General features: G+C 66.0%; 52 protein-coding genes and 2 pseudogenes (2 of these 54 running past the window's edge). 37 read left to right on the forward strand and 17 right to left on the reverse strand.

Going from position 1 to position 55405, the window contains the following annotated elements:
- The 18 genes from rsmH to ACYRGX_RS07730 all read left to right on the forward strand — a co-directional run.
- Window positions 1-133, forward strand: the 3' portion of a protein-coding gene (gene rsmH / locus ACYRGX_RS07645) for a 16S rRNA (cytosine(1402)-N(4))-methyltransferase RsmH (RefSeq protein ID WP_473056010.1). It extends 809 nt beyond the left edge of the window; only the last 133 of its 942 coding nucleotides appear in the window; the start codon falls outside the window, past its left edge; its stop codon occupies window positions 131-133.
- Entirely contained in the window at window positions 130-423 is a 294-nt protein-coding gene (gene ftsL / locus ACYRGX_RS07650; RefSeq protein WP_473056011.1) for a cell division protein FtsL, read from the forward strand. The genes rsmH and ftsL overlap by 4 nt, the downstream gene beginning before the upstream one ends.
- A complete protein-coding gene (locus tag ACYRGX_RS07655; RefSeq protein ID WP_473056012.1) occupies window positions 420-2153 on the forward strand; it encodes a peptidoglycan D,D-transpeptidase FtsI family protein in 1734 nt (577 codons plus the stop codon). Before ftsL ends, ACYRGX_RS07655 begins: the two co-directional genes overlap by 4 nt.
- Window positions 2153-3616: a UDP-N-acetylmuramoyl-L-alanyl-D-glutamate--2,6-diaminopimelate ligase gene (murE, locus tag ACYRGX_RS07660; protein ID WP_473056013.1), complete on the forward strand. Its 1464-nt coding sequence runs from the start codon at window positions 2153-2155 to the stop codon at window positions 3614-3616. Before ACYRGX_RS07655 ends, murE begins: the two co-directional genes overlap by 1 nt.
- Entirely contained in the window at window positions 3609-4970 is a 1362-nt protein-coding gene (locus ACYRGX_RS07665; RefSeq protein WP_473056014.1) for a UDP-N-acetylmuramoyl-tripeptide--D-alanyl-D-alanine ligase, read from the forward strand. Before murE ends, ACYRGX_RS07665 begins: the two co-directional genes overlap by 8 nt.
- A 2-nt stretch (window positions 4971-4972) precedes the next feature.
- Window positions 4973-6055, forward strand: a complete 1083-nt coding sequence (mraY, locus tag ACYRGX_RS07670; protein ID WP_473056015.1) for a phospho-N-acetylmuramoyl-pentapeptide-transferase — start codon at window positions 4973-4975, stop codon at window positions 6053-6055.
- A gap of 7 nt (window positions 6056-6062) precedes the next feature.
- Entirely contained in the window at window positions 6063-7409 is a 1347-nt protein-coding gene (murD, locus tag ACYRGX_RS07675) for a UDP-N-acetylmuramoyl-L-alanine--D-glutamate ligase (protein WP_473056016.1), read from the forward strand.
- Window positions 7406-8632: a putative lipid II flippase FtsW gene (ftsW, locus tag ACYRGX_RS07680; RefSeq protein ID WP_473056017.1), complete on the forward strand. Its 1227-nt coding sequence runs from the start codon at window positions 7406-7408 to the stop codon at window positions 8630-8632. The genes murD and ftsW overlap by 4 nt, the downstream gene beginning before the upstream one ends.
- Complete coding sequence (murG, locus tag ACYRGX_RS07685) at window positions 8622-9689, forward strand: undecaprenyldiphospho-muramoylpentapeptide beta-N-acetylglucosaminyltransferase (RefSeq protein ID WP_473056018.1); 1068 nt, start codon at window positions 8622-8624, stop codon at window positions 9687-9689. The genes ftsW and murG overlap by 11 nt, the downstream gene beginning before the upstream one ends.
- Window positions 9690-9723: 34 nt before the next feature.
- Window positions 9724-11130, forward strand: a complete 1407-nt coding sequence (murC, locus tag ACYRGX_RS07690; protein WP_473056651.1) for a UDP-N-acetylmuramate--L-alanine ligase — start codon at window positions 9724-9726, stop codon at window positions 11128-11130.
- Window positions 11127-12071, forward strand: a complete 945-nt coding sequence (locus ACYRGX_RS07695) for a D-alanine--D-alanine ligase (protein WP_473056019.1) — start codon at window positions 11127-11129, stop codon at window positions 12069-12071. The genes murC and ACYRGX_RS07695 overlap by 4 nt, the downstream gene beginning before the upstream one ends.
- 2 nt (window positions 12072-12073) lie before the next feature.
- Window positions 12074-12946 (forward strand): cell division protein FtsQ/DivIB, encoded by an 873-nt coding sequence (locus ACYRGX_RS07700; RefSeq protein WP_473056020.1) that lies wholly within the window; start codon window positions 12074-12076, stop codon window positions 12944-12946.
- A gap of 20 nt (window positions 12947-12966) precedes the next feature.
- Window positions 12967-14217, forward strand: coding sequence for a cell division protein FtsA (gene ftsA, locus ACYRGX_RS07705; protein ID WP_473056021.1), 1251 nt, complete (start codon window positions 12967-12969; stop codon window positions 14215-14217).
- Between the two features lie 52 nt (window positions 14218-14269).
- Window positions 14270-15457 carry a cell division protein FtsZ gene (ftsZ, locus tag ACYRGX_RS07710; RefSeq protein WP_473056022.1) on the forward strand — a complete coding sequence of 396 codons (1188 nt, stop codon included), beginning with the start codon at window positions 14270-14272 and terminating at the stop codon, window positions 15455-15457.
- 109 nt (window positions 15458-15566) lie between these two features.
- Window positions 15567-16478 (forward strand): UDP-3-O-acyl-N-acetylglucosamine deacetylase, encoded by a 912-nt coding sequence (gene lpxC, locus ACYRGX_RS07715; RefSeq protein ID WP_473056023.1) that lies wholly within the window; start codon window positions 15567-15569, stop codon window positions 16476-16478.
- Window positions 16479-16702: 224 nt separating this feature from the next.
- A complete protein-coding gene (locus ACYRGX_RS07720; RefSeq protein WP_473056024.1) occupies window positions 16703-20002 on the forward strand; it encodes a transglutaminase family protein in 3300 nt (1099 codons plus the stop codon).
- 45 nt (window positions 20003-20047) lie between these two features.
- Window positions 20048-22534 (forward strand): circularly permuted type 2 ATP-grasp protein, encoded by a 2487-nt coding sequence (locus tag ACYRGX_RS07725; RefSeq protein ID WP_473056025.1) that lies wholly within the window; start codon window positions 20048-20050, stop codon window positions 22532-22534.
- Entirely contained in the window at window positions 22531-23469 is a 939-nt protein-coding gene (locus ACYRGX_RS07730; protein ID WP_473056026.1) for a transglutaminase family protein, read from the forward strand. Before ACYRGX_RS07725 ends, ACYRGX_RS07730 begins: the two co-directional genes overlap by 4 nt.
- A gap of 30 nt (window positions 23470-23499) precedes the next feature.
- On the opposite strand, the gene ACYRGX_RS07735 is transcribed toward ACYRGX_RS07730, so the two are convergent.
- The 6 genes from ACYRGX_RS07735 to ACYRGX_RS07760 form a co-directional block, all read right to left on the reverse strand.
- Entirely contained in the window at window positions 23500-24012 is a 513-nt protein-coding gene (locus ACYRGX_RS07735) for an MgtC/SapB family protein (RefSeq protein ID WP_473056652.1), read from the reverse strand.
- A 48-nt stretch (window positions 24013-24060) separates the two neighbouring features.
- Complete coding sequence (locus ACYRGX_RS07740; RefSeq protein WP_473056027.1) at window positions 24061-25080, reverse strand: DUF5924 family protein; 1020 nt, start codon at window positions 25078-25080, stop codon at window positions 24061-24063.
- A gap of 4 nt (window positions 25081-25084) precedes the next feature.
- Window positions 25085-25672 (reverse strand): LOG family protein, encoded by a 588-nt coding sequence (locus ACYRGX_RS07745; protein ID WP_473056028.1) that lies wholly within the window; start codon window positions 25670-25672, stop codon window positions 25085-25087.
- Window positions 25673-25814: 142 nt separating this feature from the next.
- The gene (locus ACYRGX_RS07750) at window positions 25815-27143 is read right to left on the reverse strand and encodes a c-type cytochrome (protein ID WP_473056029.1); all 1329 of its coding nucleotides are present in this window, start codon (window positions 27141-27143) and stop codon (window positions 25815-25817) included.
- A 114-nt stretch (window positions 27144-27257) separates the two neighbouring features.
- A complete protein-coding gene (locus ACYRGX_RS07755; protein ID WP_473056030.1) occupies window positions 27258-29516 on the reverse strand; it encodes a xanthine dehydrogenase family protein molybdopterin-binding subunit in 2259 nt (752 codons plus the stop codon).
- Window positions 29513-29968 (reverse strand): (2Fe-2S)-binding protein, encoded by a 456-nt coding sequence (locus ACYRGX_RS07760; RefSeq protein ID WP_473056031.1) that lies wholly within the window; start codon window positions 29966-29968, stop codon window positions 29513-29515. Before ACYRGX_RS07760 ends, ACYRGX_RS07755 begins: the two co-directional genes overlap by 4 nt.
- Window positions 29969-30439: 471 nt before the next feature.
- On the opposite strand from ACYRGX_RS07760, the gene azu reads away from it, so the two are divergent.
- Both azu and ACYRGX_RS07770 read left to right on the forward strand, forming a co-directional pair.
- The gene (gene azu / locus ACYRGX_RS07765) at window positions 30440-30889 is read left to right on the forward strand and encodes an azurin (RefSeq protein ID WP_473056032.1); all 450 of its coding nucleotides are present in this window, start codon (window positions 30440-30442) and stop codon (window positions 30887-30889) included.
- Between the two features lie 71 nt (window positions 30890-30960).
- Window positions 30961-31173 carry a YdcH family protein gene (locus ACYRGX_RS07770; protein ID WP_473056033.1) on the forward strand — a complete coding sequence of 71 codons (213 nt, stop codon included), beginning with the start codon at window positions 30961-30963 and terminating at the stop codon, window positions 31171-31173.
- Between the two features lie 11 nt (window positions 31174-31184).
- On the opposite strand, the gene ACYRGX_RS07775 is transcribed toward ACYRGX_RS07770, so the two are convergent.
- Both ACYRGX_RS07775 and ACYRGX_RS07780 read right to left on the reverse strand, forming a co-directional pair.
- Window positions 31185-32213 (reverse strand): 2-oxoadipate dioxygenase/decarboxylase family protein, encoded by a 1029-nt coding sequence (locus tag ACYRGX_RS07775; RefSeq protein ID WP_473056034.1) that lies wholly within the window; start codon window positions 32211-32213, stop codon window positions 31185-31187.
- A 156-nt stretch (window positions 32214-32369) separates the two neighbouring features.
- Entirely contained in the window at window positions 32370-33257 is an 888-nt protein-coding gene (locus ACYRGX_RS07780; protein ID WP_473056035.1) for a LysR substrate-binding domain-containing protein, read from the reverse strand.
- Window positions 33258-33382: 125 nt separating this feature from the next.
- Between ACYRGX_RS07780 and amaB the strand changes: the two genes are divergently transcribed.
- From amaB to ACYRGX_RS07830, 10 genes are all read left to right on the forward strand, one after another.
- Window positions 33383-34873, forward strand: coding sequence for an L-piperidine-6-carboxylate dehydrogenase (gene amaB, locus ACYRGX_RS07785; protein WP_473056036.1), 1491 nt, complete (start codon window positions 33383-33385; stop codon window positions 34871-34873).
- Between the two features lie 89 nt (window positions 34874-34962).
- A complete protein-coding gene (gene amaA / locus ACYRGX_RS07790) occupies window positions 34963-36249 on the forward strand; it encodes an L-pipecolate oxidase (protein ID WP_473056037.1) in 1287 nt (428 codons plus the stop codon).
- Window positions 36250-36654: 405 nt separating this feature from the next.
- Window positions 36655-37776 carry a branched-chain amino acid ABC transporter substrate-binding protein gene (locus tag ACYRGX_RS07795; protein ID WP_473056038.1) on the forward strand — a complete coding sequence of 374 codons (1122 nt, stop codon included), beginning with the start codon at window positions 36655-36657 and terminating at the stop codon, window positions 37774-37776.
- A gap of 179 nt (window positions 37777-37955) precedes the next feature.
- Window positions 37956-38870, forward strand: a complete 915-nt coding sequence (locus tag ACYRGX_RS07800; protein WP_473056039.1) for an ABC transporter permease subunit — start codon at window positions 37956-37958, stop codon at window positions 38868-38870.
- Window positions 38871-38874: 4 nt separating this feature from the next.
- Complete coding sequence (gene livM / locus ACYRGX_RS07805) at window positions 38875-40146, forward strand: high-affinity branched-chain amino acid ABC transporter permease LivM (RefSeq protein ID WP_473056040.1); 1272 nt, start codon at window positions 38875-38877, stop codon at window positions 40144-40146.
- A complete protein-coding gene (locus tag ACYRGX_RS07810; protein WP_473056041.1) occupies window positions 40143-41015 on the forward strand; it encodes an ABC transporter ATP-binding protein in 873 nt (290 codons plus the stop codon). The genes livM and ACYRGX_RS07810 overlap by 4 nt, the downstream gene beginning before the upstream one ends.
- The gene (locus tag ACYRGX_RS07815) at window positions 41012-41725 is read left to right on the forward strand and encodes an ABC transporter ATP-binding protein (protein ID WP_473056042.1); all 714 of its coding nucleotides are present in this window, start codon (window positions 41012-41014) and stop codon (window positions 41723-41725) included. The genes ACYRGX_RS07810 and ACYRGX_RS07815 overlap by 4 nt, the downstream gene beginning before the upstream one ends.
- A 132-nt stretch (window positions 41726-41857) precedes the next feature.
- A complete protein-coding gene (locus ACYRGX_RS07820) occupies window positions 41858-42727 on the forward strand; it encodes a DMT family transporter (RefSeq protein ID WP_473056043.1) in 870 nt (289 codons plus the stop codon).
- A 77-nt stretch (window positions 42728-42804) separates the two neighbouring features.
- Window positions 42805-43032, forward strand: coding sequence for a PLDc N-terminal domain-containing protein (locus ACYRGX_RS07825; RefSeq protein WP_473056044.1), 228 nt, complete (start codon window positions 42805-42807; stop codon window positions 43030-43032).
- 5 nt (window positions 43033-43037) lie between these two features.
- The gene (locus tag ACYRGX_RS07830) at window positions 43038-43346 is read left to right on the forward strand and encodes a hypothetical protein (protein WP_473056045.1); all 309 of its coding nucleotides are present in this window, start codon (window positions 43038-43040) and stop codon (window positions 43344-43346) included.
- Here ACYRGX_RS07830 and ACYRGX_RS07835 read toward each other — a convergent pair whose 3' ends face one another.
- From ACYRGX_RS07835 to ACYRGX_RS07845, 3 genes are all read right to left on the reverse strand, one after another.
- Window positions 43347-44366, reverse strand: coding sequence for a CNNM domain-containing protein (locus ACYRGX_RS07835; protein WP_473056046.1), 1020 nt, complete (start codon window positions 44364-44366; stop codon window positions 43347-43349).
- A gap of 183 nt (window positions 44367-44549) precedes the next feature.
- The gene (locus ACYRGX_RS07840; RefSeq protein WP_473056047.1) at window positions 44550-45695 is read right to left on the reverse strand and encodes a GGDEF domain-containing protein; all 1146 of its coding nucleotides are present in this window, start codon (window positions 45693-45695) and stop codon (window positions 44550-44552) included.
- A 149-nt stretch (window positions 45696-45844) separates the two neighbouring features.
- On the reverse strand, window positions 45845-46366 hold the full coding sequence (locus tag ACYRGX_RS07845; protein ID WP_473056048.1) for a phosphotransferase system, HPr-related protein: 522 nt from the start codon (window positions 46364-46366) through the stop codon (window positions 45845-45847).
- A 111-nt stretch (window positions 46367-46477) separates the two neighbouring features.
- Here ACYRGX_RS07845 and otsB point away from each other — a divergent pair, with 111 nt between their 5' ends.
- The 3 genes from otsB (at window position 46478) to ACYRGX_RS07860 (ending at window position 49672) form a co-directional block, all read left to right on the forward strand.
- Window positions 46478-47242, forward strand: a complete 765-nt coding sequence (otsB, locus tag ACYRGX_RS07850) for a trehalose-phosphatase (protein ID WP_473056049.1) — start codon at window positions 46478-46480, stop codon at window positions 47240-47242.
- Between the two features lie 15 nt (window positions 47243-47257).
- On the forward strand, window positions 47258-48670 hold the full coding sequence (gene otsA / locus ACYRGX_RS07855) for an alpha,alpha-trehalose-phosphate synthase (UDP-forming) (RefSeq protein ID WP_473056050.1): 1413 nt from the start codon (window positions 47258-47260) through the stop codon (window positions 48668-48670).
- Window positions 48671-48763: 93 nt separating this feature from the next.
- Window positions 48764-49672 (forward strand): DMT family transporter, encoded by a 909-nt coding sequence (locus ACYRGX_RS07860; protein ID WP_473056653.1) that lies wholly within the window; start codon window positions 48764-48766, stop codon window positions 49670-49672.
- On the opposite strand, the gene ACYRGX_RS07865 is transcribed toward ACYRGX_RS07860, so the two are convergent.
- From ACYRGX_RS07865 to ACYRGX_RS07890, 6 genes are all read right to left on the reverse strand, one after another.
- Entirely contained in the window at window positions 49651-50616 is a 966-nt protein-coding gene (locus ACYRGX_RS07865; protein WP_473056051.1) for a GlxA family transcriptional regulator, read from the reverse strand. The two genes, ACYRGX_RS07860 and ACYRGX_RS07865, sit on opposite strands and share 22 nt — an antisense overlap.
- Window positions 50613-51248: a DJ-1/PfpI family protein gene (locus tag ACYRGX_RS07870; protein WP_473056052.1), complete on the reverse strand. Its 636-nt coding sequence runs from the start codon at window positions 51246-51248 to the stop codon at window positions 50613-50615. The genes ACYRGX_RS07865 and ACYRGX_RS07870 overlap by 4 nt, the downstream gene beginning before the upstream one ends.
- Window positions 51249-51335: 87 nt before the next feature.
- Complete coding sequence (locus ACYRGX_RS07875) at window positions 51336-52265, reverse strand: cation diffusion facilitator family transporter (protein ID WP_473056053.1); 930 nt, start codon at window positions 52263-52265, stop codon at window positions 51336-51338.
- Between the two features lie 164 nt (window positions 52266-52429).
- Window positions 52430-52768 carry a hypothetical protein gene (locus ACYRGX_RS07880; protein WP_473056054.1) on the reverse strand — a complete coding sequence of 113 codons (339 nt, stop codon included), beginning with the start codon at window positions 52766-52768 and terminating at the stop codon, window positions 52430-52432.
- 70 nt (window positions 52769-52838) lie between these two features.
- On the reverse strand, window positions 52839-53510 hold the full coding sequence (locus ACYRGX_RS07885; RefSeq protein ID WP_473056055.1) for a nuclease-related domain-containing protein: 672 nt from the start codon (window positions 53508-53510) through the stop codon (window positions 52839-52841).
- A complete protein-coding gene (locus ACYRGX_RS07890; RefSeq protein WP_473056056.1) occupies window positions 53401-54009 on the reverse strand; it encodes a hypothetical protein in 609 nt (202 codons plus the stop codon). The genes ACYRGX_RS07885 and ACYRGX_RS07890 overlap by 110 nt, the downstream gene beginning before the upstream one ends.
- Window positions 54010-54390: 381 nt before the next feature.
- Between ACYRGX_RS07890 and ACYRGX_RS07895 the strand changes: the two are divergent.
- From ACYRGX_RS07895 to ACYRGX_RS07910, 4 genes and pseudogenes are all read left to right on the forward strand, one after another.
- Window positions 54391-54480, forward strand: a pseudogene (locus ACYRGX_RS07895) (type II toxin-antitoxin system mRNA interferase toxin, RelE/StbE family); the annotation flags it as partial.
- 275 nt (window positions 54481-54755) lie between these two features.
- Complete coding sequence (locus ACYRGX_RS07900) at window positions 54756-55034, forward strand: type II toxin-antitoxin system RelE/ParE family toxin (RefSeq protein WP_037002684.1); 279 nt, start codon at window positions 54756-54758, stop codon at window positions 55032-55034.
- Complete coding sequence (locus tag ACYRGX_RS07905) at window positions 55034-55321, forward strand: HigA family addiction module antitoxin (RefSeq protein ID WP_159972693.1); 288 nt, start codon at window positions 55034-55036, stop codon at window positions 55319-55321. Before ACYRGX_RS07900 ends, ACYRGX_RS07905 begins: the two co-directional genes overlap by 1 nt.
- Window positions 55322-55325: 4 nt before the next feature.
- Window positions 55326-55405: pseudogene (locus ACYRGX_RS07910) on the forward strand (tyrosine-type recombinase/integrase) (its annotated part continues 372 nt past the right edge of the window); the annotation flags it as partial.

The raw sequence follows: 55405 nt of genomic DNA on the forward strand, positions 1-55405 counted from the left end.
GCCGATCATTCCCAAGGCGTTCGAGCCTCGCCTGAAGCTGGTCGGCAAGCCCGTGTTCGCTTCCGACGCCGAAGTGCGCGCCAACCCGCGCGCGCGAAGCGCGGTGCTGCGCATCGCGGAGAAGCTGCGATGAGCCGTCTGTTCGCCAAGCCCTTGCCGCGCGGCAGCCTGCTGCTCGGGCTGCTGTTCGCCGGCGTGCTCGGCTCGGCGGTGGCGGTGTCCTATACCGCGTACTGGAACCGCAAGTTGCTCAACGAGCTGTACGGCGAGCTCTCCGTGCGTGACAAGGCCCAGGCCGAGTGGGGTCGGCTGATCCTCGAGCAGAGCACCTGGACGGCCCACAGTCGTATCGAGACGCTGGCCACCGAGCAGCTCGGTATGCGTATTCCTGCCGCGGACGAAGTCCGCCTGGTGAAGCCATGAAAGGCCTCGAAGGCGCACTCTATCCCTGGCGCTTCCGGGTCGTCCTCGGCCTGCTCGCGCTGATGGTCGGCGCCATCGCCTGGCGCATCGTCGACCTGCATGTGGTCGACCACGACTTCCTGAAGAACCAGGGCGACGCGCGCAGCGTGCGGCACATCTCGATTCCCGCGCACCGTGGGCTGATCACCGATCGCAACGGCGAGCCGCTGGCGGTGAGTACCCCGGTGACCACGCTGTGGGCGAACGGCAAGGAATTGCAGGGTGCCAAGGATCGTTGGGGCGAACTCGCCGCGGCGCTCGGCCAGCCGCCTGCCGAACTCGCCGAACGCCTGTCGTCCAACGCCGAGCGTGAATTCATGTATCTGGTGCGCGGCCTGACGCCGGAGAAAGGCCAGGAAGTGCTGGGCCTGAAGATCCCGGGCGTTTACTCGATGGAGGAATTCCGTCGTTTCTACCCGGCGGGCGAGGTGTCGGCCCATGTGGTCGGCTTCACCGATATCGACGATCACGGCCGCGAAGGCATGGAACTGGCCTACGAGCAGTGGCTTGCCGGCGTGCCGGGCAAGCGCCAGGTGCTCAAGGATCGCCGTGGCCATCTGATTCGCGATTTGCAGGTCACGCGCAACGCCAAGGCTGGCAAGACCCTGGCGCTGTCCATCGACCTGCGCCTGCAGTACCTCGCCCACCGCGAGCTGCGCAACGCGCTGGTCGAGTTCGGTGCGAAGGCCGGCAGCCTGGTGATGATCGACGTGAAGACCGGCGAGATTCTCGCCATGGTCAACCAGCCCACCTACAACCCGAACAACCGTCGCAACCTGCAGCCGGCGGCCATGCGTAACCGGGCGATGATCGACGTCTTCGAGCCTGGCTCGACGATGAAGCCGATTTCCATGAGCGCTGCACTGGAGTCCGGTCGTTGGAAGCCCAGCGACATCGTCGAAGTCTGGCCCGGCTCGTTGCGCATCGGTCGCTACACCATTCGTGACGTGACCCGCAGCGAAGGCCGTGAGCTGGACTTGACCGGCATCCTCATCAACTCCTCCAACGTCGGCATGAGCAAGGTCGCCTTCGATATCGGTGGCGAGGCGATCCACGAGGTCATGCGCAAGGTCGGCTTCGGTCAGGACACGGGTCTGGGCTTCCCCGGCGAACGCGTGGGCAACCTCCCCAGTCATCGCGAATGGCACCAGGCGGAGACCGCCACGCTGTCCTACGGCTACGGCCTTTCGGTGACCGCGGTACAACTGGCCCATGCCTACGCCACGCTGGCCAACGATGGTCGCGCGGTGCCGCTGTCGCTGGTGCGTGTGGATCAGGCTCCGCAGGGCGCCCAGGCGATTCCCGAAAACGTGGCGAAGACCATCCAGGGCATGCTCGAGCAGGTCATCGAGGCGCCACGGGGTGTCTATCGCGCGCAGGTGCCCGGCTATCACGTGGCGGGCAAGAGCGGTACCGCGCGCAAAGCCTCGGTCGGCACCAAGGGCTACCAGGAAAATGCCTATCGCTCGTTGTTCGCCGGCTTCGGACCGATGAGCGACCCGCGCATCGCCATCGCGGTGGTCATCGACGAACCCAGCAAGGGCGGCTACTACGGCGGCCTGGTTTCCGCGCCGGTGTTCAGTCGCGTGATGTCCGGCGCGCTGCGTCTGAAGAACATCGCTCCGGACAACCTGCCGAGCACCGACACGCAGACCGCCGATGCCGGCGCCAATCGCGGAGGGCGAGGCTGATGGCCGTTGCGTTGGAGAAATTGCTGCCCCAGGCCGGGGCTTCGGTGATGCTGCGGCAGATGACCCAGGACAGTCGCGAGGTACGCCCTGGCGATCTGTTCGTCGCGGTTCCCGGTCTGCATCAGGATGGTCGAGCGCATATCGCCGATGCCCTGGCGCGTGGCGCCGCCGCAGTCGTTTATGAAGCCGAGGGTGCGGGGCAATTGCCGGTGACGGACATCCCGCTGCTGCAGGTGCGCGGCCTGGGTAGCCAGCTCTCGGCCCTGGCCGGGCGCTTCTATGGCGAGCCTTCACGTAGTCTGCGCCTGCTCGGGGTGACCGGAACGAATGGCAAGACCAGCGTCAGCCAGCTGATTGCCCAGGCGCTGGATCGTCTCGGCGAACGCTGCGGCATTCTCGGCACCCTGGGCAACGGTTTCCATGGCGCGTTGCGCAGTGGCCGGCACACCACGCCGGATTCCATCTCGGTGCAATACGCCCTCGCCGAACTCAAGCAGGCCGGCGCCCGCGCCGTGGCCATGGAGGTTTCCTCCCATGGTCTGGACCAGGGCCGCGTTGCGGCGCTGGACTTCGATGTCGCGGTGTTCACCAACCTCAGCCGCGACCACCTCGACTACCACGGCAGCATGCAGGCCTATGGCGCCGCCAAAGCACGCCTGTTCGCCTGGCCCAACCTGCGTTGCCGGGTGATCAATCTCGATGACGCGTTCGGACGCGAGCTGGCCGCCAGCGAGGCGGACTCACGCCTGATCGGCTACAGCCTCGAGGACGCCGGCGCCTTCCTTTATTGCCGGCGCGCCGAATTCGACGAGCACGGTATTCGCGCCGAGCTGGTCACGCCCCAGGGCGAGGGTCTGCTGCGCAGTCCGCTGCTCGGACGCTTCAACTTGAGCAACCTGCTGGCCTGCGTCGGCGCGCTGCTCGCGCTGGGCTACCCGCTGGACGAGATCCTGCGCCAAGTACCGGAACTGAACGCACCAGCCGGGCGCATGCAGCGCCTGGGCGGCGGCGAGCAGCCGTTGGTGGTGGTCGACTATGCACACACCCCGGATGCCCTGGAGCAGGTCCTCGGTGCCCTGCGTCCTCACGTGCAGGGCGAGTTGAACTGCCTGTTCGGCTGCGGTGGTGATCGTGACCGTGGCAAGCGGCCTCTGATGGCACAGGTCGCCGAGCGTCTCGCTGATCGTGTCCTGGTCACCGACGACAATCCGCGCAGCGAAGACCCGGCACGCATCTTCGATGACATCCGTGCCGGCTTTGCCGAGCCGGAGCGCGTCGAGTTTCGCCATGGACGCGGTGCGGCAATTGCCGCTGCCGTGGCCGCGGCCAAGGCCGGCGACGTGGTGCTGCTGGCCGGCAAGGGACATGAGGATTACCAAGAGATCGATGGCGTGCGCCACGCGTTTTCCGACCTGCTCGAAACCGAGCGGGCGTTGCAGCAATGGAGTGCCGGGCATGCTTGAGCCAATGAGCCTGACGGCGATCGCCGATGTGCTGCAGGGACGTCTGGTCGGCGCCGACGCGAGCTTCTCCTCGGTCTGCACCGACAGCCGCGCGCTGCGTCCCGGCCAGTTGTTCGTCGCGTTGGTCGGGCCGCGCTTCGATGGTCACGACTATCTGCCGGCGGTAGCTGCCAAGGGCGCCGCTGCAGCGCTGGTCTCGCAGCCGATGAAGGGCGTCGATCTGCCCCAGTTGCTCGTGGCCGATACGCGCCTGGCGCTGGGTCGCCTGGGTGCGTTGAATCGTGACCGCTTCGGCGGTCGTGTCGCCGCCGTCACCGGTTCCAGCGGCAAGACCACCGTCAAGGAACTGCTGGCCTCCATTCTGAGCCGGCAGGGCCCGGTACTGGCGACTCGGGGCAACCTGAACAACGACCTGGGCGCACCCTTGACCCTGCTCGAGCTGGCGCCCGAGCACCAGTCGGCGGTCATCGAGCTGGGTGCCTCTGCCGTCGGCGAGATTGCCTATACCGTGTCCATGACCCGCCCCGACGTGGCTATCCTGACCAACGCCGGTAGCGCCCATGTCGGCGCCTTCGGCGGACCGGAGAAGATCGTCGAGGCCAAGGGCGAGATCATCGACGGCCTGGCTGGCGACGGCACCGCCGTACTCAATCTGGACGACCCGTCGTTCGCCATCTGGAGTGCGCGCGCCGGTACCCGCCGTGTCCTGAGCTTCTCTCTGGTGGATGCCCAGGCCGACCTCTATGCCCACGACCTGCAGCGCGACGCGCGGGGTTGCGTGGCGTTCGAACTCGCTGGGGTGGCCGGCCAGGCGCACGTGCAGCTCAACCTGTTGGGCGAGCACAACGTGGCCAATGCCTTGGCCGCCGCAGCAGCTGCGCATGCCCTGGACGTACCGTTGGCGACCCTCGTCGAAGGGCTGCAGGCCATGCGGCCGGTCAGCGGTCGCGCCACTACGCTGCAAGCGCTGAGCGGCGCGAGGGTCATCGACGACAGCTACAACGCCAACCCTGCCTCCATGTGCGCCGCGGTCGACCTGCTCGCGGGTTTCACCGGTCGTCGCATCCTCGTGCTGGGGGACATGGGCGAGCTGGGCGAATGGGCCGAAGAAGGCCACGCCCAGGTTGGCAGCCACGCCCGCGGCAAGGTGGATGCCCTGTTTGCCACCGGCCCCCTGATGAGCCATGCGGTCGCCGCCTTCGGCCCCGGCGCACGGCATTTCCCTGACCAGGCCAGCCTGCTCGAAGCGCTCGTCGCCGAGACTGGCCCGGATACCACTCTTCTCGTAAAAGGCTCTCGCAGCGCGGCGATGGACAAGATCGTCGCTGTCCTGTGCGGCACGGAGGCTCACTGATCATGCTGCTGCTGCTGGCAGAGTATCTGCAACAATTCCACAAGGGCTTCGGGGTCTTCCAGTATCTGACCCTGCGCGGCATTCTCGGCGTGCTCACCGCGCTGGTGCTCGCGCTGTGGCTCGGTCCCTGGATGATCCGCACCCTGCAGTTGCGGCAGATCGGCCAGGCCGTGCGCAACGACGGCCCGCAGTCGCACCTGTCGAAGAAGGGCACGCCGACGATGGGCGGCGCGCTGATCCTCTCTGCGATCGCGATCAGCACGCTGCTCTGGGCCGACCTGTCCAACCGCTACGTGTGGACCGTACTGCTGGTCACCCTGCTGTTCGGCGCCATCGGCTGGGTCGACGACTACCGCAAGGTGATCGAAAAGAACTCCCGCGGCCTGCCAAGCCGCTGGAAGTATTTCTGGCAGTCGGTATTCGGCCTGGGCGCCGCGCTGTTCCTCTGGCTCACCGCGCAAACCCCGGAAGAGACCACGCTGTTCCTGCCGCTGCTGAAGAACATCGAGATTCCGCTGGGCTTCGGCTTCGTGGTGCTGACCTATTTCGTCATCGTCGGCTCGAGCAACGCGGTGAACCTCACCGACGGTCTCGATGGCCTGGCGATCATGCCGACGGTGATGGTCGGTGGTGCCCTGGGCATCTTCTGCTACCTGTCGGGCAACGCGAATTTCTCCGAGTACCTGCTGATCCCGTCGATCCCCGGGGCCGGCGAGCTGATCATCTTCTGCGGCGCGCTGATCGGCGCCGGGCTGGGCTTCCTCTGGTTCAACACCTACCCCGCGCAGGTCTTCATGGGCGATGTCGGCGCGCTGGCGCTGGGCGCCGCGCTGGGCACCATCGCGGTGATCGTTCGCCAGGAAGTCGTGCTGTTCATCATGGGCGGCATCTTCGTCGTCGAGACCCTGTCGGTGATCATCCAGGTCGCCAGTTTCAAACTGACCGGCAAGCGGGTCTTCCGCATGGCGCCCATCCACCACCATTTCGAACTCAAGGGCTGGCCCGAGCCCCGCGTGATCGTGCGCTTCTGGATCATCACGGTGATCCTGGTGCTGATCGGCCTGGCCACTCTGAAGCTGCGTTGAGGACGCCATGAGCCTGATCGCTTCCGACCAGTTCCGCATCGTTGTCGGCCTCGGCAAGAGCGGCATGTCCCTGGTGCGCTACCTGGCGCGCCAGGGCTTGCCGTTCGCCGTGGCCGATACCCGTGCGAGCCCGCCGGAGCTGGAAACGCTCAAGCGCGACTTCCCCCAGGTCGAGGTGCGTTGCGGCGAGCTGGACGTGGAATTCCTCTGCCGCGCCGCCGAGCTCTATGTCAGTCCCGGCCTGCCGTTGGCCACGCCGGCGCTACAGGCTGCCGAGCTGCGCGGGGTGAAACTGTCGGGTGACATCGAACTGTTCGCCCGCGCGGCGCGTGCGCCGATCGTGGCGATCACCGGTTCCAACGCCAAGAGCACCGTCACCACTCTGGTCGGCGAGATGGCGCAAGCCGCGGGCAAGCGCGTCGCGGTGGGCGGCAACCTCGGCACGCCGGCACTCGACTTGCTGGACGAGGCCGTCGAGCTCTACGTCATCGAGCTGTCCAGCTTCCAGTTGGAGAGCAGCGAGCGGCTGAACGCCGAAGTGGCCACCTGCCTCAACGTCAGTGAAGACCACATGGACCGCTACAGTGGCCTGCCGGCCTACCACCTGGCCAAGCACCGGATCTTCCGTGGCGCCCGCCAGGTGGTGGTGAATCGGGACGATGCGCTGTCGCGGCCGCTGATCGCCGAGCAGGTGCCGTGCTGGACCTTCGGCCTGGGCAAGCCCGACTTCAAGGGCTTCGGCCTGCTCGAGGAGGCCGGTGAGTTGCACCTGGCCTTCGAGTTCACCGCGCTGATGCCGGTGCGCGAGCTGAAGATCCGCGGCGCCCACAACCAGTCCAACGCGCTCGCTGCTCTGGCCCTGGGTCACGCGGCCGGCCTGCCGTTCGCGCCAATGCTGGAAACCCTGCGCACCTTCACCGGCCTGGCGCACCGCTGCCAGTGGGTCGGCGCACGCCAGGGCGTGGATTACTACGACGATTCCAAGGCGACCAACGTCGGCGCCGCGCTGGCGGCCATCGACGGCCTGGGTGCGGATATCGCCGGCAAGCTGGTCCTGATCGCCGGCGGCGACGGCAAAGGCGCCGATTTCGCCTCGCTGCACCCGGCGGTGCAGCGCTACTGCCGTGCGGTGATCCTGCTCGGTCGTGATGCCGGCAAGCTGGCGGATGCGCTCCACGGTGCTGCGCCGCTGCTGCGCGTCGCGAGCCTCGACGAGGCGGTGGCGCTGGCCGCGCAACAGGCCCAGGCGGGCGATGCCGTGCTGCTTTCGCCGGCCTGCGCGAGCCTGGACATGTTCCGTAACTTCGAGGAACGCGGACGTCTGTTCGCCCGTGCGGTGGAGGGCCTGGCATGATCGACTGGCTGCGCCGCGAACCCTCGCCGCTGTTCAACCCCCGCGGCATCGACCTGGACTTCCCGCTGCTCGCCGGTTGCCTGGCATTGCTCGGCCTGGGCCTGGTGATGATCACCTCGGCGTCCTCCGAGGTCGCCTCGGCGAACGCCGGCACGCCGTTCTATTACATGGTCCGTCACCTCGTTTACCTGGCAATCGGTAGCGTGGCTTGTCTGGCGACCCTGCTGGTGCCGATGGCGCTCTGGCAGCGCCTGGGCTGGTGGCTGCTCGCCACCGCCTTCGTACTGTTGCTGGCGGTGCTGGTGCCGGGCATCGGCCGCGAGGTCAACGGCTCGATGCGCTGGATCGGTTTCGGCATGTTCAACATCCAGCCGTCGGAGATCGCCAAGGTCTTCGTGGTGCTCTACCTGGCCGGCTACCTGGTGCGCCGTCAGCAGGAAGTGCGCGAAAGCTGGGGTGGCTTCTTCAAGCCTTTCGTGGTGCTGCTGCCCATGGCGCTGCTGCTGCTGATGGAGCCGGACTTCGGCGCCACCGTGGTGCTGATGGGGGCGGCTGCGGCGATGCTCTTCCTCGGTGGCGTCGGTCTGTTCCGCTTCGGCCTGTTGGTGGCTTTGGCCGGCCTGGCGGTGTTCGTGCTGGTGCAGGCGCAGCCCTATCGCATGGCGCGTTTGACCACCTTTACCGATCCCTGGGCGGACCAGTTCGGCTCCGGCTATCAGCTGACCCAGGCGCTGATCGCCTTCGGCCGCGGCGAATGGCTGGGCGTAGGCCTGGGCAACAGCATCCAGAAGCAGTTCTACCTGCCCGAGGCGCACACCGACTTCGTCTTCGCCGTGCTTGCCGAGGAACTGGGCATGGTGGGTGCGCTGCTCACCGTAGCGCTGTTCGTCTTCGTCAGCGTGCGTGCCCTCTACATCGGCCTGTGGGCCGAACGCGCCAAGCAGTTTTTCTCCGCCTACGTGGCGTTTGGCCTGGCGGTGCTGTGGATCGGCCAGTTCCTCATCAACATCGGCGTGAACATCGGCCTGCTGCCGACCAAGGGCCTGACCCTGCCGTTCCTTTCCTACGGCGGCAGCTCGCTGGTGATCTGCTGCGTCAGCCTGGGGCTGTTGTTGCGCATCGAGTGGGAACGCCGCAACGGCATGCTCGGCAGCGAGGACGTGGAATTCGGCGAAGAGGATTTTCCCTTGGATGCACTGGAGGGCGCCCGGCATGGCCGCTAGGGTCCTGATCATGGCAGGTGGCACCGGTGGCCATGTGTTTCCGGCGCTGGCCTGTGCCCGCGAGTTCCAGGCGCGTGGCTTCGAGGTGCATTGGCTGGGTACGCCGCGCGGTATCGAGAACGAGCTGGTGCCGGCCGCCGGGCTGCCGCTGCATCGCATCCAGGTCAGTGGCTTGCGTGGCAAGGGCAAGCTGTCGCTGCTCAAGGCGCCGCTGCAATTGCTGCGGGCGCTGGCGCAGGCTCGTCGCGTTGTGCGCGAACTGCGTCCGGTGTGCGTGCTGGGGCTGGGTGGCTATGTCACCGGTCCTGGCGGTCTGGCCGCGAAGCTGGCAGGCGTGCCGCTGGTGATCCACGAGCAGAACGCCGTTGCCGGTACCGCCAACCGCAGTCTGGCACCGCTGGCCAAGCGCGTCTGCGAGGCCTTCCCGGGGACCTTCACCGCCAGCGATAAGCGTCGCACCACCGGCAATCCGGTGCGTAGCGAGCTGTTCCTCGAGCCGCGTACGGCGCTCGATGGCCGTCGGCCACGCCTGTTGGTGCTCGGCGGCAGCCTGGGGGCCGAACCGTTGAACAAGCTGTTGCCGCAGGCCCTGGCGCAACTGCCCGAGGACGTGCGTCCGCAGGTGTTCCACCAGGCCGGCAGGCAGCATGCCGAGATCACCGCGCAACGCTATCGCGAAGCCGGCGTCGAGGCGCGCGTCGAGCCCTTCGTATCCGATATGGCCGCGGCCTATGCCGAGGCCGACCTGGTGGTCTGCCGCGCCGGTGCGCTGACCATCAGCGAGCTGGCCGCGACCGGACTGCCGGCGCTGCTGGTGCCGCTGCCGCACGCCATCGATGACCACCAGACCCATAACGCCCGATTCCTGGCGGACGCCGGCGCTGCCGTGCTGCTGCCGCAGGCGAGCCTGGACGCCGAGCGTCTGGCCGCCCAACTGAGCGAGATCCTGATGCAACCGCAATTGCTGCAGCGCATGGCCGCCACCGCCCGTGGCCTGGCCAAGCCCGACGCCACCCGGCAGGTGGTGGATATCTGCCTGGAGGTGGCCCGTGGCTAAGTCTCCTGCGGCGGTCAAGGCCGAAGTCCGGCGCATGCGCCGCATCCGTCGTGTGCATTTCGTCGGTATCGGCGGGGTCGGCATGTGCGGCATCGCCGAGGTGCTGCTCAACCTGGGCTACGAAGTTTCCGGTTCGGACCTGCGCGCCTCGCCGGTCACCGAGCGCCTGGCGCAGTTCGGCGCACAGATCTTCATCGGCCACCAGGCCGGCAACATCGCAGGTGCCGATGTGCTGGTGGTATCCAGCGCGGTGAACACCAGCAACCCGGAAGTGGCCCTGGCGCTGGAGCAGCGCATCCCGGTGGTGCCGCGTGCGGAAATGCTCGCCGAGCTGATGCGTTATCGCCACGGCATCGCGGTGGCCGGCACCCACGGCAAGACCACCACCACCAGCTTGCTGGCCTCGGTATTCGCCGCCGGTGGGCTGGACCCGACCTTCGTCATCGGCGGGCGCCTGACCGCCGCCGGCACCAATGCGCAACTGGGCAGCAGCCGCTACCTGATCGCCGAGGCCGATGAGAGCGATGCGAGCTTCCTGCATTTGCAGCCGATGGTTGCGGTGGTCACCAACATCGACGCCGACCACATGGCCACCTACGGCGGCGATTTCGGCAAGCTGAAGAAGACCTTCGTCGACTTCCTGCACAACCTGCCGTTCTACGGTCTGGCGGTGCTCTGCGTGGACGACCCGGTGGTGCGCGAGCTGCTGCCGCAAGTCGGCCGGCCGACGCTCACCTACGGCTTCTCCGAGGATGCCGACCTGCGCGCGGTGGACGTGCGCCAGGAAGGCATGCGTACCCACTTCACCCTGCTGCGCAAGGACCGCGAGCCGTTGGCGTTGTCGGTCAACATGCCGGGCAACCACAACGTACTGAACGCACTGGCGACCTTCGCCGTGGCCAGTGACGAAGGCATCGACGAGGGCGACATCGCCCGTGGCCTGGCGGACTTCCAGGGCGTCGGCCGGCGCTTCCAGGTGTATGGCGAGCTGCAGGTGGACGGCGGCAGCGTGATGCTGGTCGACGACTACGGCCACCATCCGCGCGAGGTCGCTGCGGTGATCAAGGCCGTGCGTGGCGGTTGGCCCGAGCGGCGCCTGGTGATGGTCTACCAGCCGCACCGCTACAGCCGTACCCGCGATCTTTACGAAGACTTCGTGCAGGTGCTTGGCGATGCCAACGTGCTGTTGCTGATGGAGGTCTATCCGGCCGGCGAGGAGCCGATACCCGGTGCCGACAGCCGTCGCCTGTGCCACAGCATCCGCCAGCGCGGTCAGCTCGATCCGATCTACGTCGAGCGCGGCGCCAACCTCGCGCCGGTGCTCGGGCCGCTGCTCAAGCCCGGCGACATCCTGCTCTGCCAGGGCGCCGGCGACATTGGCGCATTGGCGCCGCAACTGCTGCGTAGCCCGCTGTTCGGCGGGCAAGGGGAAGGTCAATGAGCGCGCGTCGCAGTCTGCCCGCGGCCAGCGAATTCGGTCGCGTCGCCGTGCTCTACGGTGGCGCCAGTGCCGAGCGCGACGTGTCGCTGAAGTCCGGCGCCATGGTGCTGCAGTCGCTGCAGCAGGCCGGCGTGGATGCCTTCGGCATCGATGTGGGGACGGATTTCCTCGAGCGCCTGAGCCAGGAGAAGATCGACCGCGCGTTCATCGTGCTGCATGGTCGCGGTGGCGAAGACGGCTCGATGCAGGGTCTGCTCGAGTGCGCCGGAATTCCCTACACCGGCAGCGGCATCCTCGCCTCGGCCCTGGCCATGGACAAGCTGCGCACCAAGCAGGTGTGGACCAGCCTGGGCCTGCCGACCCCCTTGCACGCGGTCTTGCGCAATGAATCCGACTGCCGGTCGGCCGCTACGGAACTGGGCTTCCCGCTGATCGTCAAACCGGCCCATGAAGGTTCCAGTATCGGCATGGCCAAGGTGACAAATCTCGACGAACTCGTCGTTGCCTGGCAGGCCGCGCGTCAATTCGATTCCCAGGTATTGGTGGAGCAGTGGATCCACGGACCGGAGTTCACCATCGCGATGCTCGGCGAGGAAGTGCTGCCGCCGATCGCACTGGGGACGCCGCATACGTTCTACGACTACGACGCCAAGTACCTGGCCGCCGATACCCAGTACCGCATTCCCTGCGGGCTCAGCCCCGAGAAAGAAGCCGAGTTGCGCGAGCTGACCGCCCGCGCCTGCGAGGCCGTGGGGACGCGCGGCTGGGCACGCGTCGACGTGATGCAGGACGCCGACGGCGCCTTCTGGCTGCTGGAGGTCAACACCGTTCCCGGCATGACCGATCACAGCCTGGTGCCGATGGCCGCGCGTGCCGCTGGCCTGGACTTCCCGCAACTGGCGCTGACGGTGCTCGCCGACAGCCTCGAGGCGAGGAGCTGAACATGGGCGCCGTCCTCTTCCGCGATACGCCGCAACTGCGTGGCCCGATGCGCAGCAAGCCGACCCCGCGGGGCGCCAGCCGCCCGGTGGTGCATGAGCCGCTGCGCCTGCGTCTGCCGCGTCCGAGCCTGGCGGGCGTCAAGCGCATGGCCTGGCCGTTCCTGCTGCTCGCGCTCGGTGCCGGTGCCTACCAACTGTCGGATGAGTTGCTGCCCTATGCCGATCGGCCGATCGCCAAGGTCAGCGTCGAGGGCAACCTGGGTTACATCGACCAGCAGGCTGTGCAGCAGCGCATCGCGCCCTACGTCAATGCGCGCTTCTTCGGCATCGACCTGGACGGCATGCGCCAGGCGCTGGAAAGCATGCCCTGGATCGCCCGTGCCGAAGTTGGCCGTGTGTGGCCGGACGAGGTGCACGTGCGCCTCGACGAGCAATTGCCGATTGCCCGCTGGGGCGACGCCAAACTGCTCAACAACGTCGGCGAGGCCTTCGCCCCGCGGCGTCTGGAGAGCTACGACTACCTGCCGCGCCTGGACGGCCCGAGCCGTGCGCAACAGCGCGTGATGCAGCAGTACCAGGTCCTCAGCCAGATGCTGCGGCCGCTGGGCTTTTCCATCGTCGGTCTGGAGTTGCGCGAGCGGGGCAGCTGGTTCGCCCGTCTGCGCGCCAACGAAAGCGGCGAGCAACTGGACATGCTGCTGGGGCGCGAGCACCTGGTGGAGAAGATTCGGCGTTTCGCCGGCATCTATGAGAAGGCCCTCAAGGGCCAGATCGCGAACGTAGAGCGGGTCGACCTGCGCTATCCCCACGGCCTTGCCGTGGGTTGGCGCGAACTGCCCGCGGAGGCGGCGGCGAAGGTCGCTGCCGCGCAATGAACCGAGGAGAACGGGACAGCATGTCAAGCGTGCAAAGCGGCAAGATGATCGTCGGCCTGGACATCGGCACCTCCAAGGTGGTGGCCCTGGTGGGCGAGCTGACGGCTGACGGCGACCTGGAGATCGTCGGCATCGGCACGCACCCCTCGCGCGGCCTGAAGAAGGGCGTGGTGGTGAACATCGAATCCACCGTGCAGTCGATCCAGCGCGCCGTCGAAGAAGCGCAGTTGATGGCCGGCTGCCGTATCCACTCGGCGTTCGTCGGCGTGGCGGGCAATCACATTCGCAGTCTGAATTCACACGGCATCGTGGCCATCCGTGACCGTGAGGTCAGCCCCGCTGATCTCGAGCGCGTACTGGATGCTGCACAGGCCGTAGCGATACCGGCCGACCAGCGGGTCTTGCACACGCTGCCGCAGGACTATGTCATCGACAATCAGGAAGGCGTGCGCGAGCCGCTGGGAATGTCGGGGGTGCGCCTGGAGGCGAAGGTCCATGTGGTGACCTGTGCGGTGAACGCCGCGCAGAACGTCGAGAAGTGCGTGCGTCGCTGCGGCCTGGAAGTGGACGACATCATTCTCGAGCAACTGGCCTCGGCCTATTCGGTGCTCACCGAGGACGAGAAGGAACTGGGCGTGTGCCTGGTGGACATCGGTGGGGGTACCACCGATATCGCGATCTTCACCGAAGGCGCCATCCGTCATACCGCAGTGATCCCGATTGCTGGCGATCAGGTGACCAACGACATCGCCATGGCGTTGCGTACGCCCACCCAGTACGCCGAGGAAATCAAGATTCGCTACGCCTGCGCCCTGGCCAAGCTGGCCGGCGCCGGCGAGACGATCAAGGTGCCCAGCGTAGGCGACCGTCCGCCCCGCGAGCTGTCCCGCCAGGCCCTGGCCGAGGTGGTCGAGCCGCGCTACGACGAGTTGTTCACGCTGATTCAGGCGGAATTGCGGCGCAGTGGCTACGAGGATCTGATTCCGGCCGGTATCGTCCTCACCGGCGGTACTTCGAAGATGGAAGGTGCGGTCGAACTGGCGGAGGAAATCTTCCACATGCCGGTGCGCCTGGGCACGCCCTACAGCGTCAAGGGGCTCGCCGACGTGGTCCGCAACCCGATCTATTCCACCGGCGTTGGCCTGCTGCTCTACGGCCTGCGCAAGCAGTCGGACGGCATTCCGTCCAGCGGCAGCCCGGTGCACTACGACGACGAACCCAAGGTTTCACCCCTGGAGCGCATCAAGCGCTGGGTCCAGGGCAATTTCTAACACATCGCGGCAGCGGTAGCGGTAACTCCAAAAAGGCGAAAGGAGAGGGGAAATGTTCGAATTGGTAGATAACGTTCCACAGACGGCAGTCATCAAAGTCATCGGTGTCGGTGGCGGTGGCGGCAACGCCGTTAATCACATGGCCACCTGCGGTATCGAAGGCGTCGAGTTCATCACCGCCAACACCGATGCCCAGGCGCTCAAGAACATCACTGCGCGCACCGTGCTGCAGCTTGGCCCCAGCGTCACCAAGGGCCTGGGCGCGGGCGCTAATCCGGATGTCGGCCGCCAGGCCGCGCTGGAAGACAAGGACCGCATCGCCGAAGTCCTGCAGGGCACCGACATGGTGTTCATCACCACCGGCATGGGGGGCGGTACCGGTACCGGCGCCGCTCCGGTCATCGCCCAGGTGGCGAAGGAGATGGGTATCCTCACCGTGGCCGTGGTCACCCGCCCGTTCCCCTTCGAGGGACGCAAGCGCATGTCCATCGCCGACGAGGGCATCAAGTCCCTGGCCGACAGCGTCGACTCGCTGATCACCATCCCCAACGAGAAACTGCTGACCATCCTCGGCAAGGATGCGAGCCTGCTGTCCGCCTTCGCCAAGGCCGACGACGTGCTCGCCGGCGCCGTGCGCGGCATCTCCGACATCATCAAGCGTCCGGGCATGATCAACGTCGACTTCGCCGACGTGAAGACCGTGATGAGCGAGATGGGCATGGCGATGATGGGCACCGGCTGCGCCAGTGGCCCGAACCGTGCCCGCGAGGCCACCGAGGCGGCGATTCGCAATCCGCTGCTCGAGGACGTCAACCTGCAGGGCGCGCGCGGTATCCTGGTGAACATCACCGCCGGTCCGGATCTGTCCCTGGGTGAGTACTCGGACGTCGGTAGCATCATCGAGCAGTTCGCCTCCGAGCAGGCCACCGTCAAGGTCGGCACCGTGATCGATCCGGACATGCGCGACGAACTGCACGTCACCGTGGTCGCCACGGGCCTGGGCATGCGTATCGAGAAGCCGGTCAAGGTGGTCGACAACACCCTTCAGGTGGCTGCCGCGCCCGCAGCACAGCCGGCTGCGCCGCAGCACAACCCGGAAGGTGGCGTGGACTACAAGCGCTACGAGCGTCCGACCGTGCAGCGCCAGCACAGCAATGCCGCCGCCGCCGCCAAGCTGAGTGCCCAGGAAGATCTCGACTACCTGGACATCCCGGCTTTCCTGCGTCGTCAGGCTGATTGAGGGAGGCTATCGAAGGGATCGCGCTGATTGGTGTGAAGCAAAATCGGGTTCTGCTATCATTCCCGACCATTCTTCATAGCCTTTCGCAGTATCGCTCACGGCCATCGACATGATCAGACAACGCACCTTGAAGAACATCATCCGCGCCACCGGCGTCGGCCTGCACTCGGGGGAAAAGGTTTACCTGACCCTCAAGCCGGCGCCGGTGGACAGCGGCATCGTGTTCCGTCGCATCGATCTCGACCCCGTCGTCGAGATTCCCGCGCGCGCCGAAAACGTCGGTGAAACCACCATGTCGACCACGCTGTTCAACGGCGAGGTCAAGGTGGACACCGTCGAGCATTTGCTCTCGGCGATGGCGGGGCTGGGCATCGACAACGCCTATGTCGAACTGTCCGCCTCCGAGGTGCCGATCATGGACGGCAGTGCCGGCCCCTTCGTCTTCCTCATCCAGTCCGCCGGCTTGCAAGAGCAGGACGCGCCGAAGAAGTTCATCCGCATCAAACGCCAGGTGACCGTGGAGGAGGGCGACAAGCGCGCCACCTTCATTCCCTTCGACGGTTTCAAGGTCAGTTTCGAGATCGACTTCGACCACCCCGTGGTCCGTGGTCGCACGCAAGTCGCCAGCGTGGATTTCTCGAGCACCTCGTTCGTCAAGGAAGTCAGCCGCGCGCGGACCTTCGGTTTCATGCGCGACCTGGAGTTCCTGCGTTCCCATAACCTGGCGCTGGGCGGCAGTGTGGACAACGCCATCGTGGTCGACGAGGACCGCGTGCTCAATGAAGACGGCCTCCGTTACGAGGACGAGTTCGTCAAGCACAAGATTCTCGACGCCATCGGCGACCTCTACCTGCTCGGCTTCAGCCTGATCGGCGAGTTTCGGGGCTACAAGTCCGGTCACGCGCTGAACAACCGGCTGTTGCGTACCCTCATTGCCGATCGCGATGCCTGGGAGACGGTGACCTTCGATAGCCTCGAAGCGGCACCGATCTCCTACATGCGGCCTGCCGCGGCCGTATAGCGTCACCCCTCCCTTTGAGGCCGCCTTCGGGCGGCCTTTCTTTTGCTGGCGCGTTTCTCTTCGTCGGGCTCCCACCGTTCTGGTGCAGCCGAGAGACGAACGTGCGTGGCATTGCCTCGATTTGGTGCTATAGCTGTGCACTGCCGCCGTCGCCAGGCGCCATCCGTGGATGGCATGAGACTTGCGCGGCAAGCGGTATCGTCCAGGCTTGCAGGAGGCACCTCGTGTCGATCCACGTCGCGTTGCACCACGTCACCGACTACCATTACGACCGACCTGTCGGACTGGGCCCACAGATCGTTCGTCTGCGCCCGGCGCCCCACAGCCGCACCCGCATCCTTTCCTACGGGTTGAAGGTCGAACCCGCCCAGCACTTCATCAACTGGCAGCAGGATCCCCAGGGCAACTACCTGGCGCGCCTGGTGTTCCCGGAAAAGGCCGATCGATTCAAGGTCACCGTCGACCTGGTCGCCGAGATGGCGGTGTTCAACCCCTTCGACTTCTTCCTCGAGCCTTACGCCGAGCAGATTCCCTTCGCCTACAGCGCCGAGGAAGAGCGCGAACTGGCGCCCTATCGGGTGCAGTTGCCGGCCTTGCCGCGCTTTGCCGAATATCTCGCGCAGATCCCGCGTACCCCGACGCCCAGTGTCGACTTCCTGGTGGAGATCAACCAGCGCCTGTCGCGAGACGTCGGCTACCTGGTCCGCATGGAGCCCGGCGTGCAGTCGCCGGAGGAAACCCTCACGTTGGCCTCGGGCTCCTGCCGTGACTCGGCCTGGCTGCTGGTGCAGTTGCTGCGCCACCTGGGCCTGGCGGCACGTTTCGTCTCCGGCTACCTGATCCAGCTCACCGCCGACGTCAAGGCGTTGGACGGGCCCTCGGGCACCGAGGTGGACTTCACCGACCTGCACGCCTGGTGCGAGGTCTACCTGCCCGGCGCCGGCTGGATCGGCCTGGATCCGACCTCCGGACTGTTCGCCGGCGAGGGCCATATCCCGCTGGCGTGCAGCCCCGAACCGTCTTCGGCGGCGCCGATCTCCGGTCTGGTCGACGAGGCTGAATGCGAGTTTTCCCATGAGATGCGCGTGGAGCGCATCTGGGAAGCGCCGCGCGTCACCAAGCCTTACAGCGATGAGCAGTGGGCCGAAATCGATCGTCTCGGCCACCAGCTCGACGCCGAGCTGCAGCGCCTGGACGTCCGCCTGACGATGGGCGGCGAGCCGACCTTCATTGCCGTCGATTATCCCGACGACGCGGAGTGGAACACCGCCGCGCTCGGTCCGAACAAGCGGCGCATGGCCGGCGAGCTGTTCCATCGTCTGCGCGAACATTACGCCCCGCAGGGCCTGGCGCACTTCGGCCAGGGCAAGTGGTACCCCGGCGAGCAATTGCCGCGTTGGTCACTGAACTGCTTCTGGCGCAAGGACGGTGAGCCGATCTGGCGCGATCCGACGCTCTACGCCGACGAGTCCCGCTACTACGGGGCCGATGCGCGGATGGCCGCGCGTTTCCTCGGCAGCGTCGCCAGCCACCTGGGCATCAGTGCCGAATACAGCTTCCCGGCCTACGAGGACTGGCTCTACTACCTCTGGCGCGAGCGCAAGCTGCCGGCGAACGTGACCCCCGATGATCCGCGCCTGGCCGACCCGCTGGAGCGCGAGCGCCTGCGCAAGGTCTTCGGCCGCGGCCTGGGTGAAATCGTCGGGCAGGTGCTGCCGCTGGTACGTAGCGCCGACGCCAGCGAATGGCTGACCGGCCCCTGGTTCCTGCGCGACGAGCACTGCCGGCTGGTGCCGGGCGACTCTCCGCTGGGCTATCGCCTGCCGCTGGACTCGCAGCCCTGGGTCAGCGAAGCGGATTATCCCTACGTCAATCCGCAGGACCCGAACCAGGCCTTCCCGCCGCTGCCGAGCCATCCGCAGATCCAGCAGCAGCTGCGCACCCCGCTGTATCCGCAGCACAGCGAGCGCAGCGGCGGCGTCGGGCAGCCGCCCAAGCTCTTCGAGTCGGCCGACGGTATCGTACGTACCGCGCTGTGCGCCGAACCGCGTGAGGGCCGGCTCTACCTGTTCATGCCGCCGCTGGAGCGCCTGGAGGATTATCTGGAACTGGTCGCAGCGATCGAGACCAGCGCCCGCGAACTGCGCTGTCCGGTGGTGCTCGAAGGTTACGAGCCGCCCGCCGATCCGCGCCTGGGCAACTTCCGGGTGACCCCCGACCCGGGCGTCATCGAGGTGAACATCCAGCCGTCCTCCAGCTGGGACGAGCTCGCCGAACGTACCGAATTCCTCTACGAGGCCGCGCGACTGACGCGCCTGTCGTCGGAGAAGTTCATGGTCGACGGGCGTCACACCGGCACCGGCGGCGGCAACCACTTCGTGCTCGGCGGCGCCACGCCGGCCGACTCTCCATTCCTGCGGCGCCCCGACCTGCTGCGCAGCCTGATCAGCTACTGGCACAACCACCCCTCGCTGTCATACCTGTTCAGCGGCCTGTTCATCGGGCCGACCTCCCAGGCGCCGCGTGTGGACGAGGCGCGCAACGACGCGCTTTACGAGCTGGAGATCGCCTTCGCGCAGATGCCCGAGCCGGGTGCCGAGTGCCCGCCCTGGCTGGTCGACCGGCTGCTGCGCAACCTGCTGGTGGACGTCACTGGCAATACTCACCGGGCGGAGTTCTGCATCGACAAGCTGTATTCGCCGGACTCTTCCACGGGGCGCCTGGGCCTGCTGGAGCTGCGCGCCTTCGAGATGCCGCCGCATGCGCGCATGAGCCTGACCCAGCAACTGCTGCTGCGCGCGCTGGTGGCGAGATTCTGGGACCAGCCCTACCGCCCGGCACGCCTGGCGCGCTGGGGCACCGAGCTGCACGACCGCTTCCTGCTGCCGCATTTCGTCGAGCAGGATTTCTCCGATGTCATCGCCGAGCTGAATATCGCCGGCTTCCCGCTGCGCAAGGATTGGTTCGCGCCACACTTCGAGTTTCGCTTCCCGAAGGTCGGCGACCAGCAGGTGCTGGGCATCGACATGGAACTGCGCCAAGGGCTGGAGCCCTGGCACGTGCTCGGTGAGGAAGGCGCCACCGGCGGCACCGTGCGTTACGTCGACTCGTCGCTGGAGCGCATGCAGATCAAGCTCAGCGGCATGGCGCCGGATCGCTACGTACTCACCTGCAACGGCGTGCCGGTGCCGCTGACGCCTACCGGTACGGTCGGCGAGTTCGTCGCGGGCGTACGCTATCGGGCCTGGCAGCCCGCCTCCGCGTTGCACCCGACCATTGGCGTGCATGCGCCGCTGACCTTCGACCTGGTGGATACCTGGATGCAGCGTTCGCTCGGCGGCTGTCAGTACCACGTGGCCCATCCGGGCGGGCGCAACTATGAGCATTTCCCGGTGAACGCCTACGAGGCGGAGAGCCGACGACTGGCGAGGTTCTTCCGTCTGGGCCATAGTCCGGGCAAAATCGCGCCTGTCGCCGTTCCGCGCAGCCCCGAGCTGCCGATGACCCTGGACCTGCGCCGCTAGCGGCGCAGGACAGCTGAGGCGCCCGTATCCAGCACCGAGCCTTGCATGTCATCCCTGCGCGAAACCAGCCGGCCCGCCGGCCCCTACCACGAGATGCTCGACGCCAGCGGGCGGGTCCGCCCGCACTGGCGCGCCTTCCATCGCAAGCTGATCGGTGGCGGCCCCGAGCCCCTGGAGGCACGTCGCGAGCAGTTGGCGCGGCAGATCCAGGAGAATGGCATCACCTACAACGTGTACGCCGATCCGCTGGGTACCGATCGCCCCTGGGAACTGGACCTGCTGCCCAACCTGATTCCCGCCGAGGAATGGCAGGCGCTCGCCACCGGTGTAGCGCAGCGCGCGCGCCTGCTCGATGCGCTGCTGGCGGACATCTACGGTCCGCAGCGCATGCTCGCCGAGGGGTTGCTGCCCGCGGAACTGGTCTTCGGACACGAGAACTTCCTCTGGCCATGCCAGGGTATCCAACCGCCGGGCGGAGCCTTCCTGCATGTCTATGCCGCGGACCTGCGGCGTGCGCCGGATGGCCGCTGGTGGGTCATCGCCGACCGCACCCAGGCACCGTCCGGCGCCGGCTATGCGCTGGAGAACCGGCAGATCGTCTCGCGCCTGTTCCCCGAGGCCTTCCGCCAGTTGCGCGTGCAGCACATGGCCGGCTACTTCCGCACCCTGCGCGAAACCCTGATGAGCCAGGCGCCGCGAGAACTGGGCGAAACCCCGCTGGTGGTGCTGCTCACCCCGGGGCGTTTCAACGAAACCTACTTTGAGCACCTCTATCTCGCCCGCCAACTGGGCTTCCCGCTGGTCGAGGGCAGCGACCTGACGGTGCGCGATGCCACGCTTTACCTGAAGACCCTGGATGGCCTGCAGCGCGTGCATGGTGTGCTTCGCCGCCTGGATGACGACTTCTGCGACCCCTTGGAGCTGCGCGCCGATTCCGCCCTCGGCGTACCGGGCCTGCTCGAAGCGGTGCGCCAGGGGCGCGTGCTGGTGGCCAACGCACTGGGCAGCGGCGTGCTCGAATCCCCCGGGCTACTCGGCTTCCTGCCGAAGATCGCCCAGCGCCTGCTCGGCGAGTCGCTGACGCTCCCGTCGATCGCCACCTGGTGGTGCGGCGAGGCGCCGGTGCTGGATCAGGCGCTGGAACGTCTGGACCGGCTGATGGTGCGTCCGGCGTTTCCCAGTCAGCGTTTCGCCCCGGTGTTCGGCGGCGACCTGGACGCCGAGGGCCTGGCGCGCCTCGCCGAGCGCCTGCGCGCGCGGCCCTACGCCTATGTCGCCCAGGAGGTCGCGCAACTGTCGCAGGCCCCGGTGTGGCTGGACGGCGAATTGCAGTCGCGGGCCATCGGCATGCGCGTCTACGCGGTGGCCTCGCCCTGGGGCTACCAGGTGATGCCGGGCGGGTTGACCCGCGTCGCCGGTGACTCCGGCGCCCAGGAAGTCACCATGCAGACCGGCGGCGGCAGCAAGGACACCTGGGTGCTCGCCGGCCGCGAGGCGCGCGGCGAGCCGCTGGCCCCTCGCATCCTCGGCGCGGCGCAGGTGATTCGCCGTGATCCCTATCTGCCCTCGCGGGTGGTGGAAAACCTCTACTGGTTCGGTCGCTACGCCGAACGTTGCGACGACCTCACGCGCCTGCTGCGCGTGGTGCTCAGCCGCTACCTGGGCGATGACGATGCGCCCGCCGCCCTGACGGCGGCGGTGCAACTGGCCGAGGGCATGGGCGTGCTCGCCGACGCGGAGGCCGGTGCGCTGGAGGACCGCCTGTTCCAGGCCTTGCTCGGCGAGGATTGGGCTACCGGATTGCGGGCCAATCTGCAGCGGCTGAACTGGACGGCCGCCCAGGTGCGTGGCCGGCTGTCCCAGGAAAACTGGCTGACGCTGATGGACATCCAGCGCGAGGCGCATACCCTGGAGCGCAAGGATGCCGCCTTCGGCGAGCTGCTGGAGTTCCTCGACCGCCTGCTGCGCACGCTGTCCGGCCTGTCCGGTTTCGCCTTCGACGATATGACCCGCGATGATGGCTGGCGCTTCCTCATGCTTGGCCGGCGCATCGAGCGCCTGCAGTTTCTCTGCGAGGCCATTTCCGGATTCCTCGCCGGCAACGATCCACAGGATCAGGCGGCTCTGGACTGGCTGCTGGAACTGGGCAACAGCACCTTGACCTATCGCTCGCGCTACCTGGCGGTGCCCCAGGTCATCCCGGTGCTGGATCTGCTGCTGCTCGACGAGCAGAACCCCCATGCCGTGCTCTTCCAATTGCTCAAGGTGCAGGGCGGTCTGGCTCATCTTGGCCAGCAGTTCGACGACCCGGCGGCCGATGCCGAGCTCGGTGGACTGGTCGCGCGGCTGCGCGGCGTCGACCTGGGGGCGCTGGAGAGTCCGCTGTTCGGCAACAGCGGTCTGCGCGAAGTCTTCGATGGGCTGGGGCGACTGCTGCTGGAGGTTTCGGCGACCGTCGGCCAGCTTTCCGACCGTCTCGCGCTCAGGCATTTTGCCCACATCGATGCCAGCCGGCAGACGGTGTCGCTATGAGTCCGTCGTCCGAACGTCCGCGCAGTGCCCGCTACCAGGTGCTGCACGACACCCATTACCGCTACGCCGCGCCGGTGTCGCTGGCCAAGCAACTGGCGCACCTGTGGCCACGACAGTCGCCCTGGCAGCGCAACCTGTCGCAGAGTCTTTGGGTGTCGCCGGAGCCGAGCCGACGTCAGGACGAGCTGGATGTGTTCGGCAATCCGCTGACGCGCCTGGCTTTCGAACGGCCGCATCAGGCCTTGCGAGTGGAAGCGCGACTGGAGGTCGAGGTGCTGGCGCGGCCGCAGCTGGACCTGTGGCGGTCGCCCGCCTGGGAGGCCGCCTGTGCCTCGCTCGGCTACAGCGGCCGCGCGCCTGGCCTGGCCTCGCTGGAGGCCAGTCGCTTTCGCTTCGAATCGCCGGCGGTGCGTATCAAGCATCTGTTCGCGGATTTCTCCGCTGACTGCTTCACTCCGGGGCGGCCCTTGCTGCAGGCGGCGCGTGCATTGACGACGAAGATCTTCGAGGAGTTTACCTTCGATGCGGCGGCGACCCAGGTCTCCACGCCGTTGCTGGAGGTACTGGAACAGCGTCGAGGCGTCTGCCAGGACTTCGCTCACCTGATGCTGGCCTGCCTGCGTTCCCGCGGTCTGGCGGCGCGCTATGTCAGCGGCTATCTGCTGACCCGGCCGCCAGCGGGCAAGCCGCGTCTGATCGGCGCCGATGCCTCGCATGCCTGGGTGTCGGTCTACTGCCCGCTGTTCGGTTGGGTGGACTTCGATCCGACCAATGACCTGATGCCGGACTTGGAACACGTCATCCTGGCCTGGGGCCGGGACTTTTCCGATGTCTCGCCGCTGCGTGGGGTGATTCTCGGTGGCGGCAGCCACGATCCGGAAGTGCAAGTGACCGTTTTGCCGGAGGGCGAAACAGCCGTGGCCGCCGAGCCGTAGCACGCGCCGGGGAACGGCGCGAGGGCGCGCTCAATCCCTCCTGCTTTCGTGTTCCTCCTCTTCCTCGTCTTCGGGCGCGGGGGTGAGCTTGGGCATCAGGAAGAACACGATCAGCGCCAGGAGGGTACTGATCACCGCCGTCGCCTCTCGGCCCATGCCCACCGCGATGCCGATGGCGGCGGTCATCCAGATACCGGCAGCGCTGGTCAGTCCATGCACGTGCTGCAGGTCGCGGCCCTTGAGGATGGTCCCGGCGCCGAGGAAGCCGATGCCCGCGGCGACGCCCTGGATCACCCGGCTCATGGCGTCGTGCTCGTAGCCACGCATCGAGGGCGCCAGCACGAAGAGCGCGCAGCCCATCGCGACCAGCATGTGGGTGCGGATGCCGGCGGCCTTGCCCTTGGATTCACGCTCGTAGCCGAGGATACCGCCCAGCAGGGCGGCCAACAGCAGGCGCATCGCCACGCGCAGGGCCTCTGCGAGGTCGGGCACGTCGGAGAACTCCTGTCTCGCGACCTCGACGATCATCTGCCATAGCTCCATGACGGCTCTCTCCATCGCTGCTCTGGCAGTTTCGACCTCGCTATGGGATCAAGGTGTCACGTCGAAACGCAGTACCCCGATCATTTGCCCCGCTTCGGTTTCCACGCGTACCTGCCAGCGGCCCACCACCTCGGCCGGGAAGTTCTGCTTGTGGGTCCAGGCCCGATAGCCCGCTTCGCGACCGCCACTGATGTTCAGCGCGATGCGCTCGGCGGGGCCGCCGTCACGCTGCCAGACGTGGAAGATACGTTCCTTGAGACCTCGCGGCACCTTGATCGCGGTGTAGGCGTAGAGCCCCTGGCTGCGCAGTTGAGCCTGGGTGATGCTGTGCAGCGACTCGCCCGGCGCGCGGCGCAGGGCATCGAAGCTGTCGCTGATGCCGACATCGGTCAGCCAGAGCGTCGCCGGCGGTACCCACAGACGGGCCTGCCAGCCGACCACGCCGAGCGCCAGGGTCAGCGCCAAGCCACTGGCCCAGCGTCGCCAGCCCGGCTGCCGCAGCGCGCCGAACAGGCTGGGTAGCGACAGCACCACGGCGACGCCCAGCGCCCAGCGATAGCTCTGCTCGGTGGACAGGTGGACGATCAGCGGGAAGGCAGTGAGCAGTACGGCAAACAGCGTCAGGCTGTGGAAAAGCATGTACAGCACGGGTCTGGCCGCGAGTTGGCGGTAATACAGGGGGTCGATGATCGACACCGCGGCCGCGGCACCGAGCAGGCCGGTAAAGAGCGCCTGGCCGCTGTTCCAGGTGGTGGTCACGGCGAAGAACGGCAGCACGAAGAACAGGCTTTCCTGGTGCACCATCTGCGTTGCGTAACGCACCAAGCCTGGCGGCAGCTTGAGGCCGAAACGCTCGAGCAGTCGCCGTAGCGGGTTTTCCAGCATCAGCCACAGCCAGCTCACCAGCATGACCAGCGCGACCACGCGCGCCAGGCTGTCCTTACGTTCGATGAGAAAGAAGCTTGCCAGTCCGGAGACGAAACCGAACAGGGCGATCAGCTTGTTGTGGCGTTCCAGCAGGCCTAGGACACGGTCGATGCGCCGCTGCCAGGGAGAGGAGGCTTGCATGCGCTCAGCCCGGATTGCGTTCCGCCCAGCGCGGTGCGCCGCTGGGGCGCCAGGCGGCGAGGGCATCGATCAGTTGGGCTGGCTCTTCGCTGCGCTGCAGCATGGCGCGATGCCCGGCGCGGACGAAGCCCTGCGCCACCAGATGATCGAGAAACCCGGCCAGCGGATCGTAGAAGCCGGCGACGTCGAGCAGGCCCATGGGCTTTGCGTGATAGCCCAGTTGGCCCCACGTCCAGACTTCGAAGAGCTCTTCCAGGGTGCCCAGGCCGCCCGGCAGGGCGATGAAGGCGTCAGCCAGTTCGGCCATGCGCGCCTTGCGTGCATGCATGCCATCGACCACCTCCAGGCTGGTCAGCCCGGGGTGGCCGACCTCCGCGTCCTTCAGGCTCCGCGGGATGATGCCGATCACTTCGCCGCCGGCTGCCAGCGCGGCGTCGGCCACCTGGCCCATCAGCCCCACCGCACCGCCGCCATAGACCAGGCGCAGGCCGCGTTCGGCGAGGTGTCGGCCGAGCGCCTCGGCGGCCTGGCGGTAAATGGGATCGTTGCCAGTGCTGGCGCCGCAGAAAACGCAGATCGAACGCAGGGACATCTCGGACTCCGATGGGGGTACGTCGCACAGCTTAGCGAGCCGTCCGCGCTTCGGCCATGTCGATCGTCGTCCGCACACCACCGATGATGCGCCCACGAAGAAGCCGCCAACGCCGGGCCGGGGCTCGCTGTCTGCGAGACCCTCAGCGCATCTGCAGGATGATCACCTCGCTGCTGGCCGGGTCGGTGTGGCCGCGCATCTCGCCGACCCGCTCGGCGCTCACCGGGCCGCCGTGGTTGCCCCAGGCTCCGCGTACGAAGCTGAGCACCTGGGCGATCTCCTGGTCTGACAGCTGGGCGCGGTAGGGCGGCATGCGGTAGCTATCCGGGATGCCGTTGGCGACGACCCGGGGCGAGCCGTTGAGGGTCACGTTGATCGCCGAGGCGTCGTGCTCGCTGAGGGACGCGGCGGTGCCGGCCAGCGGTGGAATCCACGGGCTCTGGCCGCGGCCATCGGCGGCATGGCAGAAGCTGCACTTGGCCTGGTAGATGGCCGCGCCAGCATCCTCGCCTGCCTGTCTGGCCAGATTCGTCTGCTGGTATTGCCAGGGTTGGCCGTCACGCTGCGGATCGCCGGGCAGCGACTTGAGGTAGTGGGCGATGGCCTGCAGGTCGGTGTCGCTCATGAACTGCGTGGAGTTGTTGAATGCATCGGCCATGGAGCCGAACACCACGCCATGCTCGTTGCGCCCGTGGCGCAGGTAGTCGAACACGTCCTGCTCGCTCCAGCGGCCCAGGCCGGTGTTCGGATCGTTGCGCAGGCTGGGGGCGTACCAGCCGTCGAGCAGGCCGCCGGAAAGGTATTCGGGACTGCGCTCATCGAGGGCCTTCTCGTTCATCGCCAGCCCGCGCGGCGTGTGGCAACTGCCGCAGTGCCCCGGTCCCTGTACCAGATAGGCACCACGTTGCCATTGGGCGTCGTTGTCGGTGGTGTATTCGCTATCACGGGCGAATACCAGGTTCCACAGCGCCAGGGGCCAGCGGGTGTCCAGCGGCCAGGGGATGTCCGCCGGGTGGTTACTCTGGTTGACCGCGGGTACGCCCTGCATGAAGTAGGCGTAGAGCGCTCGGATGTCTTCGTCGCTCATCTTCTGGTAGGACGGATAGGGCATCGCCGGGTACAGACGCTTACCGCCCGGGGCCACGCCGTGGCGCAGCGCGCGATCGAAATCGGCTAGGGAATAGTTGCCAATGCCGGTCTTCGGGTCCGGGGTGATGTTGGTGGTGTAGATGGCACCCAGTGGCGTGCCCATGGGCAGACCGCCGGCAAAGGGCTTGCCGTGTTCGGTGCTGTGGCAGGCGACGCAGTCTCCCAGGCGGGCGACGTATTCGCCGCGTGCGATCAGCTCCGGCGAGGCAGCGTTTTCGCTGAGCCCGTCGAATGGCGAGGCGGGCTGGCGGGTGACGAACCAGGTCAGCGTAGCGCCGGCGACCACGATCACGCCCAGGCCGATAGCGAGGATCTTCTTCAAGCGAACCCCCTTGTTGTTGCGTTTACCCGTGAGAGATACGACCCGTTGAACGACGCATCGCTTCAGACTCGATAGGAAAACCGCTTCCGCCACGGGGGCGGAAGCGGTCATGGCTCAGCTGTCGAAGCGGTAGCGCGACAGCGGCATGCTGCGGATGCGCTGGCCACTGAGGGTGGACACGGCGTTGGCGACCGCTGGCGGAATCGCCGGCAGGCCGGGCTCGCCGATGCCTCCCATGGCCTCGCCGCTCTCGACGATGCGGGTATGCACGCGGGGCATACGCGAGGGTGGCAGGATCGGATAGAGGTCGTAGTTGCGTGCCAGCGGACGACCCGCCTCGTACCGGGTTTCCTCGATCAGTACCTGGGACAGTCCCAGCGCCGTAGCCGACTGCAGCTGGGCGTCGATGATCGCCGGATTGACGATGCTGCCCGGGTCGATGGCCTGCCAGACATCGTGGACCATCACTTCGCCATTGCGCAGGGAGACCTCGGCGATGGCCGCGGTGTGACTACCGAACGGCGAGGCCATGGCCACGCCACGCGCTCTACGGCTGCCATCCTCGGCAGTGAACGGGCCGCGCTTCCAGCCTCCGGCCAGCTCGCCCACGGCGCGTAGCAGGGTGCTCAGGCGGGCGTTCTGCGCCAGCAGCTTCAGGCGTAGCTCGAAGGGATCCTGGCCGCCTTTGTCGGCGAGTTCGTCGAGGAAGCACTCGTAAAGGAAGTCGTTCATCGAGTTACCCACCGAGCGCCAGTAGGCGAGCATCACCGGGTTTTCCACATGCAGCTGGGCGATGCGTCGGTTGGGGATGGCGTAGGCCTTGCCGGTCAGCCCCTCCAGGGCGGTCGGGTCTAGCGCGTCCGGGTTGTGCCCGTTAATGGCCTCGGTCGGCCCTTCGCAGGCGCTGATGGCCTCCAGCGCCACCGGCATGCCGTCCTCGTCGAGGCCGCCACGAAAGCGTACGGCGGCCATGGGGCGCAACGGATCTCGCAGGAACTCCTCCTCGCGCGACCAGATCAACTTGATCGGACGCCGGGTCTCCCGCGCCAGTTGAATGGCCTGGGGATAGGGATTGGCGGCGGGATAGAGGAAGTGACGACCGAAGAAGCCGCCCAGCAGGGGCGAGTGGATGTTGATGCGGCTGGCATCCAGGCCGGTCAGCTTGGCGATATCGGCCTGGTACATCTCCGGCGCCTGGTTGGGCAACCAGAGGTCCAGCGAGCCATCGTCGTTGAAACGCGCCAGGGTCGATGGCGGCTCCAACTGGGCATGGTGCAGGTACTGGCTGTGGTAGGTCGCCTCGACGCGCGTCTTGGCACCCTCCAGGGCGTCGGGCAGTTGCCCTTCTTCCTCGGCGGTGGTGCCGGCTTCGGTGGTGTTGGCCAACTGCTCGGCGAAGCCGGCGGTGGAGAAGTCGGCGGGCAGGCGGCGCGCACCCTGCACGAGGTCTCCGCCTTCCTGCCAGTCCACTTGCAGGGCTTCCACGGCACGCTTGGCCTGCCACCAATGGTCCGCGACCACGGCCACCGCACCGGGCAGCTGATGCACGGAATGCACGCCCTTCATGTCCTTGACCTGCGCCTCGTTGCGCAGGCTGCCGACGGAAAGTCCCAGGCGTGGCGCATGTTGCACGGCGGCATGCAGCATGCCGTCGACCTTGCAATCGATGGCGAAGATCGCCTTGCCGGTGGACTTGTCATACATATCCAGGCGCTGCACCGGTTTGCCGATCCAGCGGAATTGCGCAGGATCGCGCAGGCTGACGCTGGCGGGGTCGGGCACTGCCAGATCCAGCGCCGTACTCGCCAGTTCGCCGTAGTCCAGCGCACGTCCGGAGGCGGCGTGGAGCACCCGGCCGGGCTCGGTGCTCAATTCGCCGATGGGCACCTGCAGACGCGCGGCGGCGGTTTGCAGCAGCATCTGCCGGGTCAGGGCGCCGAGCTTGCGCATGGTGTCGTAGCTGGTACGCACCGACATGCTGCCGCCGGTGATTCGCATCTTGCCGTGGACGACTTGGTAATCGGCACCGGCCGGCGCGTTCTCGACGATGAAGTGTTGCGGGTCGACGTCCAGTTCCTCGCCGACGATCTGCGCCATCGCGGTGAACACGCCCTGGCCGCCTTCAACGAAGGGGCTGAGCAGACGTACCTTGCCGTCCGGGTGGATTTCCAGGAACGCCGGCACGCGGGTGCCCGGCGGCATGGGTTGCCCGCTCTGCTGGGCCAGCGCCTTGCCCACCGGCAGGCCGAAGTTGATGACCAGCGCGCCGGCGGTCAGGCCTGCGGAGTTCAACAGAAAGCGCCGGCGGGAGACGTTGACCGGTGTTTCGGGAGCGTCCGTCGCCTGAACCTTGGGATCGAGGAAGCTGTTCATGCCTTGTCCGCTCCTGCCAGATCGCGCACGGCGGCATCGATGAAATTGTAGGTACCGCAGCGGCACAGGTTGATCATCGCCTTGGCGATGTCCTCCTCGCTCGGCGCCGCCTTGGCCTTGAGCAGTGCGGTGGCGGCGATGACCTGCCCGGACTGGCAGTAGCCGCATTGGGGCACCTGGTGCTCGACCCATTTCTGCACCACACGCTTGCCGACCTCATCGTTCTCGATGGCCTCGATGGTGGTCACCTGGCGCTCGCCCACGGCGGCGGCGGGCGTCACGCAGGAGCGTACCACCTGGCCGTCCACCAAGACCGAGCAGGCACCGCACTGGGCCAGCCCGCAACCGTACTTGGTACCGGTGAGGCCCAGGTTGTCGCGTATCACCCAGAGCAGGGGGGTATCTTCTTCGACGTCGACCTCATGGATCTCGCCGTTGATCTGCAGTCTCATGGCATCTTCTCAGGCTGATGGGGCGGCATCACGGAACCGCTGAACGTGCAAACATACGCCAGGAGCCTACAGGTATTTAATAGCGCGCGGCTTCATAGGGTCATGAGCGGCGCTCACCAATCGTCGGTGGTGGCGAACCGCTCACCGCGCAGGCATAGGCACAGAAGAATTCGTGGAAGAGTTGATCCAGCTTCATGAAACGGCTCCTGCGCTATGGTTTTATCGTCTCGATCGTGTGATAGCGTCCACATCAGGACGTTAGCGCAACCTGTCCCGTCTCGCTCTTTGATCCTTTCTCTTGGGGCCATAGGCAAAGGGATGCGTTGCCGATCGTGCCCGGCTCCGCTGGATTGACGGACCTTCGAGCGTCGCTTCTGGCGATGCGTCGTTACGCAACGTGGGCGTGACGAGACGGTTCTGGCAGTCGGCGGGGTTGCATCAAAAAAACTGCCCAAATGCCCTGGAGGCTTCATGATCCGCAAGCTCGCTTTCGCTACCCTGCTCTCGCTCGCCAGCGCCCCCCTGTGGGCCGCCGAATGCTCGGTCACCGTCGATTCCACCGACCAGATGAGCTACGACACCAAGGCCATCGACATCAGCAAGAGCTGCAAGGAATTCACCGTCAAGCTGACCCACTCGGGCAACCTGCCGAAGAACGTCATGGGTCACAACTGGGTGCTGACCAAAGCCGCGGACATGCAGCCGGTGGCCACCGACGGTATTGCTGCCGGCCTGGACAACAGCTACCTGAAGGCCGGTGACGAGCGCGTGATCGCGCATACCAAGGTGATCGGTGCCGGCGAGACCGACTCGGTGACCTTCGACGTGTCCAAGTTGGATGCCGCGGGTGAGTACATGTTCTTCTGCTCCTTCCCGGGCCATATCGCGATGATGAAAGGCACCGTCAAACTGGTCGACTGACGTCCAGCTTCGTGCCCTGCCAGGGCCGCCCCGAAGGGCGGCCTTTTTCCTTCCAATGACTGGAGTTCGTCATGTTTCCCGAGTACCGCGAGCTGATTTCCCGGTTGAAAACCGAAGACGCGCATTTTTCCCGGCTGTTCGAACGGCACAACGCGCTGGACGATGAGGTCCGCTCGTTGGAAGCGGCGCATGCACCGGACGACCAGGTGGAGGCGCTCAAGCGCGAGAAGCTGCACCTCAAGGACGAGATGTACACGATCCTGCGCAGTCATTCCGACGCCTGAGCGCCCCCCGGTCAGGCGCCTTGTGCCTCGGTCATCTTGAAGATGCCCTGGGCATTGCTACTGTCGAAGGCCAGGTCCAGCTGGCCGCTTTCCGGATCGGGCTCGCGCTGGATGAATTCCACGAAGGAGCCCGGTACCTGGCGCAGTACCCGTGCGCCTGTCGCGTCGCGAAAGCCACGCTCTACGCTGACCGCGCGATAGGCCGTCTGCAGCACCCTGCGCGACGTCGAGACCTCGATGCTGTCCTTCATCGGCCGCCCCTTGGCACGCTCGGCCGCGACCGTGGCCTCGAGATCGGCAACCCGGTCGGTGAGGTGGTTGAAACGATTCCCTTCGGTCGAAATCCAGGCCATCTCGGCGCTGTGTTCCTTGAGCAGTCGGTAATCCGCCTCGGTCGGCTCGTCGTGCTGTCGATCGAAGGCCGCGACCAGCGCCGGTAGAATGTGCAGCGCCTGCTGCGGCGTGCAATGCCGGGTCTTCCAGAGTTGCGCGAGAATCGTCTTGTGGCTTTCGTCGAGTGGATCCCGGCTGCTCGCCAGCACGCGGCTGGCCGCTTCGCGGAACGCCTCCGGAAAGCGTCCGGGGTGCAGTTCGGAGACGAAGTACTGGGCGATGTCCTGGGGCAGGTCCAGGTGGCGGTAGGCGTAGCCGGTCATGCCCAGACGGGTCAGCGGATAGGTGCGTACGTCGGTGAAGCCCAGCGGTTCGAGCAGCCTGGAGAAGGCCTGGCGACCGCGCGGCAGGGTGCCGTTGTCCGGCCAGTCGACGCTGCGCAGTGCGCCATGGTCGAACACCACCTGGCGTCCGCTGGCGAGTTGTTCCTCGACGTAGGCCAGGCCGTCAGGCACGGCTTCCACCAGCTTGCGGAAAAGACACAGGTTCAGTGCCTGGGCCAGCCAGGCGCGGTGAATCCGCTCGGCATCCCAGGCGAAGGACGCCAGTGACTGCGGCTGGTGGACGTGTCGGCGCAGCCAGGCGGCGGACTCTGGATCGTCCAGCGCCTGGGCGACCAGATCGAAGAGCGCATCGAAGGCGGACATGGGGCTCTCTCGCTGTTGTTGTGAGTGCCCATTCAATGCCCGCTGGCTGCGCTCGACAAGCGAAAAATGACGCTGGAGCCATTCCGTTTTTTCCTAGGGGCTGTGGCGGTTTCATTCATGGCAACCACGCGGCTCGCGAATGAAACGACGGCGGCCCTAGCTATGCTGGCCGATCCAGTCGACGAAGGCGCGCACCTTGGGCAATTGTGCCTGGTGCTCGGGGTAAGCCAGGTAATAGGCATCGGAACTGTGCAGGTCGTGAGGCCAGGCTTGCACCAGCTTGCCTTCCGCGAGTTCCTCGCTCACCAGGAAGTCCGGCACCAGGGTCACGCCGCAGCCGGCGCGGGCGGCCTGGATGCACATCTGGAAGGTATCGAAGCGTGGGCCGTGGTAGCAGGGCGCGGTGTCCAGGGAGAGGTTGGCGAACCAGTCATGCCAGGCGTGCGGACGGTCGCTGTGTTGCAGCAGTACCGACTCGGCCGGGCCCTGGGCGTTGCTGGGGGGCGCGCTGGCGAGGAGGGATGGTGCGCAGACCGGGATCAGTCGCTCGTCCAGCAGGTGCACGCAGCTCGCGCCGGGGTAGCTGCCGCGCCCATAGTGCACCGCGAGATCGCAGCCGCCCTGGCCGAGCGGGTCGGTGGTGATCGCCGAGCGGACGTCCAGATGTACCTGCGGATACTGCAGGCGCCAGCCCTTGGTTCGTGGAATCAGCCAACGGGCGGCGAACGTGGCCGGGCTGGCGATGCGCAGCACTTCGGTTTCACCGCCGTAGGAGCGCAGGTAATGCGCCGAGGCCTCGACCTGGGCGAGGATCTTGCGGGCTTCGTCGAGGTACAGCTCGCCCGCGGCGGTGAGTCGCAGGCCGCGGCGTGCGCGGTGCAGCAGTGCGTGCTGCAACTGTTCCTCCAGTTGCGCGACCTGCTTGCTCACGGCGCTTTGGGTCAGCGAAAGCTCCTCGGCGGCGCGGGTGAAGGAAAGATGGCGGGCCACGGCCTCGAAGCACTGCAGGGCGCTGAGTGAGGGCAGGTAGCGCTTGGCGAGCATGTTGGCCTCGAAATCCGAGTCATATGACGAAATGGAATCCTAACCCGAACAAAGGTCGTTTGGCGCGACGGGGAGGCCGGCGCTATTAGTAGTCCCTCGAAACCGCTTTCTTCACGGAGTTATCCATGGTCGCAGCACTGCTCGAACGCCTGGGCGTCGATGCCAACCTCTACACCGCCGGCGAGCAACCGGTGCACAGCCCTATCGATGGCAGCCGCATCGGCCGGGTGAGTTGGCAGGACGCCGCTGCCGCCAGCGAGCAGGTGACCCAGGCCGCTGCGGCCTTCGCTGCCTGGCGCCAGGTGCCGGCACCTCGGCGTGGTGAGCTGGTGCGCCTGTTCGGCGAACTGCTGCGCGAGCACAAGCAGGACCTTGGCGAGCTGGTTTCCTGGGAAGCCGGCAAGATCGCCCAGGAAGGCCTGGGCGAAGTCCAGGAAATGATCGACATCTGCGACTTCGCCGTCGGCCTGTCGCGCCAGCTGTATGGCCTGACCATCGCTTCCGAGCGCCCGGGCCACCACATGCGCGAGAGCTGGCAGCCGCTGGGCGTGGTCGCGGTGATCAGCGCGTTCAACTTCCCGGTCGCGGTCTGGTCGTGGAACACCGCGCTGGCGCTGGTCTGCGGCGACTCGGTGATCTGGAAGCCGTCGGAGAAGACGCCGCTTACCGCACTGGCCTGCCAGGCCTTGTTCGAACGCGCCCTACAGGCCTTCGGCGATGCGCCTGAGCACCTCTGCCAGGTGCTGGTCGGCGGGCGCGAGGCTGGCGAGGCGCTGGTCGACGATCCGCGCGTGGCGCTGGTCAGCGCCACCGGCAGCACCCGCATGGGCCGCGAAGTCGGCCCGCGTGTGGCGGCGCGCTTCGCCCGCTCGATCCTCGAGCTGGGGGGCAACAACGCGATGATCCTGGCGCCCTCGGCGGACCTGGACATGGCCGTACGCGCCATTCTCTTCAGCGCCGTCGGTACTGCCGGTCAGCGGTGCACCACGCTACGTCGGCTGATCGCTCACCGCTCGGTGCAGGGCGAGATCGTCGAGCGACTGAAGACCGCCTACGCCAAGGTGCGCATCGGCCATCCGCTGGAGGGCAATCTGGTCGGCCCGCTGATCGACAAGGCCAGCTTCGAGGCCATGCAGGCGGCGCTGACGCAGGCGCGTGCCGAGGGCGGCGTGGTGTTCGGTGGCGAGCGCCAGTTGGCCGAGGAATACCCGGACGCCTACTACGTCTCGCCGGCGATCGTCGAGATGCCCGCGCAGAGCCCGGTGGTCTGCCATGAAACCTTCGCGCCGATCCTCTACGTGGTGGGCTACGACGACTTCGACGAGGCACTGGTACTGAACAACGCGGTGCCCCAGGGCCTGTCCTCCTGCGTGTTCACCCTGGACGTACGCGAGGCGGAAACCTTCATGTCGGCGGTGGGCAGCGACTGCGGTATCGCCAACGTCAACATCGGCCCCAGCGGTGCCGAGATCGGCGGCGCCTTCGGCGGCGAGAAGGAGACCGGCGGCGGTCGCGAGTCCGGCTCGGACGCCTGGAAGGCCTACATGCGGCGGCAGACCAACACGATCAACTACTCGAAGGAGCTGCCGCTGGCACAGGGCATCGTCTTCGACTGACGAGCGATTCACGAACACGCGGCACTGGCCGCGTGTTTTCGTTGGGGGATGGATTTTTCTGTAGCGGCAGGGCCGTGGGAGCGGTGGAAATGGCGTTGCAAGAGGTGTGTCTGTGGGAAAGGGTAGCCCGTGAACCCGCTAGCATCGCGGGTGCGCTGAAGGGGGAATTGCAGGCCGACGTCTGCATCGTCGGCGCCGGTTTCACGGGCCTGTCGGCGGCGCTGCACCTGCTCGAAGCGGGCAAGCGCGTGGTGCTGCTGGAGGCGCACGAGGTCGGTCATGGCGGCTCCGGTCGCAACGTCGGGCTGGTGAACGCCGGGCTGTGGATTGCGCCGGACGACATCGAGGCGGGCTTCGGCAGCGAGGTCGGTGCGCGTCTCAACGCCACGCTGGGCGCGGCCCCTGCGCTGGTTTTCTCGCTCATCGAGCGCTATGCCATCGATTGCCAATTGCGCCGCGAGGGTACCTTGCACATGGCGCACAACGCCCGTGGGTTGAATGACCTGCGCAACCGCTGCGCGCAGTGGCAGCGGCGCGGTGCGCCCGTCGAGCTGCTCACCGGTAACGCCAGCGAGGTCGCTACCGGCACCCGGCGTATCGCGGGGGCGCTGCTCGATCGGCGTGCAGGCACCCTGAACCCCATGGGCTATGTCCGCGGGCTCGCCCGTGCGGTGCAAGGCCTGGGCGGGCAATTGTTCCAGTGTTCGCCGGTGCAACGGCTCGAGCGCCAGGGCGAACGCTGGTGCGTACGCACCGGGGAGGGCGCAGTGCTCGCCGAACACGTGGTGATAGCCTCCAACGCCTACACGGAGGGCGAATGGACGACGCTGCGCACCAGCTTCTTCCCTGGCTATTACTACCAGGTGGCTTCCAAACCGCTGCAAGGCGAGGCGGCCGAGCGAATCCTGCCGGGTGGCCAGGGCTCCTGGGATACCCGCCAGGTGCTCTCGAGCATCCGCCGGGATGCCGATGGACGCTTGCTGCTGGGCAGCCTTGGAAACGGCGCGAAAATGCCCGGCTGGTTCGTCAGGTCCTGGGCCGACCGTATCGCCGGTCACTACTTCCCCTATCTGGGCAAGTTCGACTGGGAATACACCTGGACCGGCTGTATCGCCTTTACCCCCGACCATCTCATGCGACTGTTCCAGCCCGCCCCCGGATTACTCGCGGCGACCGGTTACAACGGTCGTGGCGTGACAACGGGCACTGTCGTCGGCAAGGCGTTCGCGGACTTCCTGATCGCTGGGGAGGCGTCGGCGCTACCGCTGCCGTTGCAGCCACTCCAGCCCATCTCTGCACCTGGTTGGCGCAGTGCTGCCTACGAGGCGGGTTTCACCTTGTATCACGCGGGGCAATGCATGCGTGTCGTTATTTAAACGGAGTATGTCGCAATCGATGGATGACTAATCTGTAAGCCGTCGTTCCTGGGTTTCTTGAGTGGTACCGGGTTGCACCTTCCTGCGCTGGAAGGTGCAACCTTTATTTTTTGAGGATGGGGCCCGTTACGGTGCGCAACCATTGTTACCGTGCACCAATGAAGGGCTTGCTCCGGTCGAGTAGCACCTGGTGGTGCTGCGCTCGATTGCCGCGATTTCGTCATGGGGCGAGAGACGATGAGGGTCCTCGATCTATTCCGTAACCTATTGATACCAATTGTTTTTAGGCTTTGTCCTGTCCTTTTCCAGGACTTTCCCGGCTTTTTTTCGGGATATCTGGGATCGATGGCACGGGGCTTGCTCTCCTCTTCTGCGCCAACTTCAATCCTTCAGGAGCTTCCCTCCATGTCGCAGAAGATTTTCAGAAAAGGCTTTCTGGCCCTCGCGGTCACCGCTGCAATGGGCGTTTCTTCCCAGTCGATGGCAGACATCGTCGTCGGCGTAGCCGGTCCGATGACCGGTGGCAACGCGGCATTCGGTGAGCAACTCTGGCGCGGTGCCGAACAGGCTGTCGCCGACATCAATGCCGCCGGTGGTATCAACGGCGAGCAGGTCAAGCTGGTGCAGGCGGACGACGCGTGCGAACCCAAGCAGGCGGTTGCCGTCGCCAACCGTCTGGTCGACTCCGACAAGGCCGTGGCCGTGATCGGTCACTTCTGTTCCTCCTCGACCATGCCGGCGTCGGAGATCTACGACGAGGCAGGCATCATCTCCATCACCCCGGCCTCCACCAACCCGCAGGTCACCGAGCGCGGCCTGACTGGCGAGTTCCGCATGTGCGGCCGTGACGACCAGCAGGGCAACGTGGCCGGCGACTACATCGTCGACGTGCTCAAGGCCAAGAAAGTCGCCATCGTCCACGACAAGGACACCTACGGCCAGGGCCTGGCGGACGCCACCAAGGCGCAGTTGAACAAGCGCGGCGTGAAGGAAGTGCTTTATGAAGGCCTGACCCGTGGCGAGAAAGACTTCAACGCCCTGGTCACCAAGATCCGTGCAGCCGATGCCGACGTCGTCTACTTCGGCGGCCTGCACGCCGAGGCCGGCCCGCTGGTGCGCCAGCTGCGCGAGCAGGGCTCGAAAGCCATCTTCATCTCCGGCGACGGCATCGTTACCGACGAATTCGTCGGCACCGCCGGTGGCCCGCAGTTCGTCGACGGCGTGCTGATGACCTTCGGCGCCGACCCGCGCAAGATCCCCGATGGCAAGGCAGTGATCGAGAAATTCCGCGCCAACGGCTATGAGCCCGAGGGCTACACCCTGTACTCCTATGCATCCATGCAGGCGATCGCCGCAGCCTTCACCGGCGTCGGCAGCACCGATGGCGCGGAAGCTTCCGAGTGGCTGAAGTCGCACCCGGTCGACACCGTGATGGGCAAGAAGGAATTCGACGAGAAGGGTGACCTCAAGGTCTCCGACTACGTGATGTACCAGTGGGGCGCTGACGGTAAGTACAAGCAGCTCTGATGCTTGGGATCGGCTCGCTGCGGAACGTTCCGCACGGGCCGGTCAGGTCGAGCCCCATGGGCGCCGGAGTTCTCCGGCGCCTCACTCCAGGCAACGTCCACACCGCTCCGGCGGCTCCCTCGGACGCCTGGCAAGGCTCGGCGCACGCTATCTGCCTTCTGCCACCTGAGAGTTGATTTATGGACGGCATCTTCCTGCAACAAATGGTCAACGGCCTGACCCTCGGTTCGGTCTACGGCCTGATCGCCATTGGCTACACCATGGTTTACGGCATCATCGGCATGATCAACTTCGCCCACGGCGACGTGTACATGGTCTCCGCCTACCTGTGCGCCATCGCCATCGCCTTACTCGGCGCCTTCGGCATTCATTCCTTCCCTCTGGTGATCCTCGGTACGCTGATCTTCACCATCGTGGTCACCGGCGTTTACGGCTTCGCCATCGAGCGCATCGCCTACAAGCCGCTACGCAACTCCACGCGTCTGGCTCCGCTGATCTCCGCGATCGGCATGTCGCTGATCCTGCAGAACTACGTGCAGCTCTCCCAGGGCGCGCGTCAGCAAGGCATCCCGACCATGCTCGAAGGCAGCCTGCGGATGCATATCGGCGACAGCTTCGTACAGCTCACCTACGCCAAGATCTTCATCCTCGTCGCAGCGTTCCTCGGCATGCTGGCGTTGACTCTGATCATCCAGCGCACGCGCCTGGGGCGCATGTGTCGGGCGACCCAGCAGGATCGCAAGATGGCGCAGATCCTCGGTATCAACACGGACCGGGTGATCTCCTACGTCTTCGTCATCGGTGCCGCCATGGCCGCGCTGGCCGGGGTGCTGATCACCCTCAATTACGGCACCTTCGACTTCTATGCCGGATTCATCATCGGCATCAAGGCCTTCACCGCCGCGGTGCTGGGCGGTATCGGCTCGTTACCGGGCGCGATGCTCGGCGGGGTGATCCTCGGCGTCGCCGAGTCGCAGTTCGCCGGCATGGTGAACAGCGACTACAAGGATGTCTTCGCCTTCTCGTTGCTGGTGCTGATCCTGATTTTCCGACCACAAGGACTCCTGGGGCGGCCCCAGGTGACGAAGGTGTAAGGCCGTGAGCGAATCCATCGACATCAAGAAAAGCCTCATCGATACGCTGATGGCCGGACTGGTCGCACTGATCGTGTTCGGACCCATCGTCGGCGTGGTGTTGCAGGGTTACGACTTCGAGCCGCATCCGCAGCGCGTCGCCTGGATGGTCGGCGTGGTGATGATCGGCCGCTTCCTGCTCTCGCTGTTCCTGCAGACCGGCCAGGGACAAAAGGTGCTGCACAAGTTCGAGCATGCCGACAGCGGTGTCGGCGTGTTGCCGCCGGGCTACAAGTCGCCCATGCGCTGGGTGCTGTTGCTGCTGGTGGTGGCTGCCGTGGCGTTCCCGTTCTTCGCCAACAAGTACCTCCTTTCGGTGGTCATCCTCGGGTTGATCTACGTCCTGCTGGGTCTGGGGCTGAACATCGTGGTCGGCCTCGCCGGTCTGCTCGACCTGGGCTTCGTCGGCTTCTATGCGATCGGCGCCTACGGCCTGGCGCTGGGCTACGAGTACCTGGGCCTGGGCTTCTGGACCATGTTGCCGTTGGCGGCGTTGCTGGCGGCCTTCGCCGGCATGGTGCTGGGTTTCCCGGTACTGCGCATGCACGGTGACTACCTGGCCATCGTCACCCTCGGTTTCGGCGAGATCATCCGCCTGGTGCTGAACAACTGGATCGACTTCACCCGTGGTCCGAACGGTATCCCGGTGCCGGCGCCGTCGTTCTTCGGCGTCGAGTTCGGTCGCCGCGCCGCCGAGGGGCACGTGCCGTTCCACGAGGTGTTCGGCCTGAAGTACAACCCCAGCGCCGAATCGATCTTCGTCTTCGCCGTGCTCGTGGTCGTCGTGCTGCTGGTGCTCTACGTCAAGCACCGTCTTACGCGCATCCCGCTGGGGCGCGCCTGGGAAGCGCTGCGCGAAGATGAGATCGCCTGCCGCGCGATGGGCCTCAATCACGTACTGATCAAGCTCTCCGCCTTCAGCATGGGGGCCGCCACCGCCGGTATCGCCGGGGTGTTCTTCGCCACCAAACAGGGTTTCATCGACCCGTCCTCGTTCACCTTCTTCGAATCCGCGCTGATCCTTGCCATCGTCGTGCTGGGCGGTCTGGGCTCCACCACCGGGGTCGTCATTGCCGCCTTCGTGCTGACGGTCGCGCCGGAGCTGCTGCGTGCGTTCGCCGATTACCGCGTGCTGCTGTTCGGCATCCTCATGGTGGTGATGATGATCTGGAAACCGCGAGGCCTGATTCGCATCAACCGCATCGGCATCGCACCGCGCAAAGGAGTCGCGCCGTGAGTGACTACATCCTCGAAGTTCGCGACCTTATGATGCATTTCGGTGGAATCAAGGCGCTTTCAGACGTCAATTTCGAGATCGAGCGCGGCTCCATCTCGGCGCTGATCGGGCCTAACGGCGCCGGCAAGACCACTGTCTTCAACTGCCTCACCGGCTTCTACTCGGCCACCGGCGGGCAGATCCTGCTCAACGCCAACGGCAAGCAGACCAACGTCATCAAGATCCTCGGCGAACCCTTCGCGCCCACCGACTTCATCAACCCGGCGCAGTTCGGTTCGCGGCTCTGGTACAAGATGTTCGGCGGCACTCATCTGGTGAACCGCGCCGGCCTGGCACGCACCTTCCAGAACATTCGTCTGTTCAAGGAAATGACCGTGCTGGAGAACCTGCTGGTGGCGCAGCACATGCAGGCCGACCGCAACCTGCTCGCCGGCATCCTCAACACCCCCGGCTACCGCAAGGCCGAGAGCAAGCTGCTCGACCACGCCTTCTACTGGCTGGAGGTGGTCGACCTGGTGGAGCACGCCAACCGCCTGGGTGGCGAGCTGTCCTACGGTCAGCAGCGGCGTCTGGAAATCGCCCGTGCCATGTGTACCGGCCCGGAGATCGTCTGCCTCGACGAGCCCGCCGCCGGCCTCAACCCGGCCGAGACCCTGGCGCTGGCGAAGATCGTGCGCAAGCTGCGCGACGAGCACGGCATCACCGTGATGCTGATCGAGCACGACATGGGCATGGTGATGAGCATTTCCGACCACATCGTGGTGCTCGACCACGGCCTGGTGATCGCCCGTGGCGGCCCCGAAGACATCAAGAACGACCCGAAGGTGATCGCCGCCTACCTCGGTGCCGACGAGGAGGACGTGGCATGAGTCGGATACTCGAGTTCAAGGACGTCGACGTCTTCTATGGCCCGATCCAGGCGCTGAACCAGGTCTCGCTGCACATCGACGAGGGCGAGACGGTCAGCCTGATCGGCGCCAACGGCGCCGGCAAGTCGACCCTGCTGATGTCGATCTTCGGCCAGCCGCGCGCCAAGGCCGGGCAGATCCTCTACCGCGGCCAGGACGTGACGCAGAAATCCGCCCACTACATTGCCTCCCACGGCATCGCCCAGTCGCCGGAAGGGCGTCGCGTGTTCCCCGACATGAGCGTCGAGGAGAACCTGCTGATGGGCACCATCCCCATCGGCACCAAGCACGCCGACGAGGACATGCAGCGCATGTTCAAGCTGTTCCCGCGGCTGGAGGAGCGGCGCAACCAGCGTGCCATGACCATGTCCGGCGGCGAGCAGCAGATGCTCGCCATCGCCCGCGCGCTGATGAGCCGACCCAAGCTGCTGCTGCTCGACGAGCCGTCGCTGGGGCTGGCGCCGATCGTGGTCAAGCAGATCTTCTCGACCCTGCGCGAGCTGGCGCAGGAGGGGATGACCATCTTCCTCGTCGAGCAGAACGCCAACCACGCGTTGCGCCTGTCCGACCGGGCCTATGTGATGGTCACCGGGCAGATCCGCATGACCGGCACCGGCCAGGAACTGCTCGCCGATCCGGAGGTGCGCAACGCCTACCTGGGCGGGCATTGAGGTCGTGTGCCAAGGCCGGCGGGGCCATTCCGCCGGCCCGTGTTCCTGCCGTCTCGGGGCTTCCGGTTTTTCCTGACTGGCAGCCCCCTCAGCGCTTATAGTGGCGCGGTCGATCGATCTGCCGGTCTCTTCATGTCCACCTCCCTGCATTCGGACCAGCCCGCCAAGGGCATCCTGCTGATCTGCTGCGCCGTGCTGCTGTTCGCCAGTCACGATGCCTTGTCCAAGTACCTCACCGGTTTCTACCCGGTCATTCTGGTGGTCTGGGCGCGTTACGTGGTGCATACGGCATTGATGATCGGCTTGTTCGTGCCGCAGCACGGTATGCGTCTGTTGCGTACCCGGCGTCCCGGCCTGCAGGTCCTGCGTGCCCTTTGCCTGGTCGGTTGCAGCCTGCTGTTCACTACCGGCCTGCACTATCTGCCGATGGCCGAGGCCACGGCGGTCAACTTCCTTGCGCCACTGCTGGTGACTGCGCTGTCGGTGCCGCTGCTCGGCGAGCGCGTCAGTCGCGGGCAGTGGGCGACCGTAATTGCGGGACTGGTCGGCGTATTGATCATGGTGCGCCCTGGCGGTGGCCTGTTCACGCCGGCGATCCTGCTGCCGTTGGGCTCGGCAACCTGCTTCGGCCTGTACCAGCTGCTCACACGCCGCCTGGCGAGCATCGACAGTCCGACCACCAGTAACTTCCTGGCCGGCTTGGTGAACAGTCTGCTGATGAGCGCCATGCTGCCTTGGGTGTGGCAATGGCCGAGTCTCGGCCACGCGCTGCTGATGCTCGTCCTCGGGGCCTGTGGCATGGGCGGGCACTTATTGCTGACCCAGGCTTTCCGCCACGCCCCGCCGGCGCTGCTGGCGCCCTTCAGCTACCTGCAGATCGTCTTCGCCGGGTTGATCGGCCTGCTGGTGTTTGCCGATCGCCCGGATGGTGGCGCGATGCTGGGCATGGGCGTGATCTGTGTCAGCGGCCTGGCCATGGCCTGGAGTACGCGGCGGCGCTGATGCCGTTCGGCGCCCCGGAGGAACCCCGGCGAGGCTCGCTAGCCGGAACAGGTGAACCTTGCCGAGGAGCCACGCTCATGTTCGAAGCCAGCCTGTGGAGCACCCTGGTCGCCGCCGTCATCATCCTCGCCCTCGATCTGTGGGCCATCGTCAGTGTCATGCGCAGCCAGGGAGGAAGCGGTGGAAAGTTCGTCTGGGTACTGTTGATCGTCCTGCTGCCCGTCGTCGGATTGGTGATTTGGGGTGTCGCCGGTCCGCGTGGCGTTGCCGAGGCGCCGAGCTCCCCTGAACACAGCAAGGGCTGAGGCTCATGCAGCAGTGGACAGCATTGGCCGTGCTCAAAGAAGAGTTGCAGCGCGTCGCTGACCAGGCGGGTGAGCTGGGCTACCCCTGCGGTTGGCTGGAAGGGGAACGCAGCCTGGGATTGGTGTGTGGCGAAGCGCGCTTCTGCGTGCGCGAAACGGCCGCGGGCGTGCGCATAGAAGTCGACGGTGAGGCACTGGCGAGCAGTTCGCCCGAGGCACTCAACGTCACCCTACTGCAGGCGCACCTGGCGGCCTGGTTTCTGCGCCTCACCGGCCAGGCCCTGGTATTGCCTGAGCGCAAGCTGGGCTTCTGATCAGCGCAACCCCTTGCGGCGCTTGGCCCAGCGTCGGCGGGCGAAGCGCCGCAGGTCGGGGATGTCGTCGGTCTCGTCGAGGATCGGCTGGCCGATCAGGGTTTCCATCACGTCCTCCAGCGTCACCAGGCCCTGCCAACTGCCGAATTCGTCGTAGACCAGCGCCAGGTGCTGGCGCTCACGCAGCAGGGCGGTCATCAACTGCTCGACGCTGAGGGTGTCCAGTACCACCTTGACCGGGCGTACCAATCCCTCCAGCGGGCGTTCGAGATCTTCCGCGGCCAGCACTTCATGGCGGAACAGCACACCGCGTGGCGTTTCGTCGGCATCCAGTACCGGGTACCGGGAGAACTGGCTCTGCAGTACACGGGCGCGGAATTCGCCCAGGTTCTCCGAGGGCGTGGTCGATTGGCAGACGATGCGCGGAGTCATGATCTCGCGCACTCGCCGCTCGTGCAGGTCGAGCACGTTGCGGATCATCCGCTGCTCGTCGTCGTCCAGTGCGCCCTGCTCGCGGCCGAGTGCGGCCAGGGCCTTGATCTCCTGGCGCAGGTCGGGCTCCGGCTCCTTGCCACCGAGCAGCCGCATGACGCCGTCCGAGAGCAGGATGAAGGGCTTGAGCAGCAGGATCATGCCGCCCAGCAACGCGGGGAGCAGCGGCGCCAGGCTGCGCCAGTAGCGCGCGCCGAGGGTCTTCGGGAGGATTTCCGAAAGTACCAGAATCAGCACGGTCATCAGCGCCGAGGCGGCGCCGAGATAGCCGTCGCCGAAAACCCGGGTGACCTGCGCGCCCACGCCGGTGGCGCCCACCGTGTGGGCGACCGTGTTCAGGGTAAGAATCGCCGCCAGTGGCTGGTCGATCCGCTCCTTCAGCGCTTTCAAGCGTGCGTGCAGGCGCGGACGGCCCTGCTTTTGCTGAGCGATGAAGCTGGGCGTGAGCGAAAGGAGCGCCGCCTCCAGTACCGAGCAGACGAAGGACACGAGGATCGAGAGTAAGGCGAAGGCGATCAGCAGAGTCATGCCGGTACGCTCGCGCGAGCATCGATGGGGAAAGTGCAAAAGCGGAGGGGGGAGGCCACCCTGGACGAGGGCGGCAGACGAGAGTCGCTGTTCATGAAGGCCGATGGGGCAATGAGGAAGCGCTAGCTTAGGCAATCCCCAGGGCTGGCAATACGGGCAATTGGTTACCTCGCATTACCGGGCTCAGGCCGGCTGTGCCTGGTGCTCGACCTCGACGCGGTTGCGCCCGCGATGCTTCGCCTGGTAGAGCATGCGATCGCAGGCATCCACCAGGCTGGTGCCGTCGCCGTCGCGTTCCGGCGAAGCGAGTGTGGCGCCAACGCTGATGGTGACGTACTTGGGGCCGTGTTCCCGGTGGCGGTGCTCGATGCCCAGTTTGGCCACCTCGGAGATCAACCGCTCGGCGATGTTCTGCAGTTCATCGTTATGCTCTACCTGCAGGAGGATGGCGAACTCCTCGCCGCCATAGCGATAGATGCGTGCCTGGCCTTCGCGCAGAACCGTCTGCATGCCACCGGCGACTTCGGCGAGGCAGCGGTCCCCGGCCGGATGTCCGTAATGGTCGTTGAAGAGCTTGAAGAAATCGATGTCGACCATCAGCAGGGCGAAGCCTCGGCCATTGCGCCGCATCGCCTGCCAATATTCGTCCAGGTCGCGATCGAAGGCTCGCCGGTTGGCGATGCCGGTCAGCGCGTCGGTGGCCGCCAGGTGCAGCAGCCGCGCGTTCAGTCGGGACAGCTCGCAGCGCTGCTGCTGGCTCTGCTCTTCGACGAGGAAGGCGCGTCGCACGCTGCGGGTGTTGGTCCAACTGATGAACAGGCTGAAAGCCAGCATCGGTAGGTAGACCAGGGTGAACACCAGCAGCTCATGGGGCGTGACGAGCCAATGCACGTTGAGCAGGATTCCGGCGGAGATGGCCAGCGAGCAGATCAGGGCATGGGTGAACGAACCCCGTATGCCGAGATTGCACAGCACGATGAAGATGATGGAGGCGTAGAGGAAGTGCGCGACGTCGGGTGAGTCGCTGCGCTTGAGCAGTTCGAACCAGGCGAAGGTGGCGAAGATGTCGTGGATCGGCATCAGCCGGTCCATCCACTGGGGCATGCGCAGGTGCCTGAACACCAGGTAGATGTTCAGCAAGCCGAACACCGCCAGGAAGCTGCGGATCAGCAGAGAGGCGTCGAATTGATCGGGGATCAGCAGTGCGTCGGCCAGCAGGTACGAATAGTAGGCCAGGATCGCCAGCACGTTGATGGTCAGCAGGAAGACACCATGCTGCTGGCCGACATAGGTGTGGAAGGCCGCCATGCGCTCGGGTGCGATGGGCACGGTCCAGCGCGCCAGACGGGCTCGCAGATGAGCCGTCCTGCTGCTACCTACTTCCTGGGGGACCACGTTGCGTTCCTGCCGTGTGATCGGGTCGGCCAGTTTAGGTGCGGCAGGACGGCAGGTCCATAGGCTGCTGTGGGCCCGCGCTCTTAGCGTTGGCGTTCGGAGGGGCTGATTCCCTGTTCCTGTTCGATGCCGTCCAGCGCTTCGCCAGTCGGCTCGTTGTCGGCGCGCAGTGGTTGCTCCGGGTCATTCCAGGGTTCGCCATCCAGCGGGCGCAGGCGACCTTCTTCGGCCTCGTCGAGACCGCCACCGAGGCCAACGTCACGGGCGTCCTCCAGCGAAAGCTCCTCGTCCGCGGGTAGCTCACCATCGCCAGGCTCACGGGGGCCTCGTGCGCCGGACTCGTCTATCAACGTATCCGGGCTCAGATCGTCCTGGCTGACGCCGTCTTCGTGGCGACTCTCACCGAGCGCTTCGCCGCCCGTCATACCGGCCTCGCGAACGCGCTCTGCCGGATAGCGTTCGGCCTGCTCGGCGGGTGACATGGTGTCGCCCACGCGACCCTGGCGTTCATCCTGTCGATCGCTGAAGTCGAGTTGCTCGATGGACCCCATACGGTCCTCGGTATCGTCTATCTCGCGTACCTGGGTGTGGCGTTGGCGATTCATGCGGCCTCCTCTCATGGCGCTGGGCTGTCGTTTTTTGTGACCGGGCTCGACGGCCAAGATTCACGCCGTCCGGCGGGCTGAACGACGGCGAGGGGGCAGAGTCACACCAGCATGAGCCCAATTCAGCAGCTACCCCATCCGAACCTCCGCGACGGAGCGTTCTTCTTCGATCTGGACGGCACCCTGGCGGAAATCCAGCCCCGTCCGGAACAGGTCTTCCTTGCCGCCGAGGTGCGCGACGGCTTGAGCCGTTTGAGCCTGCGCACGCCGGCAGTGGCCGTGGTTTCCGGCCGACCCCTGGCGCAGATCGATGCCCTGGTGGCGCCGTTGCGCCTGCCGGCGGCGGGTATCCACGGAGCGGAATGGCGCGACGCTTCCGGGCAGGTCTATCGACAGGCCCCGGAGGCCAACTTGCTCGCGTCCCTCGAGCGTGAACTGAACGCTGCCTGCGCGGAGCATCCCGGTTTGCGCCTGGAGAACAAGGGGGTGGCCTTCGCCCTGCATTTTCGCGGCGCGGAGGCACTGGAAGACCAGGTGCGGGCACTCGCCGAAGCGCTGGTCAGGCGCTATTCGCAGTTCGTCCTGCAGCCGGGCAAATGCGTGTTCGAACTCAAACCACGTGGCGCCAGCAAGGGTGAGGTGATCCGTCGCTTCATGAGTCTGCCGCCGTTCGCTGGAAAGCGGCCGGTTTTCCTCGGCGACGACCTCACCGACGAGGCCGGTTTCGGCGTCGTGAATGCCATGCAAGGTTTGTCGATCAAGGTGGGTGAGGGCGATAGCCAGGCGCAGTGGCGCCTGCCTTCGGTAACCGCGGTCGGTGAATGGTTGAGCGCTGTGCTGGCGGCCGCAGAGCCGTCGGTATCCACAAGAAAATAACCTTGGAGGTGAGTCATGAGCCGTCTGGTGGTGGTATCCAACCGTGTAGCGCCTATCCAGGAGGGTAAACCGGCGGCAGGTGGCTTGGCGGTGGGGGTATTCGATGCCCTGCGGCAATCCGGTGGCATCTGGTTTGGTTGGAGTGGCGAGGTCACCGCTACGCCGCAGTTGTCCACCGAGCAGGTGGGCAACATTACCTACGCGACCCTGGGGCTGACCAAGCGGGACTACGACCACTACTATCGTGGCTTTTCCAACGCGACCCTCTGGCCGACGCTGCACTACCGGATCGATCTGGCGCGTTACCGCCGTGAAGAGTACGACGGTTACCGGCGGGTCAACCGGCTGCTGGCCGAGAAGTTGCTGCCGTTGCTCAAGCCCGACGACGTGATCTGGGTGCATGACTACCATCTGATTCCCTTCGCCGAGGAACTGCGTCAGTTTGGGGCGCGCAATCGCATCGGTTTCTTCCTGCACATCCCCTTTCCGGCGCCGGAAATCCTCACGGTGATTCCGCCGCACAACGAGCTGCTGAAGACCTTGTGCTCCTACGATCTGATCGGCTTCCAGACCGATGTGGATCGCACTGCCTTCGAGGATTACATCGTCCGGGAAGTCCGCGGCGTGCGGGGGCGAAACGGCCTGCTGACCGCCTATGGCCATGACTTCCGCACCGGCGTGTATCCGATCGGAGTCATGCCCGATGAGATTCAAGAGTTGGCCGCCTCCTACCGTGGGCGCGGACAGATGACACGCCCTTCACCGGCCGGGCATCCGCTGCGCACCATCATCAGCGTCGACCGTCTGGACTATTCGAAGGGGCTGGTGGAGCGCTTCTGTGCGTACGAGGAACTGCTTGCACGCTTCCCCGAGCATCGTCAGGCCGTGCAATTCGTGCAGATCGCCCCCACCTCGCGTTCCGACGTGAAGACCTACCAGCACATCCGTCAGCAGTTGGAGACCCTGAGTGGGCACATCAACGGCCGTTTCGCCGAACTGGACTGGATGCCACTGCACTATTTGAACAAGAGTCACGACCGCAAGGTGCTGATGGGGCTTTTCCGCGCATCCTCCGTCGGCCTGGTGACCCCACTACGCGATGGCATGAACCTGGTGGCCAAGGAATACGTCGCCGCGCAGGACCCGGAGGACCCCGGGGTGTTGGTGTTGTCTCGCTTTGCCGGTGCTGCGCGGGAAATGCACGCGGCACTGATCGTGAATCCCTACGACCAGGTCGGCATGGCCGAGGCGATGGATCGGGCCCTGCGTATGCCTATCGATGAACGTCGCGAGCGGCATGGAACCTTGATGCGCGTGCTGCGCCGCAACGATCTGGCGAGTTGGCGCGACGGTTTCCTCGAGGATCTGGAGAACATGGGACGTGTCCCGCGGCTGGTTCAATGCACCCCTAGCGAGGCTCTCGGCTGACCGTCAGGCGCTTGCCAGCTTGACGTGGCAAGGCTAGGGTGCCTCGCTTTACGAGGTGCCCATGCCTTTCGAGTCCTCTTTATGTCCCCTGCGATGAATGCCCGGCACGCGTTGGCTTGGCTCGGTTTGGCTGCGGCCGTGCTGTTTTGGGCCGGTAATGCACTGGTCGGGCGCGCCTATGCGGATGCCATTGCCCCGTTCGCGCTCGCTTTCTGGCGCTGGAGCTTGGCCCTCGGTCTTCTGCTGCCCTGGGTCGCCCGCGATCTATGGCGCGCGCGGCAGCGGTTGCTGGCGGCTGGCTGGCGTTTGCCGTTGCTCGCGGCGCTCGGCGTGGTCGGCTATAACTCGCTGCTCTACGCGGCGGCGCACAGCACCCCGGCGATCAACATCACCCTGCTCAATACCTGTGTTCCGCTGGCGATGTACCTTGGCGCCGGCGTGCTGTTGGGCGAATGGCCACCGCGGCGCGCCTGGTTGGGCATGAGCATCGCGGCGGCCGGGCTGCTCTGGCTGATCGGCAAGGGCGATCCGGGCAACCTGTTGGCGTTGCGCTTCGCCGCAGGGGACCTGGTGATGCTCCTGGCGGTGCTCGACTGGGCGCTCTTCAGCCTGCTGCAGAAGCGCTGGGCGCCGAGCCTGGGCGTCTCGCCCCTGGTGCTGCTGTGCGCGCAGATGTTGCTTGGCGTACCCATGTTACTGCCGTTCTATCTGTACGAGTGGCAGCACCTGGGCGGCTTCGACGTGAGCCCGGACACGCTCGTGGCCATCGCCTACACGGCGATCTTCGCCTCCCTGGCGGCCTACCTCGCCTGGAGCCACGGCCTCACCGTGCTGGGGCCGGCCCGCGCGGCGCTGACCACCTACCTGATGCCGGTGTACGCGGCGCTGCTCGGTTACTTCCTGCTCGGCGAATCGCTACAGAGCTATCACTGGGTCGGTGGTGCGGCGATTCTCGGCGGCCTGCTGTTCGCCGCGCGGCCTCAGCCGAAGCGTTCGGCATAGTCGCGCGGACTGCAGCCGAGTTGGCGCTGGAAGGCGCGGCGCAAGGTTTCCGGATGGCCCATGCCACAGCGCCGTGCGGTCTCCGCCACGCTGACGCCACTCTGCAGGAGGCCGCGTGCCGCCTCCAGGCGCAGTCGCTCGACGTACTGCGCCGGAGGCACGCCGAGTTCCTCGACGAACAGTCTCGCCAGGCTGCGGGGGCTCAGGTGCAGGCGCTCGGCGAGTCTCTCCACACCCAGTTCTTCTTCCAGATGACGGGGCAGCCAGCGCAGCAGCTCACCTAGGCGCGAGGCCGGGCGTGAGCCGAGCAGAGGACTGAACTGCGCCTGGTCGCCGGGCCGGCGCAAAAACAACACCAGGCGCTGGGCCACCGCGAGCGCCAGGCCGTGGCCCAGGTCGTCCTCCACCAATGCCAGCGCGAGGTCGATCCCCGCGCTGACGCCGGCAGAGGTGAACAGGTGGCCGTTGGGAACGTAGGTATGCAGCCGCTCGCCCTGTACCTGCACCTGGGGATGCTCGTCGCGTAGCTGCGCCACGTCGGCCCAGTGGGTGGTCGCCGGGTGGCCGTTGAGCAGTCCGGCCGCCGCCAGCAAGAGCGCACCGGAGCACACCGAGCCGAGCCGTCGCAGGCGCGGCTCGGCAGCCCGCAACCAGGCCAGTAGCGCTTCGTCCGTAGATTGCCGGTCGATGGCCATGCCACCGGGCACCAGCAGGGTGTCCAGGTCTGCCGGGTCGATATCGCTCCAGGCCGCATCGGCGAGCAGACGCGGGCCACCGGAGCTGGCCTGGGGTTCCTGTTTCTCTCCCAGCAGCAGGATCTCGTAGGCGGCTGGGCGGCCTTGGCGACGGAGTTCGGCATTCGCAGCGGCGAACACCTCCAGCGGCCCGCTGACATCGAGCAGGACGAATTCGGGATAGAGCAGGCAGGCGATGCGACGGGTCATGCTTGCCAGTCATATTGCATTTGCCGCGCCGTGGCCAGCGCCAGCGGCCGCCCGAGCAGACGCTCGACCAGGTGCAGGCTGAGGGCCATACCCGCGGAGATGCCCGCCGAGGTGAAAAGCCTGCCTTGCTCGACGTAGGGCACGTCCTCGCACACCTCGATCCGCGGATAGGCCTGGCGCAGCGCCGGGATGTCTTCCCAGTGGGTGGTGGCGCGAAGGCCGTCGAGCAGGCCAATCTCGGCGAGCAGGAAAGCGCCGGTGCAGACCGAGGCCAGCAGTTCCAATTGTTGCGCCTGGGCACTCAGCCAGCTCAGGGTGCGCGCGTCGCCGAGCGGCTGGTCCACCACGCCGCCAGGCACCACCAGCAGGTCCAAGGGGGCGTGGTTGTCGAAGTCCGCCGTAGACAGGACGTCCAGGCCGTGGCGCGCACGCAGGGGCGCGCGCGAGGCGGCGATGGTCTGGATCTCGAAGGCCGCGTGCTCGATACCCAGGTCTCGCCGGGCCCGGCGCGAGGCCACCGAAAACACTTCGAAGGGGCCCGCGAAGTCGAGCACTTCGACGTCGGGAAACAGCAGGATGCCGAGTTGCAGCGGCCGCAGGCGAGCCTGCTCGGAGAGTCGATCGAAGGTCATGATGGCGCGATCCTGGGAGGGAGAAGCACAGCGTGACGCCTGGCGCTCATGTCCGCCAGGACAGCTATCCCACGGATTCTGCCAGTGTCAGTGAGGCTGGATACAGCGGGGTGGATCCACCTGCACCGTGACGTGCTGCAGGCGGTGATGCCGGCGTAGGTAGTCGCTCACTTGTGCCGGCAGTTGCAGCGGATCGCTACCGGGTTTCGGCGTGACGTGCACGGTGGCGACGGCGCTGTCGTCGGCCAGCAGCCACGCGTGCAAATGACCCACCTCGGCGATGCCGGGCAGGTCGCGCAGTTCAGCCTCCACCTTCAACGGATCGAGGCCGTGGGGGGCGGATTGCAGCAGCACTTGAGTCGACTCCGTCACCAGCCGCCAGGCCGAGCGCACCACCAGCAACGAGACCAGGATCGACAGCAGCGGGTCCAGCGGTGTCCAGCCGGTGACCAGGATGCCGACGGCGGCGAGGATCGCACCCAGGGAACCCAGCAGGTCGCCCATCACGTGCAGCAGCGCGCCGCGCAGGTTGCCGTCGTTCTTGTGCCCGCTGTTGAGAATGACCGCGGCAACTACGTTGACCAGCAGGCCGAGCACAGCGACCACCAGCATCGGCCCGGCCAGTACCGTGACCGGCTCACGCAGCCGCACCACGGCTTCCCAGGCGATCCATGCCACCAGCAGGAGCAGCGCCGCACCATTGGCCAGTGCGGCGAGCACGCGAACCCGCTGGAATCCGTAGGTGCGTCGCGCATCCGGCGGGCGGGCGGCGATGCGGTAGGCGATGAGTGCCAGCAGCAGGGCCGCGGCGTCCGAGACCATGTGTCCGGAGTCGGCGATCAGCGCCAGGGAGCCGGCGAACCATCCCACCGTGGCCTGCACGATTGCGTAGCCGGCGGTGAGCAGCAATACCCAGCGCAGGCGACGCTCGTTGCCGGCGGTCACCCGTGCGCCGTGGGCGTGGTCATGGGCGTGTCCCGCGTGGGAGTGAGCGTGATCGTGGTCGGCCTGGTTCATCGATGGCTCCGGTGTGGGCGCTGAGCGTGTGATCCGTTACTCGCGGAGCAGTTCGCAGGCTATCCACATCCGCTGTGGGTCCGCCTGTGGATAGCCTGTCGCTGCTTGCCTGCAGTGCCCGAACCCCGCGGGCTGGCGCGCGTTGTACAGATTTCGCTCAGGTACTACTTGAGTTGCACCTGGCGCGTCTGGATGGTTTCCATCTGCTTGTTCTCGTGGACTTCCGGCGCTTCGTTCTGGGGAGCGACGACGGGCGTCGAGAAGGAGGCGGCCTCGGGCTTCTCTTCCTCACCGAAGAGGGGCTTGCCGTTGAAGCGAATCGCCTGCAGCAAACGTTCCGGATCGCTCAGCAGGTCCGCATGGCGATAGGCCGAGAAACCACCCCAGACCAGCAGTGCCAATAGCACCAGGCCGATGGCGAAGCGACCGCCCACCGTCTGCGGCGTACGCGGCCGCTTCGCGGGCTTGCGCCGTCTGATCACCTCATCGCGTTCTGCTCGCATGGTCACTCTCGGTGGCGAATGAAGCGCTGATTATGCCTTTCGCGCCTCTTTCGGGGCAGCCGTCCGGCGTTTAATTGGACGTGTTCCCGCCGCGGGGTGGTCGGCAGGCGAGGTGCCGCAGCGCGGCGGCCAACCGCTGACGCTTGGCGTCGTCCAGGTTGCCCTGGCGCCCCTTGAGCCAGCCATGGGTCTTGGGGTTGATGACGCCGACCTGACGCGGCTGCGGTGCAGCGGTCAATCTGACGTACCAGCCTGGTAGCGCCACCACCGGTGTGACCTCTACGCGCTCGCCAATTCGATCGGATAACTGCCGCGACAGATCGGCCGCGACCGCCAGGGCCTGCTCCAGGGGCAACGACTCGCTGTGACGGCCGGCGAGGCGAATGCGCTGGCCATCGTATTCGGCGTCCGCGGATTGCTTGCCCTTCAAACTGCGGGGTTTGGCGCGGTACTTGGTTTCCACCGCGAAGACCCCGTTCGGACCGAGCAGGACGTGATCGATGTTGCCGCGTTGGCTAGGGTCTGTTGCCGTTTCGTTCGCGAACCGCGTTGTTGCCAGAAATGGCCTGCGGTTAGGCGCAGGACGCGGGCAATGGTAATTCCCTTGGCAAGTCCTGCAACGACAGCGCAGGTCATTTCTGACACAACCCGGAGGGCCGGTGCCTGTTTTGCCGCGATACGGCGTTGCTCGTCTTGGACTTACCCCGGTAAGCCCTGCGACTCGCGCCTTGTCTCGCGGCAAAACAGGTACCGGCGCGGCCGTGAACGAAACAGCAACAGACCCTAGGAATGTCATGGAACAGCAGCCAACCTTCGGCCTGCAGTGGCGCCAGCAGTTGCGCGGTGGCCAGCTCGCCCTCGAAGCCGTCGCGCAGGCGGCGGACGTCGCGAATGACATGCCACGACCAGCCGATGGAGATGAGTACCCCGATCAGCACCATGACCAGCGCGAAAAAGGTTGGGCCGCCCCAGTGGATTCGCTCGGGGTCGACCCAGCGATTGAACAGGTAGGCGAGCGCAGCGGTGGGAAAGACCAGCCCGGCAAAAAAGCTGTAGACGATCGACGAGGCGCGCTCTTCGATGCGCTCGCGCAGAGACTCACCGGGCAGACGAACCAGCGCCTCGGTCAGCGGACTGCGCCTGTCGCGGCGCTTGTCCAGTTCCTTCCACGCGAGCAGCGTGAAAAGTGGCACCACAACCGCCAGACACATAATTCCCGGAAATACGAGCGACAGACTCACTTCGAACGCCTCCTTGCGAATGAGCTAGGTGGCCATGCTAAACGAGGATTCGCTCGAGCGAGTGATCTGGGTCGCTAGACGCTACGTTGCCAGCCTCTGGTTCGCCCGAGTTCCGTGAGCAGCGTCTTCAATGCATCCCGCGCGGCTGGCGAGCCGTTCTGCAGGCTGGCGCAGAGAGGAACGCGGAGCGGAGGTGAGCATGTTCGAACGCCCCTGGCTCAGCTTAGGATGGGCTAGGCCACGGATGGGTTATTTGAGGGTCACCTGTCTTGATGCAGGGTGGAAGCCAGTAAAACGCGCCCTCCAGCGGTGCCATGAATCGCCCCGGTGGGTGCTCGTAGAAACAGACTCCACGAGGGACACCATCTGTGCCACCTGCCAGTGATCGACAGCCGTCTTGTAGTTACTGTGATTGCCGTAGGAAAGCGCGAGCGAAGCAGGGTCTACGACAGCGCGGCCAAGCGTTTGTAAGGAGCCTGCCCCATCCCGGAGAGTTCTTTCTTCCGGCCAAAAAAAAGGGGTTAGCCGAAGCTAACCCCTTGAAAAGATTGGTGGCTACGCAGGGACTTGAACCCCGGACTCCAGCATTGTGAAAAAGCGCCACCTGACGTGGTAAACGCTGAAAGTCAGTAACCATGCGGCTTTGGATAGGGGCTCCTTGGGTATTCCTTCATACGCATGGCACTTCATCCCCTCGGGGGATACCTTACCTTGTTGCGTGTTGCGCAACATGCTAGGCTGCGCCAATGATCAAATCGTTCCAGCACAAAGGGCTTCGTAAGCTCTTCGAAACGGGTAGCACGGCTGGAGTGCAGCCCGCCCATGCCAAGCGTTTGCGGATGCAACTCGCAGCCCTGGATACGGCCATGACGGTCGATGACATGGATATCCCCGGCTTCCGCCTGCACCCGCTCAAGGGCGAAATGCGTGGGCGCTGGTCGATCATGGTGAACGGCAACTGGCGGCTGACGTTCGAGTTTCGCGACGGAAACGCTTATGTCCTGGACTATGAGGATTACCACTGATGAACATGCACAATCCCCCGCACCCCGGTGAGTTCATCACCGATATCTACCTGGAGCCGAACGGCATCAGCGGGCGTGAGCTGGCCGAAAAGCTGCGCGTAGCGCCCTCGACCCTGAGCCGTGTGCTCAAGGGCACCAGCCGCGTGACGCCGGAAATGGCCTTGCGTCTGTCCGTCGCCCTCGGCCGCTCGCCCGAAAGCTGGTTAGCGATGCAGGATGCATACGATCTGTGGAATGCTCGCCAACATGTGGACTTGCAGCAGGTTGGAAGGCTTGCGTTTGCCTGATACCTCGACGAACAGCCACACGCTGCCGGTGGCGCAGATCTGCCTTGCGACGGGGGCTCGATGGGATGAGGCGGAAAGCCAGAG

The organism is Pseudomonas sp. R4-15 (assembly GCF_055768815.1).

Bases quoted from the DNA above. Each gene is read 5' to 3' on its own strand.
- azu (WP_473056032.1), top strand. From the start codon at position 30,440: ATGATCCGCAAGCTCGCTTTCGCTACCCTGCTCTCGCTCGCCAGCGCC.
- ACYRGX_RS07745 (WP_473056028.1), bottom strand. From the start codon at position 25,672: ATGTCCCTGCGTTCGATCTGCGTTTTCTGCGGCGCCAGCACTGGCAAC.
- ACYRGX_RS07865 (WP_473056051.1), bottom strand. From the start codon at position 50,616: ATGACCCGTCGCATCGCCTGCCTGCTCTATCCCGAATTCGTCCTGCTC.
- ftsZ (WP_473056022.1), top strand. From the start codon at position 14,270: ATGTTCGAATTGGTAGATAACGTTCCACAGACGGCAGTCATCAAAGTC.
- ftsA (WP_473056021.1), top strand. From the start codon at position 12,967: ATGTCAAGCGTGCAAAGCGGCAAGATGATCGTCGGCCTGGACATCGGC.
- ACYRGX_RS07830 (WP_473056045.1), top strand. From the start codon at position 43,038: ATGCAGCAGTGGACAGCATTGGCCGTGCTCAAAGAAGAGTTGCAGCGC.
- murC (WP_473056651.1), top strand. From the start codon at position 9,724: ATGCGCCGCATCCGTCGTGTGCATTTCGTCGGTATCGGCGGGGTCGGC.
- ACYRGX_RS07900 (WP_037002684.1), top strand. From the start codon at position 54,756: ATGATCAAATCGTTCCAGCACAAAGGGCTTCGTAAGCTCTTCGAAACG.
- ACYRGX_RS07735 (WP_473056652.1), bottom strand. From the start codon at position 24,012: ATGGAGCTATGGCAGATGATCGTCGAGGTCGCGAGACAGGAGTTCTCC.
- ACYRGX_RS07835 (WP_473056046.1), bottom strand. From the start codon at position 44,366: ATGACTCTGCTGATCGCCTTCGCCTTACTCTCGATCCTCGTGTCCTTC.
- ACYRGX_RS07655 (WP_473056012.1), top strand. From the start codon at position 420: ATGAAAGGCCTCGAAGGCGCACTCTATCCCTGGCGCTTCCGGGTCGTC.
- ACYRGX_RS07870 (WP_473056052.1), bottom strand. From the start codon at position 51,248: ATGACCTTCGATCGACTCTCCGAGCAGGCTCGCCTGCGGCCGCTGCAA.
- murG (WP_473056018.1), top strand. From the start codon at position 8,622: ATGGCCGCTAGGGTCCTGATCATGGCAGGTGGCACCGGTGGCCATGTG.
- ACYRGX_RS07845 (WP_473056048.1), bottom strand. From the start codon at position 46,366: ATGAATCGCCAACGCCACACCCAGGTACGCGAGATAGACGATACCGAG.
- ACYRGX_RS07760 (WP_473056031.1), bottom strand. From the start codon at position 29,968: ATGAGACTGCAGATCAACGGCGAGATCCATGAGGTCGACGTCGAAGAA.
- ACYRGX_RS07905 (WP_159972693.1), top strand. From the start codon at position 55,034: ATGAACATGCACAATCCCCCGCACCCCGGTGAGTTCATCACCGATATC.
- ACYRGX_RS07755 (WP_473056030.1), bottom strand. From the start codon at position 29,516: ATGAACAGCTTCCTCGATCCCAAGGTTCAGGCGACGGACGCTCCCGAA.
- murE (WP_473056013.1), top strand. From the start codon at position 2,153: ATGGCCGTTGCGTTGGAGAAATTGCTGCCCCAGGCCGGGGCTTCGGTG.
- ACYRGX_RS07860 (WP_473056653.1), top strand. From the start codon at position 48,764: ATGAATGCCCGGCACGCGTTGGCTTGGCTCGGTTTGGCTGCGGCCGTG.
- ACYRGX_RS07775 (WP_473056034.1), bottom strand. From the start codon at position 32,213: ATGTCCGCCTTCGATGCGCTCTTCGATCTGGTCGCCCAGGCGCTGGAC.
- lpxC (WP_473056023.1), top strand. From the start codon at position 15,567: ATGATCAGACAACGCACCTTGAAGAACATCATCCGCGCCACCGGCGTC.
- ACYRGX_RS07770 (WP_473056033.1), top strand. From the start codon at position 30,961: ATGTTTCCCGAGTACCGCGAGCTGATTTCCCGGTTGAAAACCGAAGAC.
- ACYRGX_RS07730 (WP_473056026.1), top strand. From the start codon at position 22,531: ATGAGTCCGTCGTCCGAACGTCCGCGCAGTGCCCGCTACCAGGTGCTG.
- otsA (WP_473056050.1), top strand. From the start codon at position 47,258: ATGAGCCGTCTGGTGGTGGTATCCAACCGTGTAGCGCCTATCCAGGAG.
- ftsW (WP_473056017.1), top strand. From the start codon at position 7,406: ATGATCGACTGGCTGCGCCGCGAACCCTCGCCGCTGTTCAACCCCCGC.
- ACYRGX_RS07815 (WP_473056042.1), top strand. From the start codon at position 41,012: ATGAGTCGGATACTCGAGTTCAAGGACGTCGACGTCTTCTATGGCCCG.
- ACYRGX_RS07665 (WP_473056014.1), top strand. From the start codon at position 3,609: ATGCTTGAGCCAATGAGCCTGACGGCGATCGCCGATGTGCTGCAGGGA.
- ACYRGX_RS07700 (WP_473056020.1), top strand. From the start codon at position 12,074: ATGGGCGCCGTCCTCTTCCGCGATACGCCGCAACTGCGTGGCCCGATG.
- ACYRGX_RS07780 (WP_473056035.1), bottom strand. From the start codon at position 33,257: ATGCTCGCCAAGCGCTACCTGCCCTCACTCAGCGCCCTGCAGTGCTTC.
- otsB (WP_473056049.1), top strand. From the start codon at position 46,478: ATGAGCCCAATTCAGCAGCTACCCCATCCGAACCTCCGCGACGGAGCG.
- ftsL (WP_473056011.1), top strand. From the start codon at position 130: ATGAGCCGTCTGTTCGCCAAGCCCTTGCCGCGCGGCAGCCTGCTGCTC.
- mraY (WP_473056015.1), top strand. From the start codon at position 4,973: ATGCTGCTGCTGCTGGCAGAGTATCTGCAACAATTCCACAAGGGCTTC.
- ACYRGX_RS07825 (WP_473056044.1), top strand. From the start codon at position 42,805: ATGTTCGAAGCCAGCCTGTGGAGCACCCTGGTCGCCGCCGTCATCATC.
- ACYRGX_RS07795 (WP_473056038.1), top strand. From the start codon at position 36,655: ATGTCGCAGAAGATTTTCAGAAAAGGCTTTCTGGCCCTCGCGGTCACC.
- ACYRGX_RS07740 (WP_473056027.1), bottom strand. From the start codon at position 25,080: ATGCAAGCCTCCTCTCCCTGGCAGCGGCGCATCGACCGTGTCCTAGGC.
- ACYRGX_RS07725 (WP_473056025.1), top strand. From the start codon at position 20,048: ATGTCATCCCTGCGCGAAACCAGCCGGCCCGCCGGCCCCTACCACGAG.
- amaB (WP_473056036.1), top strand. From the start codon at position 33,383: ATGGTCGCAGCACTGCTCGAACGCCTGGGCGTCGATGCCAACCTCTAC.
- amaA (WP_473056037.1), top strand. From the start codon at position 34,963: ATGGCGTTGCAAGAGGTGTGTCTGTGGGAAAGGGTAGCCCGTGAACCC.
- ACYRGX_RS07820 (WP_473056043.1), top strand. From the start codon at position 41,858: ATGTCCACCTCCCTGCATTCGGACCAGCCCGCCAAGGGCATCCTGCTG.
- ACYRGX_RS07800 (WP_473056039.1), top strand. From the start codon at position 37,956: ATGGACGGCATCTTCCTGCAACAAATGGTCAACGGCCTGACCCTCGGT.
- ACYRGX_RS07695 (WP_473056019.1), top strand. From the start codon at position 11,127: ATGAGCGCGCGTCGCAGTCTGCCCGCGGCCAGCGAATTCGGTCGCGTC.
- ACYRGX_RS07875 (WP_473056053.1), bottom strand. From the start codon at position 52,265: ATGAACCAGGCCGACCACGATCACGCTCACTCCCACGCGGGACACGCC.
- ACYRGX_RS07880 (WP_473056054.1), bottom strand. From the start codon at position 52,768: ATGCGAGCAGAACGCGATGAGGTGATCAGACGGCGCAAGCCCGCGAAG.
- murD (WP_473056016.1), top strand. From the start codon at position 6,063: ATGAGCCTGATCGCTTCCGACCAGTTCCGCATCGTTGTCGGCCTCGGC.